Source organism: Burkholderia sp. SRS-25, from assembly GCF_004343765.1.
Classification (GTDB): Bacteria; Pseudomonadota; Gammaproteobacteria; order Burkholderiales; family Burkholderiaceae; genus Burkholderia; species Burkholderia contaminans.
Genome location: NZ_PTXM01000002.1, coordinates 1 through 57671, shown reverse-complemented (window position 1 = coordinate 57671; position 57671 = coordinate 1). Strand labels below are relative to the sequence as shown.

Below are 57671 nucleotides of genomic sequence, written 5' to 3'. Positions count from 1 at the left end.
CCGCGGCTGGCGCCCCCTGCGCATCAGGCACCGCGGCGTGCAGCACACCAGCCAGGCCGAGGAAAGCGCAGGCGCGGAACAGGGCACCCACTACAGCTATACCGCCGAGCTGATTCCCGATGATGTGGAATGGCGTCCTCAGCCGATCGCCAAGCCGCGCATCGATGGCCCGCAGGTCGCCATCGTCGTCGGCCCGCCGGGCGAGGAAATCCACTGCGACGAGTGGGGCAGGGTGAAGGTCCAGTTCACCTGGGACCGGCAGGGCAAGTCCGACGAACACAGCTCCTGCTGGATCCGCGTTTCGCAGAACTGGGCCGGTGCCACCTGGGGCCACATGGCTATCCCGCGTATCGGCCAGGAAGTCCTGGTGGGCAATATCGACGGCGATTGCGACCAGCCTCTGATCATCGGCAGGACCTACATGGCCCTGCAGTTGCCGCCGTACGAGCTGCCCAAGCACAACATCCTCAGCACGATCAAAAGCAAGGAGCACAAGGCTGGGCGCAACAATGAACTGCTGTTCGACGACACGAACGGCGAGATCAGCACCACACTGCGCAGCGACCAGGGGGCCAGCGCGCTCAACCTGGGCTACCTCGTCCACCCGCGTCCGGGCGGCGGCAAAGCGCGCGGCAAGGGTTTCGAGCTGCGCACCGACGAGCACGGCGCCGTGCGCGCCGGCTCCGGCCTGCTGTTGACCACCGAGCCGCGCCCCCACGCCGGCGAGCACCACAAGGACCTCAAGGAGACCGCTGCCCGTCTGGACGTGGCCGGCGAGCAGCAGGATGGCTTCGGCACCCAGGCCCGCGAAGTACAGGCGCAGGAAACGGGCGACCAGGATGCGGTCGCCAAGGCCCTGCAAAAGCAGCACCAGGGCATCCTCGGCAGTGGCCCAGGTGACCCGGCCAGCAACAACTTTCCCGAGTTCGCGCAGCCGTACCTTGTCGTCGCCAGCCCGGTGGGTATCGCCACCAGCACGCCTGGCTCGACCCATATCGCCAGCGGCGAACACATTGCGCTCAGCAGTACGGAACATATCAGCATGACCAGCGGCAAGCGTCTGCTCGCCAGCGCCAGCCGTGGCATGCGTTTGTTCGTGCAGAGCCTTGGCTATCGCCTGGTGGCCGCGGCGGGGGACATCGACATCCGCGCGCTGAAAGACAGTATCAACCTGCTGGCCAAGCTCAACATCACCCACACCGCCGACCGCATCACGCTGAACGCCAAGACCGAGCTGGTCATCAACGGCGGCGGCAGCGCGACCGTCTACAACGCGGGCGGGATTACCCACCAGACCAGCGGCCGCTATACCGGCCACGCGGCCAAGTTCAGCTACACCGGCCCGAAAAATCGCGCGGCCAGCTTCCCGGCGCCGCCCAAGCCCAGCGAGGGAAATCTGGAACTGTTCAATCGTTACGCCAGTCGTTTTGCCAATGGCGCAGGCATCAGCGCGGGGACCTACGAAGTGGAGGACGCCATGGGCAAGATTTTCAAGGGGGCTCTCGACAAGGCCGGCCATAACGTAGTCGCAGGTGCAGCGCCCGGGCCCGCGCGCGTGCGGTTTGGCACGGATCCCGCCGACACCATGTCGGTGGCCAACTATTTCGGTACGGCACCCTGGCCTGAGGCTGAGGCGACGGGAAAATCGCAACGGTCGATCGCCATGGCAGGAGGGTTGATTGCAGCGAAGGACGCCGCAGAACCGATATCTGCCACTGGCCTCATGGGCAGCGTGGGCACGGGCGTGGCTGGCCTCATGGACCTCGCAGGCACGCTGACGTCCGCGTCTGGCCTGGGTCAGATTGCGCCTGTTCTCGGCCAGCTCGCAGGGGCCAAGAATGTATTGTTGAGCGCCGCCGGCAGCAAGATCCAGGGCTGGGTGCCGCCGCTTGCGGAAGCCGATCGCTGGCTGACCGGTGCCGCCCCAGCCTACGGGAAAGCCGCGACGAAGGCGAGCGATCCGATGGCGATGATGCGCACGCCGGGAATCCGCACATGAAGCGACCGGGTCTCTTTACGTTCTGGGCCGCGATGGATCTGCTCTACCTTGCGCGCTACCTCTGGCTGAACGCAGTGGAAGGCAAGATTCCGTTCGTTGCGGACATCCTTCGTCTCCAGAACCTAGAGCAGCCCACATGGTATGCCCCTCTGACAACTAGCTTGTCACTGGGGCTGACCTGCTTCATCGCGGTAACGGCTTATCTGTTTCTCACCAACAGTTGGGCAGCACGGCCGATGGCTTATGTCCAGATTCCGTTTCGTCTATTGCTGGCAGTGCCGTCGCTGTCGTTCATTCCCTGGCTGCTGAACCTGTTCGGTTCACACAGCCTGGTACTGAACATCGCGCTCCTGATCGTCTCCGAAAGCGTGAAGGTGTTCTCCCTCTATCGCAGCGGTCGTCACGGCGGCCATGCGAATCAACGGCCATTGTGAGGTAGCCGCATGCCGCGCAGCCTCTCTGTCTTCCCATGCCACTTGGCACTGCTACGCAGCGGTGTCGCTTCACGTTCAACCCCGTGAGTACACGTATGATGGATACGATCAGCAACACCGCATCCCCCGCCCGCGAAAGGCAGATTGCCGTCGTTCCGGTGAATCAAATCCAATCGGCGGACGTCGCGCTGAGCATCAAGGCCTTTGATGACTGGCTGATCAATATCAGCAGCGGCGCCATCTCGTTGGAGCGTCTGCGAAGTGCAGCAGGGAATGTGCCGGTGCTCGGCAACATCCTGCCGTTGGTAGATGGTCTCGGCGACCTCGTCACCCTGGTGCAAGCGCAATCACGTACCACCTTCGACTGGGCAACGTTAGGCATCAACCTCATTGGCTTGGCTCCGGCAGCCGACACCGCGCCGGCTCGCATGAGCCTGCGGCCGGCTTTGTTCCTTGTGCGCCAGGAACTGCGGCAGAGCGGGGGCCTTGGCGAGTCGGCCTTCAACACCCTGGCCACCCACCTCAATGCCAGCATCAAGGGCGAACTGGACGACTTCGTGCAACGGACCCAGGCCGAGTTGCCCGGGTTCATTGAAGAGGCGGCGACGCTGGGACAGACGCTGGTGCTGGACCTTGCCGCCGGCCTCAACGCGCTCGCCGTTGGCGCGCCGCTGGGGAGCGATGTGGCAGGGCCGGCGTCCTTGACGGCGGCAGGCGATTCGTGGCGCGACCCCACCTGTGTGTTCGCGAATGGTTACGACGCGGCCGTTCTCTTCCACAAGAGTGCGGCCAAGGCCAGTCTTGGCAAGGCTGCCGGCCCGCTGTCGGCGGAGGCGCTCGGCGTGCTGCAGTCCCACATAGCGGCGCTGCGCCGCTTTGCCCCGGAACTGGGCGTGCAGATCCGGCGGCTAGCCGATCCGGCCTTGGAGCAAAGCATCGGCTGGATCATTGCGCAATGGCAGCGCTCGCTCGCCGCAAGAGGTCCTAGCGTGGGGCAGAGCGCCAATGTCAAGCTCGATACCACCAGTATCAGCAACCAGGCGAGACCCGGGCAACCCCTCGAGGCACGAGAAGCCGAATGCAGGGCGGAGCAGGACCCCAGCGATTGCAAGAGCGGCACCTGCACTGGTACCGGCAGCAACATCAGCTTCGCCACGGGCAGCGAGTCCATCGCACATACCGACTTCATCCTGCCTGGCCCGTTCCCGATCGCCTGGACGCGCAGCTACCGCTCCAGCCAGGCCGCCTATGACAGTGGAGAACTCGGTGCGCGCTGGACGACTGTGTACACCAAGCGATTCGACGTGGCTGGGGAGCGCCTGCGCTATCACGCCGCCGATGGTCGCAGCCACGACTATCCGCTGCCCAAGGTTGGGCAACACCATGAGGATCGCATCGAGGACCTCATCCTCGTGCGCGTGAGCGATCACCAACTGGTGCTGTGCCGTGGCTACGAGCGGCGTGAGACCTACCAGCGCCACGGCGACCGCTTTCTGCTGGTGCGGATCGAGTTGCGCGGAGGCGCCGGCATGCTGCTCGGCTACGACCACCGCGTTGGCAATCGCGCGGTGCTGTCGGACCTGATCACCTACCAGGACGACCCCAGTCAGGTACACACCCGTCTCGGCGCCCTGGTGGACGAAGCGGGCCGCATCACTGGCCTGTGGCTGATGGGCGAGCACGAACCCCTGCGTCGCCTGAGCCTGTACCGCTACGACGCAGCGGGCGACCTCATCCTGGCCCAGGATGAGAACGCTGCCGCGTGGACCTATCAGTACCAGCACCACCTGATCACCCGGTACACGGATCGCACCGGCCGCGGCATGAATCTGGTCTGGCAGGGTGAGGGTGCGGATGCCCGCGCCGTGCGTGAGTGGGCGGATGACGGCAGCTTCGACACCCGTCTGGAGTGGGACGAGAACATTCGCCTCACCTACGTTACCGACGCCCACGGCCAGGAGACCTGGCACTACTACGACCACCTCGGCTACACCTACCGGATCGTTCACCCGGACCAGCGCTCTGAATGGTTCTTCCGGGACAGTGCCAAGAACGTCGTCCAGCACGTCAACAGCGCGGGCCATACCAATCGCTTCGCGCATGACGAGAACGGCAACCTGCTGGAACATATCCGCGCCGACGGCACCACCGTGCATTACGCGTGGGATAGCCAGGATCAACTCATCAAGGTCAGCGACGCCGAAGGTGGCCTCTGGCTGCGCGACTACGACACCCGCGGTCGGCTGACCGAAACCATCGATCCGCTGGGCAACAAGACTGAGTATGCCTACAACTTGATGGGGTTGCCGATTGGCATCACCGATGCCAACGGCAAACAGAAGCAGCTCGAATACAACGCAAACGGCCAGCTCACCCGCTACGTGGACTGCTCAGGTAAGGCTAGCACCTGGACCTATGACGAGCGTGGCCGGCTCATCCAAATAACCGATTCGGGTGGTAACGCCACCACCTACTGCTACGAAGCGGGTCAGCTCGCCACCATTGTTCAGCCGGACAACATCGAACACCGTTTCGAGCGGGATGCCGAGGGGCGCCTGTTGGCATACATGGATCCCCAAGGTCGGCGTACCACCTGGGGCTACAACGATGCTGGGTTGCTTGCATATCGCATCAGTGCTGCCGGGCAGAAGCTGCATTATCAATGGGACAAGCTTGGCCAGCTCACCGCACTGCGCAACGAGAACGGGCGCGAAACCACGTTTGTTTATGACTCGGTGGGCCGTTTGTTGGCCCAAAGTGGTTTCGATGGTGGCACCACGCGCTACGTGTATGACGATGCGAGTGGGATGCTGGCGCGTGCCATCGACGGCCAGCGCATCACCGCCTACAGCTTCGACGAGATGGGCCGGCTGATCGAACGGCGCGCTGCACTACAAACCGGCGACACGATCCCACGCGAGGCCGATTGGCAAGTTGAACGCTTCGCCTATGACGGCAACGGCAACCTGGCACTAGCGGTCAATGCGGATAGTCGCCTGCAATGGTTCCATGATCTGGCAGGCAACCTGGTGCGTGAGCACCAGCATTACTCCCGTCTAGCTAAGCCGCTGGTGGCGGTATGGCTGCATGAGTACGATGCGCTCAACCAGCGCATTGCAACCGTGCGTCCAGATGGTCACCGCGTCAGTTGGCTCACCTACGGCAGTGGCCACCTGCTGGCCCTCCAGTTGGATGATCGAGAACTGGTCAGCTACGAGCGAGACGACCTGCATCGCGAGGTGGCACGCCTGCAGGGCAATGGCTTGTTGCAGACGCAAGCATGGGATGCCGTGGGTCGACCGAGCGAGCAGGTGCTCGCGCGCGACACACTGAAAGGCCCGCCCGGGCAGACCAGCGGCGATAACCGCCTGCTGGTACGGCGCTATCAATATGACGCTGCCAGCCAGCTTACTGCTATCAATGACACGCGGCGCGGCCAACTGGCTTATCGTTACGACCCGGCGGGCAGATTGCTGGAAGCTGCCAGCCGGCTGGGTCAGGAAACCTTCGCGTTCGACCCCGCTGGCAATCTGATCGATCCGGACGAGGAGCGTGAAGCCGAGCGCCAGCACATGCCGCCCGTCAAGGCACTGGACAACCTGCTCAAGCAGTATGCCGGTACACATTACCAGTACGACGCTCGCGGCAACCTCACCCAGCGCTGGCATAACGGCAAGGAGAGTCGCTTCACCTGGGACCTGTTCGACCGGCTCACCCATTACGACGACGAGCGCTTGCAGGTCGACTACGCCTACGATGCGCTCGGGCGGAGATTGTTCAAGCACAGCCAGGCGCACTATCAGGAGCGGCGCGAAGCCGGCCCGCATTGGAACCGTGCTCAGCGCGTGAAGCGCAACCGTGAACTGGGCTGTGGCTTCACGCTGTACGGCTGGGATGGCGACACGCTGGCGTGGGAAAGCACCATCGCAGACGAGGACGGCTTCGGCGCGCGTACCACGCACTACGTGTACGAGCCGGGCAGATTCGTGCCAGTGGCGCAATCTGTACGGCACGAGCCGATCGCCTTGCTGGACCAGCCTAAGCACGGCGACTACTACCGGCGTGACAAGGATCCACTTTGGCTGCCGCCACCGCCCGCTCCGTCAATCGACAGTTTTGCCTGGTACCAGTGCGATCACTTGGGCACACCGCTCGAACTAACGGATGAGCGAGGCGCAATCGTATGGAATGCTGAGTACTCGGGTTGGGGGAAGGCTCGAGAGGTGATTTGCGAAGCGAGCGGGGCAGTCTCCCATGCCAACCCGATCCGCTTCCTGGGCCAGCATCATGATGCGGAATCCGGTTTGCATTACAACCGTTATCGCTATTACGACCCAAATGTCGGGCGCTACGTGTCAAAAGACCCCCTCGGGCTGCTCGGTGGCTACAACCTGTACGCCTATGTGCGGAATGCGCCGACTATGCGCAGCGATCCATTGGGTCTGCAGGACGTGGGATTCTTTAATGCGCCAGGAGTGCAGCAACGCGCTTCAGAGGGGATGTGGAGAATGCAGCAGGGGCAGAGTCCCGAGCAGATAATGAGGGAAATGTATCGGACGCCTCGTCCGATTATGACAGGTGAGTGCAGAGCTTCAGGAACCGTTGCGATGGGGACTGGCGGATCCATTGGGATTGCTGCAAACGAAAAAGCCGGATTGAGCGGGCAGGCGAGTATTCCAATGCTTGCCGCTGGCGCACGAGTGACAGCTTCTTGCGGATTTAAATTTAGCGATCCGGACGCCAAAAATTTACCGGCTTCGCCTGGTTTGGGATTTTCCGCTGGCATAGTTTCGATCGACATCGGGCAAACGTCGACTTGGCCAGAGCTGTACATCGGTATCGGTGCGGGTATCGGACCTGAAGTAAAGACACCCGTAACCCCTAGTTTATATGTGCCATTATTCTGAAGAATATATATGTGTGACCTTATTCAAGCGGCCAGAATTGTCATGTTTTTAATTTGTGGGATGCTAATTCTAGGCGGCGTCTTGTCGGCCTATCGGTTTTGTAGGAGGCGCGGAATCAATATGAATAAATTATCTGGCATGTTCGAGATGTATCGGCGTGTTTTTGTTTTTGAAAATAAGTCATTTTCCATCTTGATGTTTTTTTGTATGTATGGATCTGTTGCATTGATACTGGGGGTGTTTTTTTTAACGCAATGGGGCGTAGAGCAAGGCTGCAATTTCCCCCTGGCCAGGAACAAGACTTGGTGAGGCCACCGGTCTCAGAGGAAGAGGGCGATATCGATGACGCGCAGTCCATGGATGAGCTTGCGATACTTGCAGGCGATCATGTGCCGTAATGGCCTGACGAGATGCAGCCAGGTCAAGCTAATTGCGATTTTTTTTGTAGGACTTGCTCCGGGACTATCCATGGCGGCCGGCTACGCTCCAAGCGAATCAGAGATTATCGTGCTCAAATCGGTCATGAACGATGACATTAGCAACTTCTCGCAAGGTCGGCAGACCTATGCGGGAAATGTACTGAATGTGGCGGTGACTACCGTCACCGCAGACGAAGTTGCTCAGGCCTACAAGAAGGGGCGGTCTGCTGCCAATCATCAATTCTCAAAGAAATATGTACTACTTTCAGGTGTTGTTGCATCGCGCCAGGAAGACAGGAGTGGCTTGCCGACAGTGATGTTCCAGAGCACAGGCAAGTTTCAACTTCGTGCTCAATTTGATCCGGCGTTTGCAGCCCGCGGTCACCTCTTGCAAGAGGGTGATAAGGTTTCCTTAGGTTGTTCGCTTTCGAAAGCGGTGAAGGTCGGTGTTCATTTCGTGAACTGCAGGTTTGGAGACGATCTGGGAAAGATAGTTTGGGGAAAGTTGCGGACTTACCTGTTCGACTTCTATGAGGGCAAGCGCGCTGCGAACATCACAATTGCTGCGCTGGCAATCAACATTGCTCTATACGCACAGGTTTTGCCGCTTGATAGCGGCTGCCCGGATAACAAAGAAAGATGTGATGCCGCTTTCCAATCGGTTCGGTCGTTTGATGAATATCCGCAACTTCTGGCGAGCGTGATTAAACGGTTTCAGGATGCTGGCCTCGACTTTCGGGATTTCGAGGAACTACACAAGCACGAACTGGCCAAAGTCAAGCCACTAGAGGAGTCCGCGCGATGACGTGCTGGATGACGCAAAGGACACGGTTCTCGCCTGTATCGGAGGTGTGGCGGACGGCGCTGGAAATAGTTAACGTGGAGGATCACCATGGTGAAGTTTTAAACGGTTCTCGAAGCGATCAAGTCGATCGTTCGGCGCGACGTGTCACCTACGTTACCGACACCCACGGACAGGAGACCAGGCACTACTACGACAGCCTCGGCTACACCTACCGCATCATTCACCCGGACCAGCGCTCGGAATGGTTCTTCCGGGACAGTGCCAAGAAGCAACTGGGGAGTGCCGTGCAGGAGCAATGATTGCTGCTGGAACGGGCCTTTCCGTGGGAGCTTCCGTGAATGAGAAGGATGGCATCAGCGTGCAACCAAGCATCCCGATGATGGCAGTTGGTAGACGAGTGTCGGCGTCGTGCGGACTGCGGTTTAGAGATCCAAGCGCTGAATCACTAAAGGTTGGTCCAGCGGTCGGATTCAGTCGCGGGTTCTTTTCGGTAGATATAACCCATACTACATCGATATTCCCGGAGGCCTACATCGGAATTGGTGCTGGCATTGGTCAAGAGATTGAGATGCCATTTTCGCCAAGCGTAAATTTACCGGGATTTGAGGTTAAGTGATGTGTAAATACATTCAAATTTATAGAATTTCGATCGCTTTCATATGCGTTGTTATGCTAGCTTCGGCGTTTTTTGTTTCGCATGGGTTTTGCAAGAGGCAAGGAATAAATCCGAATACTTTATCTGGAATGTTGGAGATGTATCGTTGTGTTTTAAAATTCGAAAATAAGAAATTTTCGATATTGATGTTGGTGGCGATGTATGGTGGCGCTTTGGTGGTGCTTGGCGGAGTGATGCTGACGACGTGGGGCGAAAAGCAAGGTTGTAATTTCCCCGCCATTCTCAAGTTTGCCTTATAGCGATAAGCGGGAAATACTATTGAATTAAAGGTGCATGGGATGGAGTGCTATTTAAAGGATAGAGTCGGTTGTAGTTTTCGAATCCGAGATATGGGATGGCGATTGCGTCTGTATATGATCTTTGTCGCGGCGGGCATGCCGAGTATAGGTGTCGCGAGCAGCTATATCCCTAGCGATGTTGAAACTGCTCTTCTAACGATCGGCCGACAGGATGATGTGCGTGCATTTGCGGCGGGACAACAGAGCTATGCCGCACTGGTCTTGAATATCGACGTTGCGACAGCACAGGAAATCGCGGGCGTCTACCAAAGCAAAAGTGATGGGAAGGCCAATCACCGGTTCCTGAGCAGACGCGTGCTTGTGTCCGGCATTGTTGATGCGGTATGGCCAGACGACCTCGATCGTACGGTGCTCGTGTATGCCGACACGGGTGCGACCCAAGTACGGGCGATAGCGCATGGTAACCAGGCGTCGCGGGTGGCTACCTGGCGTGCAGGAAGCAAGGTTTCCCTCGTCTGCACCGGTGTAGGCGGAACCTCGCGTGCCGTTAGCTTTGACGATTGTGAGAATGCGGACGACGTTGGCCGGCGCGAATGGGAGCGTTTGGCTGCTTGGCTTGCCGATTTCTATCAAGGCAAATATGTCCCGAACGTGATGATCGTCACGCTGGCCATCAATATCGCGGCGCGGGCTAGGAGGATGCCTGCTGATCACGGCTGCGTTGAAAGCCTCGAGAAATGCCGGGAAGCGGCGACGGCGGTCGGTTCCCTGACCAGCGACAAAGGCCTTTTGAAGGAAGCCGTGCAGCGATTCGAGGCGAATGGACTCGATCTCGGCGTGCTGGTGCCCGTACGGCTGGAGCCATAGTTGAGAGGGAACATGTGCGACAAAATTCAAATGATCCGGATTCTCCTATTTGCCATCTGCGCAGTGATGGTGTTTGGGGGAATCTTTGCGATACACAGGTTCTGCAAGCGAAAGGGAATCGACATGAACACATCCCCCTGCATGTTTGAGATGTACCGCCGTGTCTTTGCATTCGAGGAAACCCGATACGCTTCCAGGGGCAGTGCCATGGCCATGAAGTGAATTTAAAGAAAGGCTACTTGGAGCAATTAAAGAGATTGGGGTTATTTTATTCTGGTGGGAATATTTTAATAAATTGGTTCCGTATGACTCGAATATTTAATAATCCTATATTTCTGATGGTTTTGGTTATTTTCGTATTTTGTTTGATTTCTTCTTTGGGGCCAACTTCGAATCAGGAAACATACAATGGGAAGCTCGGGCGGTGTGTTGATATGTGCAAGGAGTTAAATCGATTTGGTCGACTGATTAAGCCTAATCCGGTATCGCCAAAGTACACGATAGTAGACTATAAATGTGAGTGCTATTAAATTAAATGGCCTCTTGAGGCGTAAGTGCAATAAGCGTAGACCTCCTGTCCGGTACAGGAACACTGAAAATGTGTTGCCATCCGTTAGGTTGGATGGTACTAGCTTGGGTGCGCCGGCTGGAGTTTGGGCGTGGGCGCTCTCGAGCTCTAAGAGTATGGGGCGACGATGTAGCGCGTATGGGATGGAGTTTGACGATGGGAATGAATCATCTCCTTTTTGATTTTGCAAGACGAAAGGCGGGTGAGTTTAAAGAAAATCCACTTGAAATTCTAAAAGAGATTGGAACTCTTTCATTCTGATGAGCACATTTTCATTTTTGAGTATATGCATGGCCATCGGTTTTACTCTTGTGTGGTCGAGCATTTTTCTGCGGAAAATTTTTAGGCAGAAAAAGATCGCGTGGAGCGACGTCAAGACTTGGATCAAGAACGTCATTGATTCGCTTTTTGGGATGGGGTAGCGCGACAAGCGTACGGAGGGGCTGTACGGACCTCTAGTGAGTTGTAGATCTATGGATTCATCAGTCGAGTTGACGAACTGGGGCGAACATGGATTAACCCGGTTTTCGGTATTGAGATGTTTCGGAGTTTTCGCGATGTTGGATCGCTGGCGAAAAGGCGGAAGGCTCATGTGCGACGACATTAAAATTATCCGGATTCTCCTATTTGCCATCTGTGTAGCGATGGTGTTCGGGGGAATCTTTGCGACACACCGGTTCTGCAAGCGAAAGGGGATCGACATGAACACGTTCCCTGGCATGTTCGAGATGTACCGCCGCGTCTTTGCGTTCGAGGAAAGAGCGTTCTCTCTCCTGGTCCTGGTCTGCATGTACGGCTCGGCCGTGCTCGGGCTGACGGTCATCGCGCTAACCCTCTGGGGCGCGGGGCAGGGGTGTGAGTTCCCCATTGGCAGAAATACACATGGATAAATACGGAGGGGGAAATGCCCATGCGCTTTCAATGCAATCAGGTTCAGCGTTCGGTGCGACGTGTCGGTTTGCGTTTGCGGCTCTGTGCCCTCCTGGTTGCCGCGCTGGTTCCAGGGCTGGGTGTTGCCGGCGGCTACGTTCCCAGTGAGATCGAAACCGATATGCTGCGGGCGATTATTCACGATGACCTTCAGGCCATCACCGAGGGCCGGGAGAATTACGCCGCCACGGTATTGAAGATCCCCATGGCTACGGCATCCGAAGTTGCACGCGCTTATGCGGAAAACCAAGGGACTGCTGATCTTCGATTCCAGAACAAGCGTGTGCTCTTGTCTGGCGTTACCGCATCTGTCCAAGACGGTGGGCAAGGCCGGACGCTGGTGGTGTTCGACGTCCCCGGTGCCGTCGTGGTGCGTGCCCAGCCCCGCAGCGAGGTGGTGCCGAGAGCGATGGCCTTGCGCCCGGGCGACCTGTCCGTTTTCGCCTGTAAGGCCGAGGGCGAGCGAGCCGGCGCCATCGAATTTACCGATTGCGAGTTCGGAGACGACTTCGTACGGCGCACCTGGAAAGCCATGCAGGCCGAGCTTGACGCCTTCTACCAAGGCAAGCCGGCCAAGGCCATCTGGGCACCGACGCTCGCGATCAACTTGGCCATGCGGGCCAGCCAGATGCCGCTCAACAACGGCTGCGCGGAAAGTCTCGACAAGTGCCGGGCGTCGTCGATGGCCGTGGGTTCTCTGAAAGGCGAAGCAGGCGACCGCCTCTTGAAGGCGACCATACAGCGGTTCCGTGACGCTGGCCTCGACCTCAGCCTGTTCACCCCGCCCCCCGTGAACCCGTAGCGAGCGGGGCACATGTCTGCCCATGGGCGCGAACGACGTTTCGCCGCCCGGCTCGGCCGCGCAACTGCGCCAGCCTCAAGCCATGAGGCTGGGCATCCCGAGCGTAGACGCCCTATCAGAAAATGCCGCATCGGATCGCGGCTCATCGATTCCAATTACACATTCCGAGTAACCCGCGATGGATAGCACTAACAGCAACGCCGCAGTACCTGGAGGAAAACAAGTAGCCGTCGTCCCAGTGAACCTGATCCAGCCCGCTGACGTGGGGCAGAGCATCAGTGCCTTCGACGATTGGCTGATCAGCATCAGCGACGGCACGATCACGCTAGAACGTATCTCCACCGTGGCTGGTGCGCTGCCCGTGTTGGGCAACATCCTCGCACTGGCTGACGTGTTCGGCGATATCGTCACCCTTGCGAAGAGCAAAGAGTGCCATATGCTCGATTGGGTGAGCCTGGGCATCAACCTGATGGGTGTGGTGCCCTTGCCCGGCACTGCCGCTGCTCGCATGAGTTTGCGCCCAGGCTTGTTCCTCGTGCGCCAGGAGTTGCGCAAGAGCGGCAAGCAACTGGTCGGCGAGGCGATGCTTACGGTGCTCGCTACCAGTTTGAACTCCGCCATCAAGGGCGGTCTGGAGGACTTCGTAACAAAAGTACAGGCCGAACTGCACGGTTTCATCGAAGCGGCTGCCACGTATGGTGAAGAGCTGATCTTCGACCTGGCCAACGGACTGGACGCGATCGTACTGAGCGAATTGGATGCCGAGGGCAATCTCAAGGCGGCGAAGGCGGAACTGTTCGAGGCCACTGGCAAGCTCTGGCGTGACCCGCTCGGCATTTTCACCAATGTGTATGGCGCCGCCACGCAATTCCAGGCGGGCGTGGCCAAGGCCAGCGTCAACCTGGCGACAATGGCAATACCGCAGCGCGTCTGCGACGCGGTGCTGCGGGAGACCGCAGCACTTCGTCGGCTGTCCCCCGAACTCGGCCGGCAGATTCGCCGACTGGCCGACGAAAACGTTGAGCAGAGCATTGGCTGGATCATCGCAGGCCTAGCCCGCGCGGTCCTCGCCCGCGGTCCAGGCCGGGGACATGGCGCTAACATCAAGCCGGGTACCACCAGCACCAGCAGGACGAGCCACCCGGGGCAGCCGCTGGAGCCGCGCCTTGTCGAGCGTAGGGCTCAAGGCGATGCCAAGCCCCAGAAAAACGGGACGTGCGTCGGCACTTGCGGCAGCATCAGCTTCGCCATGGGCATCGAGACCATCGCGCATACCGACTTCACCCTGCCGGGCCCGTTCCCTATCGAATGGACACGCACCTACCGCTCTAGCCTCGGCGCCTTCGACGATGGCGAACTGGGCGCACGCTGGATGACGCCATACACCATGCGCTTCGACGTGCAGGGCGAAGGCCTGCGCTATCACGGTGCCGATGGTCGCAGCCACGACTATCCGTTGCCCAAGGTTGGGCAACTCCATGAGGATCGCATCGAAGACCTCATCCTGGTTCGCGTGAGCGATCACCAACTGGTCCTGTGCCGTGGCTACGAGCGGCGTGAGACCTACCAGCGTCACGGCGATCGTTACCTGCTGGTGCGGATCGAACTGCGCGGTGGCGCCGGCATGCTGCTCGGCTACGACCACCGCGTTGGCAATCGCGCGGTGCTGTCGGACCTGATCACCTACCAGGACGACCCCAGTCAGCCGCATACCCGCCTGGGCACCCTGGTGGACGAAGCGGGCCGCATCACTGGCCTGTGGCTGATGGGCGAAAACGAACCCCTGCGCCGCCTGAGCCTGTACCGCTACGACGAAGCGGGCGACCTTATCCTGGCCCAGGATGAGAACGCTGCCGCGTGGACCTATCAGTACCAGCACCACCTGATCACCCGGTACACGGATCGCACCGGCCGCGGCATGAATCTGGTCTGGCAGGGTGAGGGTGCGGATGCCCGCGCCGTGCGTGAGTGGGCGGATGACGGCAGCTTCGACACCCGTCTGGAGTGGGACGAGAACATTCGCCTCACCTACGTTACCGACGCCCACGGCCAGGAGACCTGGCACTACTACGACCACCTCGGCTACACCTACCGCATCATCCATCCCGATCAGCGCGAGGAATGGCTGTTCCGCGACGAAGCCAAGAACGTCGTCCAGCACATCCACACGGACGGCAGCGAGGACTGCTACGCCTACGACGAGAACGGTAACCTGCTCGAACACGTCCGCGCCGACGGCTCGGTCGTGCACTACGCCTGGGACACTCAAGACCAGCTCATCAAGATCAGCGACGCCGAGGGCGGTCTTTGGCTGCGCGACTACGATACCCGCGGTCGGCTCACGGAGGCCATCGACCCGCTGGGTAACAAGACCGAGTACGCGTACAACCTGATGGGTCTGCCGATCGGCATTACCGATGCCAGCGGCAAGACCAAGCAGCTTGAGTACAACAGCAGCGGCCAGCTCACCCGCTACGTGGACTGCTCGGCCAAGGCCAGCAGCTGGGCCTACGACGAGCGCGGCCAGCTCGTGCAGTTCACCAACGCAGCCGGGCAGGTCACCCACTACCGCCATGAGGCCGGCCAGCTCGCCGCCATTCGCTACCCCGACGATACCGAAGAGCACTTCGAGCGCGACGCAGAGGGCCGCCTGCTGACCCACATCGATGCGCTGGGCCGACGTACCGAATGGGACTACACCGAGGTCGGCTTGCTGGCGAAACGCGTGGACGCCGCCGGCCAGTCTCTGCGCTACCAGTGGGATAAGCTCGGCCAGCTCACCGCGCTGCGCAACGAAAACGGCCGCGATGCCGAGTTCCACTACGACCCGGTGGGCCGTCTGCTGGCGGAAACCGGCTTCGACGGTGCTACCACGCGCTACCAGTACGAGGAAGCAACCGGCAATCTGGCGCGTGCCATCGACGGGCAGCGCATCACCGCCTACACCTTCGACCCGATGGGGCGCCTCACCGAGCGGCGCGCCGCGCTGCAAACTGGGGATGCAGCTCCGCGTGAGCAGGACTGGCAGGTCGAGACCTTCGCCTACGACCTCAACGGCAACCTGGCGCTGGCCTGCAATGCCGACAGCCGCCTGCAATGGTTCCACGACCCGGCCGGAAACCTTGTGCGCGAGCACCAGCACTACACCCGCCTGGGCCAGCCGCTGGTCGGGGTGTGGCAACACGAATACGACGCGCTGAACCAGCGCGTCGCCACCGTGCGCCCGGACGGCCACCGCGTCAGTTGGCTCACCTATGGCAGCGGCCATCTGCTGGCGCTGCAACTCGACGAGCGCGAACTCGTCAGCTACGAGCGCGACGACCTGCACCGCGAAGTCGCGCGCCTACAGGGCAACCGGCTGCTGCAAACGCAGCAGTGGGACGCCATGGGGCGGCTCAGCGAGCAGGTGCTCGCGCGCGACACGCCCGCCCCAACGCACACGGGCGGCGGCAACCGCCTGCTGGTGCGCCGCTACCGCTACGACGCCAGCGGCCAGCTCACCGACATCAACGACACGCGGCGCGGCCAGCTTGCCTACCGCTACGATCCGGTGGGCCGCTTGCTCGAAGCGCAAAGCCTGCTCGGCCACGAGACCTTCGACTTCGATCCGGCCAGCAACCTGATCGATCCGGCCGAGCAGCGCGAAGCTGAGCGCCAGCGTATGCCGCGCATCAAGGCGCTGGACAACCTGCTCAAGCAATACGCCGGCACCCACTACCAGTACGACGCGCGCGGCAACCTCACGCAACGCTGGCACAACGGCAAGGAAGGCCGCTTCACCTGGGACCTGTTCGACCGGCTCACCCACTACGAAGACGAGCGCCTGAAGGTCGACTACACCTACGACGCGCTCGGCCGGCGCCTGTCCAAGCACAGCCAGGCGCACTACGAGGACAGACGAGAAGCGGGGCCGCACTGGAACCGTGCCGAACGGGTCAAGCGCAACCGCGAACTGCAATGCGGCTTCACGCTGTACGGCTGGGACGGCGACACGCTGGCGTGGGAGAGCAAGATCGCCGATGAGGACGGCTTTGGTGCGCGCACCACGCACTACGTCTACGAGCCGGGCAGCTTTGTGCCGGTGGCGCAGGCGGTGCGCGACGACGCCATCGAACTGCTCGACCAGCCCGAGTACGGCGATTACTACCGGCAGGACGAAGACCCGCTGTGGGGCCCTCCGCCGCCAGCGCCGCTGATCAACAGCCTGGCGTGGTACCAGTGCGACCACCTCGGTACACCGCAGGAACTGACGGACGAGCACAGCGAGATTGCATGGAGCGCAGAGTATCGCGCGTGGGGACTAGCGAAGGAAGCCATCCGGAAAGCATCCAGCAAAACACCGATCGCTAACCCGATACGCTTCCAGGGGCAGTACCATGACCATGAGTCGGGGCTGCATTACAGCCGGTATCGGTACTATGATCCGGAGGTGGGGAGGTTTGTTGGCAAGGATCCGATTGGGTATACCAGTGGATTGAACCTGTATCAATACGCGCCGAATCCGGTAGGATGGATCGATCCACTTGGGTTGCAGCGGAAGCAAAAATGTCCCTGTCCTGATTACCTTCCCAACGAGGCAATTGTGTGTAGAGGAGGCAGCTGTACTGCAGAGAAATTTCGGCAGGGATCTGGTGTTACCGTCGGTACGGACGGAAAACTGGACGGTGTTTCGGTAAACAGTGCCACGGGAAAATCACTAGACGACCTGACCAATGGTATCCCGCATGGGAAGGTTGGTGTTACAACGGTCGGGGATGTCAGAGCGGCGGGTGGCGACGTGATTGCATCGCCAACTTATAACAACAAGAATCATGCGACCTTGTCGGGTATAACTGCCGAACAAGCGGAAGCGCTTATGACGCCGACTGTTCGCAATCCAAATGCAAGAAAGTAGGTGGAAAATGAATGAAGAAATGTTGAATGAAATAGAGGCTCGTTGTAAGGCGGCTACGCCCGGACCTTGGGTGTCGTATGTTGAAGGGAGAGATCATGAAAGTGGTTCAAACTTCATTATGACTGGTCCGGAAGGGGCTCGCGGTGAAGATATTGAGTTGAGTGGCGCAACCGTCGAGGATCAAGATTTTATCGCTCATGCCAGGCAAGATATACCGGCGTTACTTGCTGAGATCAGGAGGCTTATGGATATGTTGAAGAGTAAATAAATTTGATTTTTTGCGTTTTTGACACGAGAGGCTTGTAATGACCGGGCGTGGGGGGAAGCGCAGGAGGTGAGCAGCGAGCGACCTGCAAGGCCGAGGTCGTGAATCCGCCACGCTTGGTTGTGCACGACTACGATTGAGTATCGAACCAACTTCTTCATACTGCTGAGAGACGCCAAGATGCCGTGTGGGACAAGGGGAGGTGGAGAGTCGCCCAACATACGATAGCGCTACGACGAAGAGTGCACTCTGTGAGCGCACGAGGTTTTGGGCAATCGTTGGGGTACTGGGAGCGAGCGGTAGACGGGGCCGCATTACAACCGGCATCGGTATTACGATCCCAACAGCGGGCGGTTCGTCAGTAAGGACCCGATCGGGCTCGCGGGTGGATTGAACATCTACGCGTACGGTCCAAATCCAATTGAATGGGTTGATCCGTTAGGGCTGGCAGGAAACAGAGCGAACCGTCGAGCCGGTAGTATCCTGAGTGATATTGATTCATCTGGAGGCGGCCATGCTTACGCGCGCCACGGTGCAGGAACGACAATGGCGCAGCAAGAACATCGCGCAAAGACGGGCATCCCCCCCGACAATCCGTGTCCTAAACGTCCGCGGCCGATCAATTCAACTCGATTCCTTAGCAACATCGACCAACTGGATGCAATTCAGCGAGGTATTGCGTTGATAGACGCAAACGGGACCAACACGGAGACATTTGATATGGGCAGAACTGTCGGCGAAGGCTATAGGGCGGGTGGTGGTTGCCCTGAGACAACGAAGAGGGTTACGGTGGTTCGGCGCAATGGAAATATCGTGACTGCATATCCACAGCTATGACTAAACTGATTAATTTCAATTATCTTCGTCCGCTATACTATTTTCTTCTGTCTATGACGGATGATGAGTTGGACGATTTTTATATCAATACTGAAGAAGGGGCAAGGAGGATCTATGAAGAGGCGAAGGCCGAATTCAGTCGCTTTGGTCCGGTCTCTCAGGAGCGTGTTATTGATGTATTGGAATACGTTCTGGCTTCAAATTCTTGGCTCGAAAACTGGAAGGAAATTATTCCTCAGGAGGTTCCGCTGGACGACGTCGATGACAAAATGAAATATGTTCACGATCTCTTCGTCTCATTGGCAGGTCGTGAGCCAAGCCTTGAGTTCGATGTAAGCGACGTTGAAGTAACGGATGCTGTCGGGCCAGAAGGATTAGCCATCAAGAAGTAGCGCAGGGTGAGGGCTTTACAACCGGCGCCGGTGCAATGTGACCCGGGTAGTGGACGATTCGTATCGAAAGACCCGATCGGGCTGGCCGCTGGTATCAACATGTTCCAGTATGCGCCTAACCCAGTCCAGTGGATCGATCCACTAGGGTTATCTGGTCGAAAGGAGCATAAACCACGCATTGAGGATGGGAACAGTAAAGAGGGGTGGCATCATATTGATGAACGTCATATCAGTGGAACCCATTCATCAGGTGCTGGAGATCTCTTCCCACCTGAAACCTGAGCTTCCCCTGAAATTTCGCCTTCCAATAGGTCGTGTGTAAACTCGACGGAAAGGAAGGAAGTTAGGCATGTTCAAGGTACCGAAACAGTCGTACACGGCAGAGTTCAAGTTGGCCGCCGTACAGCGGGTCAAGGATGGCCAGGGAGTGGCCGTCGTGGCCCGCGAGCTGGGCATTTCTGAGCAGACGCTTCGCAACTGGGTGAAGGGTGAAGCGTGGGGCAAGCTCAACGGCGCCGGAGCGAAGCCGGTCACGCCGGAGCAGATGGAACTGTCGCGTCTGCGAGCGGAGAACAAGCGCCTGCAGATGGAGCTTGAGATCGCAATGAGAGCGGCAGCATACTTCGCGAAGGACCTGCTGTGAGGTATGCCTGGATCGACCGGCAGGTCGGGCAATATCCGCTGTCGTCGTTGTGCCACGTGCTGTCGGTCAGCGTGAACGGTTATCGCGCGTGGAAGCGCGGCGGTAGACCGGGGCGAACGCGATTGACGGACACGCAATTGCTGACGCTGATCCGGACGGTGCACGCCGAGGCCAAGGGCGCATACGGCTCGCCACGCATGATCAAGGAAATCCGTGATCGAGGCTTTCCAGTCAGCAAGGCGCGCGTGGAACGGCTGATGCGTGAGAACGGCATCCGGGCCCGGCACAAGCGCCGTTACCGAGCGACGACCGATTCGAAGCACAAGCTGCCGGTTGCGCCGAATCTGTTGAATCGGGAGTTCACGCCCGCCGAGCCGAGTCAGGTGTTCAGCTCGGACATCACGTACATCTGGACCGACGAGGGTTGGCTGTACCTGGCCGTGGTGCTCGACCTGTTTAACCGGGAGGTGGTTGGCTGGTCGATCAAGCCGCGCATGAGGGCGGATCTCGTAACGGACGCGCTGACGATGGCTTGGTTCCGCCGCCGACCCGCGCTGGGCGCACTGTGCCACTCGGATCGGGGCAGTCAATACGCGAGTCACGAGTTCCAACGCAAACTGGCCGCCTACGGCATGCGCTGCTCGATGAGCCGCAAGGGAAATTGTTGGGACAACGCCCCGACGGAAGCTTCTTTAACAGCTTGAAGAACGAACGGGTTCATGCCACGCGCTACCGGACGCATCAGGACGCGAAGGTCGATCTGTTCGAATACATCGAAGTGTTTTACAACCGCAGTCGTCGTCATTCGTCGCTCGGCTTTGTTTCTCCGGAGCGGTTCCTTCGGGACTGGATCAAAGCTCAGCAGACCAAGGACGCCGCGGCATAACTCGGGACCGTTGGAAGGCGAAATACCGAGGGAACCTCAAGCTTCTGGCCATCGCGTCCGAGCACTACAACGAGAAGCATCCCCATAGCGCGTTGAAATATCGCTCGCCAAGAGCGTTCCGTCGCGCAATGGATTCAGCAATCTTAGTGTGACGCTGTGTCCGGGATTACAGGGTCAACTCCAAGGCATCGAAACCGCCGACCATAGGCCAGCCCGTCAGAAACGGAGTCCTTCGACCAACTCTGATTCGGGCCTGTTGGTAACGGCACCCGCGTGCGCTTGGGACTGCACTGAGCGTCGCGTGAGGAGCGGGAGGCGATCAGGTTGCGCGCCGGACGAATGATGGCCCGACGCACCGGTTACTGCTCATCGTGAAGCCGGCCGGCCCGCATGCGGGCCAGCCAGCCGACGCAGGGTCGTCACGCGTACGCAGCCACCTGCTCGGCATCGCGCTTGACCTGCTCGATGTCGCGATACTGCGCGGCCGGATGTTCGTCCGGCAGCCGCGCCGACCCGCCGAACAGCTTCTCGCGCAGCGTGCCCGGCGCATAGCCGGTCGGATACACGCCGCGCCGCTGCAGTTCGGGGACGAGATAACGCACGACATCCTCGAAGGTTTCATGCGCCACCGCATACGCGAGGTTGAAGCCATCCACGTCGGTGGCGGCGACCCATTCCTGCAGGATGTCCGCGACGGTCGCGGCCGACCCGACGAACACCGGGCCCAGGCCGCCGATGCCGCCCCAGGCCGCCAGCTCCTCGATCGTCCATGCGGTGTCGCCGCCTGCGAGGTGCTCGACCGCCGACACGATCGCATTCGTTTCGACGCGCCGGACGGGATCGTTCGGTGCGTACTGGCCGAAGTCGATGCCGGTCCAGCCCGACATGAACACCAGCGAACCGTCGTACGACACGTACTTGCGGTATTCGTCGAACTTGGCCTGCGCCTTCTCGTCGGTTTCGTCGACGATCACGGTGACGAGGTTGTAGATCAGGACCTTGCTTGCGTCGCGCCCGGCGGCCGTGGCCTGCGCGCGCACGTCGGCCACGTAGCGCGCGAGCTGCGGGCGGGTCGGCGCGGCGACGAACACGCATTCCGCATGCTGCGCGGCGAACACCTTGCCGGGGCCGGACGCACCGGCCTGGAACAGCACCGGCGTGCGCTGCGGCGACGGTTCGCACAGGTGGTAGCCGGGCACGTCGAAGAAGCGGCCCTTGTGGCCGATCTCGTGCACTTTCTCCGGATGCGTGAACACGCGGCCGTCGCGATCGCGCACGACCGCACCGTCTTCCCAGCTGCCTTCGAACAGCTTGTACAGCACCTCGACGTATTCCGCTGCGACCGCGTAACGGTCGTCGTGGGTACGCAGGCCGTTGTCGCCGACGTTCTTCGCGCCGCTTTCAAGGTAGGACGTGACGATATTCCACGCGAGCCGGCCCTTCGTGTGATGGTCGGCGGTCGACAGCCGGCGCGCGAACGTGTACGGGTGCTCGAAGGTCGTCGACGCGGTGATGCCGATGCCGAGATGTTCGGTCGCCATCGCGATCGGCGCGGCGAGCTGCAGCGGATCGTTGACCGGGATCTGCGCGGCCTGGTGCAGCGCGTGGTAATTGCTGCCTTTGTAAACGTCGTAGTAGCCGATCACGTCCGCGATGAAGATCGCGTCGAAAATCCCGCGTTCGAGCACGCGGGCGAGGTCGGTCCAGTAGTCGAGATCCTTGTACTGCCACGAGCGGTCGCGCGGATGGGCCCACAGCCCGGGCGACTGGTGGCCGACGCAGTTCATCTCGAATGCGTTGAAGCGGATGGTCTTGCTCATTGGGCGGCTCCCGTCCCTGCCTGCGCGTTCGCGCCCGCACCCGGGCCGTTGCCGATCTGCCAGACGAACGGCGGCGTGCGCCCGTTGATGATCCAGTCGCCGACGATCCGCGCCTTGTAGACGAGCGGATTGTGCGACGACACGGTGCGCGCGTTGCGCCAGTGACGATCGAGCGCCGTCGTGCTGCGGGTCGCCGACGCACCGAGCGCGTCGAACAGGCGCGTCGCCGCGCGCAGCACGAGGTCCGACACGACGAGCTGGCTTTGCGCGGATTCGATCTCGGCCGCGACGTTGGCATCGTGCTCGGCCGCCTCATCGCCGCCGAAGTGCGCTTCGTAGGCCTGTTGCAGCGGCTGCGCGGCGCGCTGCGCGAGCGCGTCGGCCGCATAGGCCCACGACGCGATCTCGCCGATCACCTGCTGCAGCTGCGCGTCGTCGGCCGCGCGCGGGGCGTTGCCGTGGCTGTACACGCGGGTGCGGCGGCGCACCAGATCGCCCGCGTCGCGCACGATCGCGTGGCCGATGCCGGCCAGCGTCGCGACGTGGAAGAGCTGGTAGAACGCCGTCTGGTACTTGAAGCGTCGCGCGAAGTCGATCACGTCCCGTGCGTCGACCGCCGCATCTTCGAAGCGCGTGGTGCCGCTGCCGGTCGTCGTCTGGCCGAAGCCGTCCCAGTCGTCTTCGCGGATCACGCCGGGTTGCGCGGTCGAGACGGCGACGATCACGTCGCTGCCGTCGTCCGCGCGTTGCGCGAACACGTCGATCCAGTCGGCGAACAGGCTGCCGGTGCTGTAGAACTTCCGGCCGTTCAGCACGAGCCGGCCATTCTTTTCGGATACCTTCGTGATGGTCTGGCCGAGCGCCACGTCGCCGGTTTCCGTCCACGCATTGCCGACGAGCTGGCCGCTCGCGAAACGGTCGAACCAGGTCTGGCGATCGGCGCCGGGCGGCGCGTTCAGCCAGTCCTCGACGAATGCGAAGTGCCCGCGCAAGGCCTGCGGCAGATTGGAATCGGCGGCGGCGAGTTCCGTCAGCAGCCGGAACAGCTGCGGCAGCGACGCGCCGGCGCCACCATCGCGCACCGGCAGCCGCACGGCGCCGAAGCCCGCGGCCTTCAGCCAGCCGATCGCCTCGTGCGGCAGCTCGCGGCGGCGTTCGCGCTCCGCGGTGCCGGCCGCGATGCGTTCGAAGATCGGCCTGAAGCGGCTGGCAAGCGCGTCATAGTCGGTGCCGATGGAAAGTTCGGTTGCTGCGGGAGAGGAAGTCATGCAGAGATCCTTGAAAGGCGCGGCCGTCGATGCCGGCAGGCCAGTATAGGAAGCACGCTGCGGACGATCCAATAACGGATTCGTACATCGTTATCGTCATCGGGCATTACGCGGGCGAGGCGGCGCGGCACCGATGCCGGGGCGTCGATATCGTCGCTGATGCGCGGTTCACCGCGGGCCGCACACCGCATCGTTTGTCATGCGAAGGAATATCGTTGTGCGAATCGCTCGGTTTGCCGGCGGTCGGCGCGCTGCTAGATTGAACGTTTCCGTCAATCAGCAGGAGAGCCCGATGTCAGTGACGAGCGCCACGATCCAGGAACGATCGGCCGAAACGCAACCGCAGGCGGCCCGTGTGATCGCCGACGACGCGCAGGCCATCGCGGCCGCGCATGCACTTGCGCAGCGGCTCGCGGAAGGGGCGGCCGAGCGCGACCGGGAGCGCCGGCTGCCGCGTGACGAGATCGAATGGTTCTCGCAGTCGGGGCTGTGGGCCATCACCGTGCCGAAGGCTTACGGCGGCGCGGGCGTGTCGCACGTGACGCTGACGGAAGTGGTGAGGATCGTCGCGTCGGCCGATCCGTCGCTCGGGCAGTTGCCGCAGAATCATTTCGGGCTGGTCGACGTGATCGCGCTGACCGGCACCGACGCGCAGAAGCGCCACTTGTTCTCGGAAGTGCTGAGCGGCAAGCGGTTCGGCAACGGCTTTTCGGAGAAGGGCACGAAGCACGTGCTCGACCTGAAGACGCGCGTGCGCCGGGACGGCGACGACTATGTCGTCGACGGCACCAAGTTCTATTCGACCGGGGCGCTGTTCGCGCATTACGTGCCGGTGCTCGGCCTCGACGACGAGGGCCGCGCGTGGCTTGCGTACATTCGCCAGCCCGCGCCTGGGCTGACCGTGATCGACGACTGGTCGGGGTTCGGGCAGCGGACCACCGCGAGCGGCACCGTCGTGCTCGACAACGTGCGCGTGCCGGCTTCGCACGTGCTGCCGGCCCAGCGCGTGTCGGATCTGCCGACGCTGAACGGGCCGCTGTCGCAGATCATCCAGGCCGCGATCGACGCGGGCATCGCGAAGGCCGCGCTCGACGACACGCTGGCGTTCGTGCGCACGCGCACGCGGCCGTGGGTCGACAGCGGTGTCGAGCGGGCGGCCGACGATCCGCTGACGATCCGCGAGATCGGCCATCTGCATATCCAGCTGCACGCGGCGGAGGCGCTGCTCGAGCGCGCGGCACGTACGCTCGACGAGATCGCGGCGCGCGGCGACGTGACCGAGGACGATGTCGCACGCGCGTCCGTGGCGGTGGGCGAGGCGAAGGTGCTGACGACGGAAGTCGCACTGCTCGCGGGCGAGAAGCTGTTCGAGCTGGCCGGTACGCAATCGACGCTGGCCGAGCACAACCTCGACCGGCACTGGCGCAATGCACGCACGCATACGCTGCACGATCCGGTGCGGTGGAAATATCACCTCGTCGGCAACTACTACCTGAACGGCGTGCGGCCGGCGCGCCATGCGTGGAATTGAACGCGTGGCGATCGTGGTGTCATGGCTCGGTGATGGGGGAGCGTGTCGCCACGGTCGAATGCATCCGCGCGATTACGGGCGAACGCGGCAATGCCTTCGTCGATGCGCAATTGACGGGTATCGGGCAAATAAATGCGGGATGGAGCGTGTCATTGCCCCGGCACGGCGGCATCACGAAGCAGCCGCATCCACTGCATGAGCCCGCTTACCGAGGCGATTCCGGCAACGTGTAGTCGAAGCGGTACGAATGCCGGCCGTTGTCGATGGTGATGATCATCGAGCCGGCGAGCCCCAGCAATTCTCCCGTGCCGGAATCGGGCACGACGGTGATCGACTGCTGCGGCTGTCCGCGCGTCATGGTGGAGCTGTGCTGCAGGACAAAGCTGCCTTGCCGGCCGCCCAGCGCGCCTTGCACGGTTTCCATCGCCACGTAGCCGGCGGAGCCCTGGATGCTGCTTCGAAACGCGAGCATCTCACCGTGACTGACGGCTTCGAGGTCGCCGTGATACTGCTTGTCGAGCGACATGCGGCCGAGCCCGGTCTGTTCCGCGACGGGACTCAGGGATTCCGGATTCAGCTTCACTTCAAACGGACCATTGGCTACCTGTGTCATTGCAGCGCTCCTCGTCGAATTGGCAACCCGCACTATAAGCCAACCGGGTTCTGCTGGAGATAGCAGTTTGCTTGATATGCCGGAATCAAGGGCGGATCGTCTGCCGCGCCGCGCATGCGGCGATAATCGGCATTCCGACCTCGACCGCTTTCCCAGATGACTCTCCCCGCTTTCGCACCCTTTCAGGATCTGGCCAACGACTTGCTGGCGCACTGGCGTGATGCCAATGGCGATGGCTCGCACGACACGTCGCATCTGCAACGCGTGTGGAAGAACGCGGCCGCGATCCAGGCGAAGGAGGGCGGAGACGCCGAAGTGCTGTTTGCGGCGACACTGCTGCACGACTGCGTGGCGGTGGAGAAAGATTCCCCGCTTCGCGCGCAGGCATCGCGGCTGTCGGCGGACAAGGCCCGGCGGGTGCTGAAGTCGCTGGATTGGCCGGACGCGAAGCGCGACGCGGTTGCGCATGCAGTCGAGGCGCACAGTTTCTCGGCCCGTATCGCGCCGAAGACGCTGGAAGCCAAGGTGCTGCAGGATGCCGACCGGCTCGATGCGATCGGCATGGTGGGCGTCGCGCGGTGCTTTTACGTCGCGGGCCGGATGGGCAGCGCGTTGTATGACCCGGTCGATCCGCATGCATCGGCGCGGGAACTCGACGACACACGATTCGCGATCGATCACTTCCGCACGAAACTGCTGCGGCTTTCAACCGGTTTCCAGACCGTCACGGGTACGCGTATGGCGATCGTTCGCCGTGACCGATTGCAGCGCTTTCTCGACGAGTTTTCCGACGAGATCTGATCGTGCCGATGCGGCCTTCAGATACCGACGTTGTCTGACGCGCAAGGCTCGATGCGGATGATGGTCGCGTCGACACGAGTGGATCATCCGGCTCTGCCCGCGAAACCTCCGTTGCATTGAAACGCGCGACTTGAAACTTGACGAAGACTCAACGGTGCCATTGTTTCGACTCGTCTCGACAGCGTCGGTGCGGGAGTCGATGCTTCAATCGTCACCTACCTGATAAAGCGCGTTCACCTGCACCAACGCTTCGAGGAATTCATCCTTGAGCGCCTGCGGCCCGAGGATTTTCACGTGTGCGCCGAACCCCAGCAGTTTCCGCGCGCCGTGCTCGATCGATTCGATCGGCATCAGGAACGCTTTCCATCCGGGCGGCACTTCCGCGCTGCCTGCCTCCTGCTCGACAGGCTCGGCCTTGATCCGCGCGTTGGCCAGCCAGGTTTCGCCGCGCGGCGACACGGCGACATGGGCGGTCAGTCGATCGAGCTCGGCTTCGTACCGGCTCATCGCGTCGCGCCAGTGCGTCGCGAGGTCGAATCGCGCTGGACGCCTGAAGCGGCCGCGCGATGCATCGAGTTCGAGGATATTCGCGAGCCGGAACGTGAGTGCGCCGGGCTTGCCGACCACCCTGGCAACCAGGTACCACGCGCCGCCCTTGAGCACCAGGCCGAGCGGCTCGAGTTCGCGGCGGGACACGCCGCGCCAGCTCTGGTATGTCACGTCGATACGGTACGAACCCCACACCGCATCGGCCACTTCGCGCAGGAATGCCGGCGTTTCCTGCGCGCGGTACCAGTCGACGGTGTCGACGTGCAGCCGGCTGGCGACGCGATCGGCGTGTTCGCGCGAGTCGGGCGGCAGGCTCGCGATCATCTTCAGCCGCGCGGAAGTCGCCATGCCGTCGAGGCCCAGTTCTCTCGCGGGCCCGGGCAAGCCCGCCAGAATCAGCGCGTGCGCTTCGTGCTCGGTGAGCCCGGTGAGATCGGTACGCCAGCCATCGCTCAACTGAAAGCCGCCGTTGCGGCCGCGGTCGCCCCAGATCGGCACGCCGGCCGTGGAGAGCTGGTCGATGTCGCGCAGGATCGTGCGCTCGGATACCTCCAGCGCTTCGGCGAGCGCCGGCGCGGTCATCCGGCCGCGCGCCTGCAGCATCATCATGATCGACAACAGTCGGCTCGCTTTCATGAGCGACACGTTACCTCAAATACGTGACATGAGGTGTCATGTTTTCGGGCTTATGCTTGGCCGCATTCCCGATCCGTTTCATCGACGCGGGTTACGCATCACGACACCACAGGGGATCAAACGATGAAGATCATTTCCGGGCCGCTGAGCATGTTCGGTGCAAAGGTCGAGATAGCGGCGCACGAGAAGGGCATCGGCTTCGAACGGGTGATGGTGCCGTTCAGCCAGCGTCACGGCTACGATCCCAAACATCCGGATGTGCTGCGCATCAACCCGAAGCGGCAGGTGCCGGTGCTGATCGACGGCGATCTGGAACTCTTCGATTCCACGCAGATCTTCGAGTATCTCGAGGATCTGCAGCCCGACCCCGCGCTATGGCCGGCGCATCCGGCGGCGCGCGCGATCGCGCGTCAGCTCGAACACTGCAGCGACGAAATCTATTTTCCGCATGTCGTCAGGCTGATGGGGCTGGAGGAGACACCGGACGATCCGGCAGCACAGGCTGCACGCGCCGCAGCGGCTCAATACTATCGGCGCATGGAGCACGTGCTGGCGGATCGCGAGTTTCTGGCCGAAACGTATTCCTACGCCGACATCGCGTTCTACATGGCGCAGTTGTTCGGTGCGCGCAAGGGCGCACCGATGACGGACGAAACGCCCCGCCTGCTCGCGTGGCGCGAGCGGATGACGGCGCGTCCCGCCGTGCGCAAGGTCGCCGGCGCGATGGCCGGCTATCTTGCCTCGATCGGAGAAGCGGTTCCCGATTTTCTTCGCGGGCTCGACTAGCGCCTTCGGGCCTCCAGCCTTGCGGAGCAGGCGGCCTTCAGTCCGCGATTCGAGTGGACGGATTGCCGGGCGTGCACACGCCGGGTGACGGGTGCGGTTGCGTGACCCACGCGAGGTATCGCTACGCGGCAAGGGCCGTCGCCCGGCCGCCAAGTGATTTGGCGCCCGTGGGGCACGCGTCGGCCAGTCGCTCAACGCAATCCGACGTGCCCCTCTACTCGGCGCCTTGACCTTAAAGCTGACTTGAATCTTAGAGTGCTTGCTGACGGCGGTGAGTCAGCGGGCATCGGGTGTTGCCTGCCACGGTCGATCATCGACGAGAGGCGACGAACATGGACAGGCGGTTGACACAGGTCGAATTCGGTCCACACCGGGTCGACGTGCCCGAAGGCGGGTATTACGACCGGTTCCGGATGAACCCCGACCTCGACGAGGTGGCGCGCGATCCCGCGGCGGGGAACATCGACTTTTTCCGTCGGATTCCGAAGCGTCAGGTCGAGTCGCGGGTCGGCCCGACCTGGGCGCCGAATTTCTACTACCGTTCCAGCAGCATTCAGCTGCTGTTCCTGGCGCCCCTCGAACGCCTGCGGACCACGCTGCCGGTGCCGCTCGAGCCGCTGCGCGCGCTCCCCGGGTACGCGCTGGTCGCGCTGACCTTCTTCTCGTATTCGGTGTGCGACAACGATCCGTACGACGAAGTGTCGGTCGCGGTGGTGATCCGGCGGCCCGGCGCGACCGGGTCGCACACGCTCGAACTGATCGACTCGATGCGGCGCCGCAGCTTCTTCGCGCACGTGCTCGCGCTGCCCGTCACCACGGAAATCGCTCGGGTGCGCGGCGTGCACGGCTACCAGCTGCCCAAGTGGCTCGCCGACATCGACGTGAACCTCGGCGCCACTGCCCGCGCGCGCATTGCCGGGCCGGGCGGCCGCCCGGACCTGAGCCTGAGCGTGCCGATGCCCGAGCTGACGAACGTCGCGTCGCAGTCGCACATGGGCACGTCGACGATGATCAACCGCATCGACGGCGAATGGCACCAGACACTGGTACAGACGAATGCGCTATCGTTCGCCCAGCGCCTGTTGCCGCGCAACGTCGAACTCGTGCGGCACGGCGGCCCGCTGAGCCAGCTGCTCGACGGGCTGGGCGCGTCCACCATCCTGCGTCTCGACGTGGTGAAGGACGCGCAACTGGTGCTGAACCTGCCGACCCCGTTGAAGGCCTTCGATGAACCCGGAAAGCCACGCTGACGCCACGCCACTTCGCGGCACGCCCGCGCCGAAGGAATCGCCCATGACCCGTCCGACCCACGATCTCGTCGTATTTGGCGCCACCAGTTTCGTCGGGCAGATCCTCGCCCGCTACCTGTCCGAGTACCTGTCGGGCGCCGGCGAGCCGCTGCGCTTGGCCATCGCCGGCCGCTCCGAAGCGAAGCTCAGGCAGGTCCGGGAGACGCTGGGCGCGGCCGGGCAGTCGGTGCCGATCATCGTCGCCGACGCAGCCGACGAAGCGCAGCTTCGCGCGCTCTGCGCGCAGACCCGGGTCGTCGTATCCACCGTCGGCCCCTATGCGCTTTATGGGGAGCCGCTGGTGAAGGTCTGCGCGGAAACCGGCACCGACTACTGCGACCTCACCGGCGAGACGCAATGGATCAAACGGATGATCGACAAGTACGAGCCGGCGGCCCGGCAATCCGGCGCGCGCATCGTCCATTGCTGCGGCTTCGATTCGGTGCCGTCGGACATGGGCGTGTTCTTCCTGCAGCAACAGGCGCGGCAGCAGTGGGGCGTACCGGCCACGCAGGTGAAGATGCGGGTGAAGACATTGAAGGGCGGCGCGTCGGGCGGCACGGTGGCGAGCGTGATCAACGTCGTCCGGGAAGCCGCGGCCGATCCCGCGTTGCGCCGCGAACTGCTCGATCCTTATTCGCTGTGCCCGAGCGGGCATGGCTTCACGATGCGCCAGCGCGCGGTGCGATCCGCCGCATTCGATCGCGACTTCGACGCGTGGATCGCGCCCTTCGTGATGGCGGCGATCAACGAGCGCGTCGTGCATCGCTCCAATGTGCTTGCCGGCAACGCGTACGGCAGCCGCTTCACGTATGACGAAGCGGTGATGACGGGCACGGGCTTCAAGGGCCGCCTGGCCGCGGTGACGATGGTGGCGGGCCTCGGTGCGTTCATGGTGGGTGTCGTCATCAAGCCGGTGCGCAGCCTGATGGAGCGCTTCCTGCTGCCGAAACCCGGCGAGGGGCCGAGCGCCGCGGCGCAACTGGCCGGCCGCTACGATTTGCGATTCTTCGGCCGCACCGACGACGGGAAGACCTTGCGCGTGAAAGTCACCGGCGACCGCGACCCGGGCTACGGCTCGACCGGCAAGATGCTCGGGCAGGCTGCGATCAGCCTCGCACTCGATTGCACCGGCGACGGCGTCAAGACCGGTCGCGGCGGCGGCTTCTGGACGCCCGCGACGATGTTCGACGCCCGCTACATCGAGCGGCTGGTGCGCCATGCGGGGTTGAGGTTCGAGGTGATTTGAGCGCGCGTGCCGCCAGGTCGCGATTTTTCAGAAAACCGATAAAGATCGGATTGCGAAGCAACAATCACAGCAACGCGACGACCTGTTCCGCAGTCGCCTTCGCCGATTGCGGATTCTGGCCGGTCACGAGCCGGCCGTCGACGACGACATTCGACGTGAACGGCAGCAGTGCCTTCTCGTAGCGTGCGCCGCGCTGCCGCATCTGCGCCTCGACGTTGTAGGGCACCTTCTTCGCGACGCCGGCCAGGATTTCCTCCACCCACGAATAGCCGGTGATCCGGCGTCCGGCAACCAGCAGCGAGCCGTCCGACAGCGTGGTGTTCAGCAGCCCGCAATAGCCGTGACAGACCGACGACACGACGCCGCCGCGCTCGTAGATCTCGCGAGTGAGCCGCTGCAGCTCCGCATCGTCCGGGTAGTCCCACATCACCGCATGGCCGCCGGTGAAGTAGATCGCATCGAATTCGGCCGGATCGATCTCGTCGGGGCGTGCGGTGGTGGCCAGCAGCGCTTCGTTGGCCTTGTCGGCGCGCCACGCTTTCGTGGCGGCGTCGGCATGCGGCCATTTGAGCGAGCGCGGCTCGAGCGGCGACACGCCGCCCTTGGGGCTCACGAGCCGCTGCTCATAGCCTCTCGCCGCGAAGATGTGATGGGCATGGGTCAGCTCGGACAGCCACAGGCCGGTCGGTTGCGACGGATCGGCGTAGTGCGCGACGTTGCTGACGACGTGCAGGATGCGCTTGCTCATGATGCGGTTCCCTTTCATCGGCCACGGACGGACGTCGTCGACGCGCCGCCGAATTGTCGGATGGCAGTCCTCATACCCACGGCCTCGATACGCTGCCGAGGCAAACCATAACCTTTGAGCGAAGTTGAAGGTCAAGCCCTTTTCGTCTTCGCGGCCCGCGCGGGGCTGGCGGGCAGCACGAGACCATCCAGCAACGTGGTCAGCGCATCTTCGATCGCGTGATCGCCCACCTTCTCGCGCACCAGCCGCCCGTCGATCGCCAGCATCGTCAGGCCATGCAGATGCGCCCAGCAGGCGGTCGCCTGCCCGAGCGCGGGGCGCGGGCGGATCGTGCCGGCGCGCTGGCCACGCTCCAGGATGTCGACGACCAGCAGGAACGGCGCCTGCACACGCGGATCCAGATGGATGTCCGTGGGCTCGCCGGCATCCGCGGCAAACATCAGTCGATAGAGATCCGGATTGCGCTGCCCGAAAGCGAGATGAGCGTAAGCGAGCGCGAGCAGCACATCCGGTGCGTCCGCTGCTGGATCGACGGACGCCTTGAGGTCTTCGTGCAGGCGATCGAAGCCGATCAGCGCGAGCTCGTGCAGCAACGCGGCCTTGTCCGGGAAATGCCGATACGGCGCCGAGTGGCTGACGTTCGCGCGCCGCGCGATTTCGCGCAGCGTGAACTGCCAGCCTTGTTGCTCCTGCAGCGTGTCGAGCGCCGTTTCGATGATCGCGCGACGCAGATCCCCGTGGTGATAAGCCTTTTGCCCGGCGTCCGAATCCGCATCCGACGACATCGTGTTGCTCCTATGTTGACAGGGAACACATTGTGGTCCTATGATCCGCCGCATGCAAGTTGACAGTGTCTACATCGACGCAACCCCGTGAGGTGCACCATGGCCGTTTCCGCAGAATCCAGCTCGAGCTTCGACCCGGCGGTGTTGCTGGCCCGCCAGCGCAACGCGTTCGTGAGCGACGGGCCGCCGAGCGTGCAGCAGCGCAAGGCACGGCTCGCGCGGCTGCGCGCCGTGGTGCTCGCGTATCGCAGCGAAGTGGAGGAGGCGGTCAGCGCCGATTTCGGGCATCGCTCGCGACACGAGACCGCGATCATGGAACTGGTCGGCGTGATCCAGGCGATCGACTACCTGACGCGCAACCTGCGCCGCTTCACGAAGCCGCAGCGCCGGCACGTCGGGATCTTTTACCGCGCCGGGCAGGCGCACGTGGAGTACCAGCCGCTGGGTGTGATCGGTGTGATGGCACCGTGGAATTACCCGTTCGCGCTTACGTTCATTCCGCTCGCCACCGCGCTGGCCGCGGGCAACCGCGCGATGCTCAAGCCGTCGGAACTGACGCCGCGCACCAGCGAGGTGATGCGCCGGATGCTCGCGGAAACCTTCCCGAGCGAAGAAGTCGCGGTCGTGCTCGGCGGCCCGGAAGTCGGCGCTGCCTTCAGCGGCTTGCCGTTCGACCATCTGCTGTTTACCGGCAGCACGCAGGTGGGCCGCAAGGTGATGAAGGCGGCCAGCGACAATCTGGTGCCGGTGACGCTCGAACTCGGCGGCAAGAGCCCGGCGATCGTCGCGAGAGGGCACGTCGACGGCCGGACGATGTCCAGCATCGTGTTCGGCAAGTTGTCGAACGGCGGGCAGACCTGCGTCGCGCCCGACTATGCGCTGGTGCATGAAGACGACCTCGACGCGTTCGTCGCGCAATACGATGCGGCTGTCGCGCGTTTCTATCCGGACGGGCCGACCAGCCCAGACTACACGTCGATCGTCAGCGACCGGCATTTCGATCGCCTGAAAAACCTCATCGACGAAGCGCGCAGCAAGGGCGCGCGCGTGGTCGAGGCGGGCGTGAACCCGCAGCAGGCGGCCACCCGCAAACGGACGCTCGCGCCCACGCTGATCGTCGGGGCCGGCGACGATACGACCGTCATGCAGGAAGAGATCTTCGGGCCGATCCTGCCGGTGCGCACGTATCGCACGATCGACGAAGTCGTCGACTACGTGAATGCGCGCCCGCGGCCGCTTGCGCTGTATTACTTCGGCCCGCGGGACAGCGATTGCGAGTCGTTGCTCAAGCGCACCACGTCGGGCAATGTCGGCATCAACAACACGCTCCTGCATGTCGCGCAGGAAGACTTGCCGTTCGGCGGTGTCGGTCCGAGCGGGATGGGCGCGTATCACGGCATCGAGGGATTCCGCGCGATGAGCCATGCCAAGGGCGTGTTCGTGCTGGGCCGCTGGAACCTGCCGAGCCTGCTGCGCGCGCCGTTCGGCAAGCTCGCGGATCTGTCGCTGGCGGCGCTGCTCGGGCGCAGCCGGGAACCGGCGGGTGCACGGGCGGGATTGAGCGCGAAGCGCTGAGACCGATGATGCACCGGCACCGGCGCGAGGCTGTTTCGCAAGCAGCGCGCCGTTGTGGTCGAGGGCGCATGCGCCGGTGAGTGCCTGGATCGAATCTCGACCGTGAAGGATGCCGGCTAAGGCCGGCTGCGCGCGCCGGCCCCGTTGCGAATGGCGGTTTCATCGACAAGCGTCGCGGCGAATTCGACGGCGGCCAGCGTTTCCGCGTCATGCATCATCACGAATTCCATGTCCGGCAGCGCCGGCAAGCCTTCGGCCGCGCCCAGCTCGCGGAGCGTGTCGTCGATCGCGCTGCGCGGCACCGGCGCGATCGCGATGCCGGCGCGTGCAAACGTGAGGATGCCGGTGACGCTCGGGCTTTCGCATGCAATGCGATAGGGCATGCCGGCCAGTGCGAGCGCCTTGATGGCAGCGCCCCGGTACGGGCATGGATCGGGGAAGCACGCGAGCGGCACATCGCCTTCCGGCAGCGGCTCGTGGCGCGCAAACGCCCAGACGAGCGGCTCTCGCCACAACGTCGCGCCCTGGCCCGTGTGCGCGCACCGGCTGCCGATCACGAGATCGAATTCGCCGTTTGCGTGCCGTTGAAACAGGCTGTCGCCGATGTCGACCGTCAGATTCAGCCGCAAGCCGCGCCGCGCGGCGCCATGGCGGCGCATCACGTCGGGAAGCCAGCCCCCCGCAAAATCCTCCGATGCACCGATACGCAGCGTCACATCGACTGCGTTGCCGCTGCCCAGCCTCGTCTTCGCTTCCTCGCTCAGGTTGAGCATCGCGCGCGCGTAGCCGAGCAGCATCCGGCCGTGCTCGGTGAGCGTGACGCTGCGCGTATTGCGGGCGAGCAGCGCCCGGCCGACCTGCTCCTCGAGACGAGCGATCTGCGCACTGACCGCGGATTGGCTGAGATTCAGCCGGCGACCTGCGCCGGTAAAGCTCCGCACGTCGGCGATGGCGACGAACGTATGAAGCAGTGACGTGTCGAGGGGCATGTTCATTCATCACCAATTCAGGTTAATTCGATCAATTCATATCGTTTCCGGATTATAGGTCGATCCGATAGGCTGCGAAGTGCAGTGGGCGATCGCGCATCCCGCGCATCGCCGTCACTTTCGGCAAGGACCGGTTTCATGACACGCGTGCTCTATATCGAAGGCTCACCCAACAAGGACTACTCGGCATCCATCGACGTGTGCAATGCCTTTCTCGATGCGTACCGGCTCGCCCATCCCGATCACGAGATACAGAAGCTCGACATCTGGAACCTGGCGATACCCGAATTCGACGAAGCCGCGCTCGCCGCGAAATATGCGGGACTGAGCGGCAACGCGTTGACGCCGGCTCAGGCGGCTGCATGGCAACGGATCGAGCAGCTCGCGGCGCCGTTTCACGAAGCGGACAAGCTCCTGTTCGGCGTGCCGCTGTGGAATTTCAGTATTCCGTACAAACTCAAGCACCTGATCGATGCGATCTCGCAGAAGGACGTGCTGTTCACGTTCGACGGCGCCGGTTTCGCCGGCAAGCTGGCCGGGAAAAAGGCGGCGGTGGTCTATGCGCGCGGGCTCGGCTATCAGTCGCCGGGCTCATTTACGCCGGCTGCCGAATTCGATCTTCAGCGTCCGTACATGGAGACCTGGCTCAAGTTCGTGGGCGTGACGGACGTCACCGGGATCGTCGTCGAGCGCACCTTGTTCGGTCCCGACGGAGCGGTCGATCGGAGTCGCGCGATCGACGAGGCCCGTACCATCGCGCGCACGTTCTGACGCTGCCGCGCGGCGTATCCGGCGCGCCGGCGAAGCGCGCCCGTCGGCTGCATCGGCACGTGGCGCGCCGTTTCGCGTCAGCGCCCGCCGCGGGCGATGGCAAGCGCGACGCCGAAGCCCACGAGCAGGCAGCCGAAGGTGCGATCGATCCAGTGCCGCAGCGCCAGCAGGCGATCGCGGACGGCCGTCGCGGAGAAGCAGAGGGCCACCAGGCTGAACCAGCCGGCATGCGCGGCGGCGATGAACGCGCCGTAGCCGATCTGCACGATCAACGGCGTGTCGGGCCGCACGGCCTGCATGAACAGGCTGACGATGAACACCGTGGTCTTGGGGTTCAGCGCATTGGTCAGGAAGCCGGTGCGCAGCGCGGCCAGGTCGGATAGCGGCGCGGCCGGTGCATCCGTGTGCCCGTTGCCGGCCTTCGTCATGAGCATCTTCACGCCGAGGTAGATCAGGTAGATCGCGCCGACCAGCTTGACGGCATTGAAGAGCCACAGCGACTGGCGGATCAGCAGGCCGACGCCCAGCAGCGTGTAGCTCACGTGAACCGTCACGCCGAGCCCGATACCCAGCGCGGTGAGTACGCCCGAGCGGCGCGACAGCATCAGGCTGTTGCGCGTGACCATCGCGAAGTCCGGCCCCGGGCTGATGACGGCCAGCAGCGTGATGGTGACTACAACTATCAGTTCGGTCATCGTCTTGTCCTTGCGATTGATGGCTTGATGGCGCAATCTTATGAGTCATGTTCCATCGGGAAAAGCGATGATTTCTGACCAGAATGGTGAGATTGACTCACAATCCATTCGAACGAACCTGCCATCGCTGATGGCGCTGCGTTGCTTCGAGGCGGCGGCGCGGCACGAGAATTTCAGCCGCGCCGCCGACGAGCTGTGCCTGACTCATGGCGCGGTCAGCCGCGCGGTGCGATTGCTCGAGGACGACCTGGGCGTCGCGCTGTTCCAGCGGCGCAGCCGCCGTGTGTTCCTGACCGATGCGGGCCGCAAGCTGGCGCAGGCCGTCCATGACGGGCTGGGGCTGATGCGTCACGCAGCGCAGGAATTGCGTACCGAAGCCGCCCGCGCGCGGCGCTGGGTCCTGTCGTGCGAACCGACGCTTCTGATGCGCTGGCTGATTCCGCGCTGGCCGGATTTTCAGGCGCGGCATGCGGGCGTCGACATTCACCTGGCTGCCGCGGGCGGCCCGTTTTCATTCGACAGCGGCATCGACATGGCGATTCGACGCGATGACTTTGCGTGGCCGGCGGGTTATCACGCGGAGCGGCTGTTCGCGGAGAAGGTGGGGCCGGTCTGCCGGCCGGACAAGGTCGATGCGTGGTTTTCCGCGCGTCGTGGTAATCGTTCGTTGAAGACGGACGTGCCGGCATTGCACACGCGGACCCGGCCGGACGCGTGGAAGGAATGGGCGGTGGCGGCGAATCAGCCGGCGGCAGGCGGGCGCGGGCAGACGTTCGACCATTTCTATTTCAGTCTGCAGGCGGCCGTCGCGGGGCTCGGTGTCGCCATCGGCCCGTGGCATCTCGTGCGAGACGACATCGAAAGCGGTGTGCTGGTCGCGCCGATGGGGTTCGTCGAGGATGGCTCGCATTACTGCTTGCTGACGCCGGAACCGGTGGTGGCGGGGAGTGCGCAGGGGGAGGTGCTGGGGTGGTTGAGGGCGGCGGTTTGATGGTGTGTGGGTGTGCGCAGATGGGGGGGGCGCCGCGTGCCCCCATCGAAGGGGGCATGGCGAAGCTCGGCGCAGGCATCGCGATCGGTCGTCCCGGCGCCCGGTATCGCCCGCCACGGGGATCGACGTCGCTACAGCCGAGAATCCGGTGCGAAGGTCCTGCTCGTCGTTGGATTTGAGGAAGCCGCGTCAGAGAGAGATTACGCCGGAAGCTGCTTGTATCGCCGCGGCAATCTCGTCTTCGCTGCGCCCGCCATTGATCGCAATGCTTCCCCCAAAGACAAAGTGAGGAACCGAACGGACACCGGCATTGGCCGACTTGAACGCTTCCGCTTCGACGCGACGGTGCTGTTCGGGATCAAGAGCGATGGCGCGCGCCTGATCACGGTCAAAACCGTAGTCGGCGGCAATGTCGGCCAGCACGTCCGCATCGGCGATGTTCTTCGCTGCGATGAAATAAGCATGACTGATGGCAACTGCGAGCCTGTGCTGCGTGTCAAGCCCGGCGGCTGCCAGAATCACGGCATGAGCAGCTTGAGTCGGATAGGCCCGGAGCTGGCGACCAAGATCCAGGTCGAAGCCCGAAGCGCGGGCTTCTCGTTCAGGGCGATTGAAGGCGATTTTCGGATCGGTTATGCCGTAGCGCGAGCGCAGCAAATCAGGAATGTGGAGGCCGCCTGCCGGCGCATCCGGCAGCAGCAGGACTGGATGCTGCCGAATGTCGACGGCCAGGTTGGGGAAACGCTCCGCCAGCACTTTATCGAGACGATGATGCCCGACGATGCACCACGGGCATGTGATTTCAGTATAGAGGTCGATTTGCATACGATGTTCTCGTGATCCGATCTTCGCGCTATGAACTTGCGGGCAGTCCGGCATCGATTCCGGTCAGTCGAACCGATACGTCCCACAGTCGTCTTGCGAGTTCCGGATTCCGCGCGTCCTCGGACGGCGTGCATTCACCAGAGGGGCCTCGCAATTCGGAAGTTTTCGTCGGCCCGTAATAGCCGCCGGACTTAATTTGTCCGGTCGCCGCTTGCAATGCACCCCACGCGCCCTGAGCCGGCGTGTTGAAAAACAGACCGAACAATGACATGGCGGCGTTGCCCCACCAGCTATCGCGTGCAAGGTTGGTTCCAGCAAGGCCAGGATGGCAGGCCACTGCCGTAACAGGCGTACCCGCCGCTCGCAGTCGCCGATCCAGCTCGAAGATGAAAAGCAGATTCGCAAGCTTGCTGGCTGCATAGCGAGGCATCCACTTGTAACGCTTCTCCGCATCAAGATCGTCCCACTCGATCTTCGCGTCCTTGTGCAGACCGCTGCTCGTAACGACGATGCGTGCCCCGGATGTTTCCGCGAGCTTGGGCAACATGAGCGCAGTGAACGCGAAGCAACCAAGATGATTGACGCCGAATGTCAGTTCGAAGCCTTGCACTGTGTGCTTTAGCTTCGGCCCTTGCACGCCCGCGTTATTGATGAGCGCGTCGATGCGCGGTTCATTTTCGGCCAGTTTTGCTGCGTTCCGCACGCTCGTCAGGTCTGCGAGATCAAGCGGCAGGAATGCGAGATTTGCTCCAGGGGTCTTCAGACGAATCCGGCTGATAGCCGCTTGCGCTTTCGACTCGTCACGGCACGCGAGAAGCACCCTGGCTCGCCGCGTTGCCAACGTACGCGCTATTTCAAAGCCTATGCCGGTGTTGGCGCCGGTGACGATAAAGGTCTTTCCCGATTGATCGGGTACATCGGCATCGGTGAATCCGCTCATGACGTGAACCTTGTCGAGATGTTGCCCGGTCAATGATTGGCGATGCCAGGCGCGGCACGCACGAACTTCCTGTCGGTCACCTGGTCAACCAGGAACTTCGCAAGATTGCCTCTGGAGAGCGTCATGCCGAGTTTGGTCGTTCCATACCAACCCACATCCACGCTGCCATCGGCGGGGCCATCCTTGAGGTTAGGAATGCGTACCAGTGTCCAGTCCAGGTTCGAATTGGCGACCAATTCGCCAGTCGCCTTGATGTCCTCATACCCCTTGCGCGCGATAACCTTGAACAACAGCGCGAACGCATGGGGTTTGAAGGCAAAGCCATCCTTGGGATCGCGATAGGCAGCCGTTGAAATCTGGATAAGACGGCGCACGCCTGCGCGCTGCATCGCGACGATGATGTTGCTCAAGCCGTGCATGACCGGTTTATCGCCTTGCACCTTGAGACCGTTGGGGCCAAGGGCGCTGATGACCGCATCGGCGCCTTGGACGCACTTCGCAATGGCACTCTGGTCTTGCAGGTCGCCGACGACAATTTCGATCCTTCCCGCGAACGACGCGAGTTTCTTTGCGTCGCGCGTATAGACCGACAGGTTGTAGCCCTGCTTCAGGGCTTCCTCGATGATGTGTCTTCCGGTCGGCCCGGTTGCACCGAACAGCGCGACGGTTTTTTTTCCGGCCATGAGGTCACGCAGCCTTCGCCAACAAGGCCTTGATGGCCGTTTCGGTGTTGGCGATTGCGACCTTCGCCGCATCGGGGCCGAAAACCGTGCCTTCGACGCGCACCATCTCAACGTCGGTCAGGCCGATGAAACCCAGCAGATGCAGCAAATAGTTGGTCTGGAAGTCGAACGGCGCCCAAGCACCTTCCGAGAACACGCCGCCGGCAGCGGTAACGAGATAGACCTTTTTGCCGGTCAGCAGCCCCTTCGGCCCAGTATCGCCGTAGCCGAAGGTGACGCCCGGCCATGTGACGTGATCGAACCACGCCTTGAGCTGCGAGGGCAGACTGAAGTTGATCATGCCCGAACCGAGCACGATCACATCGGCGACCTTCAACTCATCGACCAACTCTTGCGCGACCTTCACAGCCTCGACCTGTTCCGGCGTGCGATCTCCGGGCGACGTAATCCGCCCCTGGATGTAGGCCGGTGCGATATGGGGTGGAGGATTCGCGGCAAGGTCGCGCACGGTCAGCAGGCCGCCCGCGCGGGCCTGGATGCCCTCGGCGATTTCGGTTGCGAAGCGGGTGGACAGGCTGTCATCCCCGCGCGGGCTGGACGTGACAAGCAGGGTGCGGCTCATGATGGCTCCCAGGTATAAAATAAGAACTAAGTCAGATTATTAGCCTGACTTACCAATTCATACGTAGGATGGTATGGTTCCTTCCCTGTCCTCACAAGAAGGCACACGCATGTCACTTAGTCACCCTGAGCTACCCGCCGATATGCCTGCACCGGACACTGGCGGCTGCCTGGCAACCCGTGAAATCCTGGATCGCATTGGCGACAAGTGGAGCCTCTACATTGTCGCCATGCTGGCCAATGGCCCGCGGCGCTTCAACGAATTGAAGCGCGGCATCGACGGCATTTCGCAGCGGATGCTGACACTGACCTTGCGCGGGCTGGAACGCGACGGACTGATAACGCGAACGATGTATCCAACGATTCCTCCCCGCGTCGATTACGAACTCACTGACATGGGCAGCACGCTGTTGAAGCCTGTCATGGCGCTGGTCAACTGGGCGAGCGAGAATCAGGTCGCCATTGCCGAGGCGCACAAGCGTTTTGACGAGGCGCCGGAGCCAGATCAGGTCTTGATTCAGGGCGTTGTCTACCAGCGTCGATAAACGGGCCCAGGCCGCAGGCGGTCAATCGGCGTTCTCGAGAGCGGCCATTCGAAAACGCATCGATCCCCTCTGAAAAGCCGGTTCATGGCCACGACCGACTTCGGCGAATAGCCCATTTGAAGACATTGCCGGGCAATGGCGCGTGACTAGCCTGGTCATTCACTTCAAGCGCCGCCGCCTCGACGTCAATCGCCGCCGGCCGCGCTCCCCTGGCCGATCTTCGCCGACGTGATCAGGCTGAATCGTTACAATCGCGCAGATACCCCCATCGACAGCGTCGAATTCGAGACATGCTGACTTCCTATTTCTGGAGCGGCGACACCATCCGCAGTCGACGCGTAAGTGACATCGTTCTTTCAAGCACGGTCGACGTGCCCGTTCCCTCCGCACGCGTGCTTGCAGACTGGGACAGAGAAACATCGTCGCGACTCGTCCTGGAACCCGGGGACGTCGAGGCTATGCCTTTGGCGCGAACGCAAGCGCGCTGGCCGGACTATAAGCGCTGCGTGCAGGCAATGTCCGACTGGACGTGCGCACTGGGACTGCCCAACGTGCTTGCCTCCAGTGACGTAGCCCTCATGGCCTGTCGTGGCGCGAAGTACCACCATGACGGTGCGCAATATGGCGGTGCGGCCTTCTGCAATCTATTCCTGAGCGACGACCGGGGGCTGGACTTGCATTTTCCCGCTACGGGCCATCGCATTCCCCTGACCCGGGGGACAGCCGTGATATTCGATACCGGCCAGCCTCATGGCGTCATTCAGCGCCGCAGCAGCGGCTTTGATGCGGTCGACTTCGCGACGGACCAGGATTGCATCCAGATATTCCTGACTTGGGAGCTTCCCATCGAAGATGCCCATGTCGGGCAAGCACTCAAGGTAGTCTTCGACATCGACCCTTCGACCTCGCTGCACCTGGATGAGGAGCAAGTCTGGTCGAACGGCGCACCAGCCGCCGTGTGCCCGGAATCTGGTCGCTGGTACCGGGTTGACTGATTGTTCGGGTATACACGTTCCCAATGAGCGTTACCGCGAAGGGGGCACGTGCAGCGCACGTTTCGCGTCGACGCCAGCGGCTCATTGGCGCCGACGCGAAACCATCAAGGTGCGTATCGCGATGAATAACGCCCGGCGCGCGCGGCCAGCTGAGCTTGTCGTTCTGATGCAGTGACGTACTTCGTTGTCGCGGGGAGAACGTTCCGAAGGTCGCTGATCTTCACGAGCTGGGCTGTCGCCGAAGGCCCCTGTGGCGCGGGTGTCGCCGGCAATCCTTGCCAGCGCAGGTTGAGAAAGCCCTGATGCAGACCTACGGTATCGACCCAGTTGTAAACGCCCGGGTCCGTCGGGGACACCACGAACGTGTAGGTGCCATCCGGGTTGGCCACCGCTTGCGCGTTGTTCAGCGTCTGGGTGTGATTGATGTAGTCGGTCGTGATCGTCCAACGTCCATAAGCTGGCGCGATGAAGTATTTGGCCCCGCCGAGGTTGACGTTCACGACCAGTGCTTCATCATCGGCAAGCTGAAAAGCGGAATAGGTCGCCGCCTGATTTGCAAGGCGTCCGCCCGAGCCGCCAAGTGATGGTGCTGGAAGCGTATTGACGGCCTGCGCATATCCCAGCGCATTGAAGGCAGCGAAGGAGGCGCCGGCACCCGGCTTCTGCAGCGTCGCCGCAAGGGTCTGCGCGACCGCCTGAGCGGATAGCGGTTGCGCCGAGACGGACGGGACCCGCTGTATCGCCAGACTGTTGAACTGTTGCACGCCCCATTCGGCGATCGTATCTCGAACGAAGAGCGACGCCGCGCCCGAAGCGAGCGGGATGGCATTGCCATTCCCTGTTGCGGTCGAGGTGGCGTTAATGACGTAACTGCCGTCCGCGGTGGTGGCGAGCTGGTCGCCCGGCAAATTGAAGACCGTCGCGCTTGCGCTGTTGTAGACGCTGAAATTGAAATCGACCGGCTTTTGCGCGTGGACCTTGCCCGTCAAGACATAGCTCGACGCAGGGTCAACCGGGATGCGGCGATAGATGGTGTCCGGGTTGTCAAATGTCGTTCGCGATCCTGGCACGTTCATTCCGTACCAATTGTGCGGGGCCGCGAGAATCGATACCACCTTCGGGGCGCTGGGATCGCCTGCAGCAATCGCTAGCGCCATAGAAAAAACAGCTTCGTCCACGGCCTGGTCGATGTTCGTCAATGCCTCACTGGATACCCCGCCTTTCGCTTGAGCCGCTGCTAGCCAGTCGGCTTTCAACGTGGCTTTTGCCGCAATGACGGAAGGGTCCGCTACCGCAGTGATCGCGAGTTTCTCTGCTGCCAGTTGATCTGGTGTCGCCAACGGGTTTGGGCTATCTGCAGTAATCGAACTGCTTCCTCCTCCGCACGCATCCAGGAGGAACGGAAGTACGGCAAGTGCTAGTAGACGTCTATTGAACATATGGGGCGTGTGTTATTTCCAAATATTCGAAAATGCATGGGCGCGCCCAATCTATAGGTCGTGATAAAGCAGGGGAACCAAGAAAAGTGAATATGAAAATCCATTTTCCGGCTTTGCCGCGTGTTTTCGATCCGACAAGTCAGGGCCGCTGCCATTGCCCGGTTCGGAGTCTGCAACGGCAGGCTCAATGAGCGTCCTCGAAAGACGCTGGACTTCGATACACCGGCTGAGCGCTTTCATCAATTCGTTGCATCGACGGGTTGAATCCGCAAGAAACCTGCGCCACTTGAATGTCCATCCGATCGATGTGGTGAGCTTCGCATACTGGCCGAATGCAGTCCGACGAAGAGGGGCGGCCGGTGACGTCGAAGGTGATGGACGCCGATCGGAGATGCGACTCGTCGCCAACATTCAACGATTGGTACTGTCAGCGGGTTCATACCTGGATGTCGTAGCGATCGACCGCTTCACTGCGGATTTCGAAGTGAGGTACTGGAGGCAGCCAGGCGCTCCTCCCAACAGGCCATTTCAGCCGGATCGATTCCATGCATCTGCGTGCAGTCACAGATCTCCCTGGTGCATTACCTTGGCGCCGGTTTCTATTAGGGAAATCCCGATAAAGCTAAGGGTTATCAGACGCGATTAACTTATATCAAACAAATTTTGACGACGATTTATGTTCCTGATATGGTTTTTCGCACCTGCAAAGCGCGTCCCGGCTGCGTTGGTGCGTGGCGAAAGGGTTCGCGCCCGTCGCCAGCGGCTGGCCGGCCGCTCGATCGATCTGCGAGCGAGATGGGTATGCCCAGACCGTTTGTCGTCGCGGGTGGAGCGTGGTCCGCTTTCGTCGTCGCTGACCGCGCTCGCGGGTAGTGCGTGGGCTTGGACCATCGCAATGGAGTACTTCTTCGAAATGCCATCGGAGAAACGTTCGGCTTAGCGCGGTAATCCGCTCGAGTTTTTCGGCTTTGTGGAATTGGCACACGACCCATCCACGCTGCCGCATGGCTCGAGCAACAACAAAGGCAAGGTAGCGGCTTTCGTCCAGGCGGGACGCCGCGATGGTTCCAATCGATGGCATGCCGGACAGGACGAGATGCGAGGCGCCCTTCGGCATGAAATTCTGAGGACGACGAAATGATCGAGTCGAATACGCCGATCTGGCGAACATGAAGCCGGCTGTTGCAACCTGAGAAGACGTGCAGGCCGTGCGCTGTCATCTGCATTCGAATACGAAAAAACCCGTTTCAAACAATCCCGCAACCACTCCTGACAGTGAAAGACAGATGAAAAACAAGAAAATCAAGGTCAGCGTTATCGCTGTTGCCGCCTTCGCAGCATCGTCGGCAGCGATGGCACAGTCGTCGATCACCCTGTATGGCATGCTCGATGCAGGTATCGGCTACACGTCGAACATCAACGGTCACAGTCGGTACGGCCTCGATGGTGGTGCCGCCGGTTCGAACAAGTGGGGCCTCAGGGGGACGGAAGATCTCGGCGGCGGCCTCAAGGCGATCTTCAAGATCGAAAACGGCTTCAACATCGGTACGGGCGGCATAGGCGGCCAGGGGCCCATTGGTTCCACGCGCTCGTTGTTCAACCGGCAGGCATACGTATCCCTCGCTTCCGATCAGTACGGTACCGTGCGGCTGGGGCGCCAGCTCGACGCCGTGACGGAAATGGTTCAGGTCCTGACGGGCGACGCCATTTCGGCGTCGACATTCTCGACCCCGGGCGACGTGGACAACAACGACAACACGACGAACCAGAACAGCGCAGTGAAGTACATTTCGCCGCTGATCCATGGCTTCCAGGCTGAAGGCGCGTACTCGTTCGGCGGCGTGGCCGGTTCGACGGGTTCGGGCCAATCGTGGTCGGTGGCCGCGAACTACGCTCAGGGTGGTCTGACGGTCGCCGGCGGCTACTTCCGTGCTGTCAACCAGGGTGCGAACGGGTGGACGAACGCCACGGCGCAGCCGAGTTTCGGTGGTGCGCTGGGCTATCCGAGTTCGGGTTACAACGGAGGCAATGCATTCAAGAGCGCGGGCATCGCGCAAGTCGCCACTCAATACCAGATTGGTCCGTACACGGCTGGCTTGCGCTACTCGAACGCGCAGTACCAGGGCAACGCTGGCCAGCCGTCGATCCACTTCAATGTGCTGGGTGCCCTCCTGCAGTACCAGGTCACCCCGGCACTGTCGCTGGCGACCGGGTACACGTATGTGTACGGTTCCGCGGCCACGCCCGCGCTGGCCGCCGAAGGCCGCACGATGGCGTCGATCAACCAGGTGTCGCTGGGTGCGACGTACTCGCTGTCGAAGAGCACCGCGCTGTACGCGATGGGCGGGTACGTTCATGCCAAGGGCGCTCAGGCTTCCGTCGCCGACTTTGGCAACACCGCATCGGGCGGCAACCAGGTTCAAGTCAACATCGGCATGTACCACGGCTTCTGATCGCCGCGTGGAAGTCCGGAGTAGTGGCTGCGCTACTCCGGCGGAGCAACATTCTGCTCGCGGCACTTCACCTCGAGCGGGTGTCGTGAGCTGAAAATTCCTCTCATCGATCGTTCGTTCTGCCGGCAGTGACGAAGTTGCTGCACGGCGAGACGATCGTCCCGCATCCGCATCCGCATCCGCATCCGCATCCGCATCCGCACTGCGTACAGCGGCGAATGGCGGCTGCCGGGACTTCCGATATTCGAGGGGCCGTTTCGGGCGAACATCAACCGCCGGGTCGCGCTCAGATTCCCATCCGCTCCGCGACACCGTCCCGATCGACGAACTTGTGTTTCAGCCCGGCCGCGACGTGCATGACCAGCAGCAGGCCCAGCGTCAGCACCAGCGCGCGATGCAACGAATCGGTCAGGAGTCGCAGCGGTTCGTCGCGGCCAACCAGCACCGGCAATTCCGTGATTCCGAAGAAGCTGACCGGATGGGCGCCGGCGAGGCGGTGCACGTAGCCGGTCAGCGGCACGAGACACAGCAGCAGGTACAGCACGCCGTGCAGTGCGCCGGCGATCCGCGCCTGCCACGCCGGAACGCTGGGCGGCAGCGGCGGCGGGGTATGCGTCGCACGCCACGCGAGGCGGGGCACGGTCAGCATGAAGATCAGGCTGCCGATCGACGCGTGATAGAACAGGATGCCGTTGAACTGAGTCGAGTTGTGCGGAAAGGTATCCATGTAGATCCCGATCATCAGGTTCAACAGGATCAAGATGGCGATCGACCAGTGCATGGCGATCGCGAAGCGTGTGTAGGCGACGTGGGCGGGCTGTGACATTGCGGTCTCTCCGTTTCGGTTGGGCGTCGTGCACCGGCTCGTTCGGCGTGGTGAGCGGCCTGACGCCCCGATATACCGGAGCCGGCATGGTTTTATTCCCGCGATACGGATCGATCTGGCGTGGCGTGGTGAAAACATGCGCTGACGGCGTCGAGCAATTAATGCTCGGCGCGCCTGCTCGTCATGTGGATGACACCCTTTTCGCGATCCGTACGAACCCACTACGGGCGTCCGCTGTTCCAGTCGAAATGGACACGGACTGACGGACGCCGGATCCGGCGTCACCGTCAACGACGCTTCCCGGCCGCGAGCCGCCTGGCGTGGGCGGCGATCCCCGATCCTGAAGAGACGACGAGCGACCGGGCGCAATTGTCCGCTTGCGACGGACCGGCAGACATTGATGGCGAAACGGTAAATCCGTCAGCCTGTAACGTCCGCGCCAGACATGCCGAACAGCCGGGCGACGGTCGAACGCAGCCAGCGATTGCCGGCCTCCTGATGGTAGCGCGCGTGCCAGTGTTGCCGAACGGCGAAGCCCGCGACGGGAATGGGGCATGGATGGACCGAAAGATCGCTGGCCTGAGCCAGCGTCTCGCCGATATGGCGCGGCAAGGTCGTGATCAGATCGGTGGTCTGCACAATGGCGCCGAGCCCCAGGAAACCGGGCAGTTCAAGCACCACCTGCCGTTCAATGCGCTCGCGCACGAGCGCCTGCTCGAGCAGCGCCGTGCCCGTTCCTCCCGTGATCGCTACATGGCCTTCGGTGCGATACGCGTTGACGCCGAGCCGCTTGCGAATACGCGGATGATGGCGATTCGCAAGGCATACCCAATCCTGCTCGTAGAGCTGTTGCTGATAGATGCCGCCGCTCAGCCACGGCACGTAGCCAATCGCGAGATCGGCCTCGCCGGATTCGAGCGCGCGTTCCGTGTTGCCGTCGATCCGCGCAGCTTCCAGGCGCACGCGAGGCGCTTGCGCGCGCACGTATGCGAGCAGGCGCGGCAGCAGCGTCACGTGACTCGCATCGGTCATGCAGATGCGAAAACGTCTCTGCGCGGTCGCTGGATCGAAGTCGATTTCCCAAGCCGAGAAGCGCCGCAACGATTCGAGAATTTCCCGACACGGGCCGATCAGCGCATCTGCTTGCGGTGTGGGCGCCATGCCGCCGGGCGTCCGGATAAAGAGGGGATCGTGCAAATGCTCGCGCAACCGCGCGAGCCAGATGCTGACGGTCGGCTGGCTCTGACCGAGTTGTTCGGCCACGCGCGTGACGCTGCGCGTGTCGTAGAGCAGGTCGAACAATTGCAGCAGCTTGAGGTCGGGCAGATCGGTCGGGATCATCGCAGGTCTCTATTATTGCGTAATGCAATGATGTCATTGTATCCATTGTATTGCGACATGATGCGGCGGCTCCTATCGTGACGTCACACATCAAGGAGACGCTCTTGAAAATTGCCATTCTGGGTGCCGGCGCGCTGGGCTGCGCGATTGGCGCGACACTCACCGAAGGCGGCCACGAGACCTGGCTGATCGACCGCTCGCCCGAGCATGTCAATGCGATGCGAGCCCACGGCTTGCGCGTGGATGACGCAAGCGGCACACGCCAGGTACAAGTCCGCGCGACTACCCGGCCGGACGAAGCGGGGGTGGCCGAGGTCGTGATCGTGCTCGTCAAATCGTTCCATACCGATGCGGCGATTCGCGGCGCACAAGCGCTGGTGGGGCCTGAAACACGGGTGCTGTCACTGCAAAACGGCCTCGGCCACGAAGACATCCTTGCCGACGCCGTGGGCCGCGAACGCGTGCTCGCGGGCAAGACCTATGTGGGTGGCGTATTGCGCGGCATCGGGCATATCGAGTCGGGCGTCGTGGGCAAGCACACCATCATCGGCGAACTGGACGGACGCGTGACGGATCGCGTTCGACGTATTGCCGACGCATTCAGCAACGCGGGCCTCGACACGCAGGTAAGCGACAACATCGTCGGCACCATGTGGGACAAGCTGCTCGTGAATGTCGCGACGGGCGCGCTCACCGGCATCACGTCGCTGACTTACGGCCAGCTTTATGACGAGGCGCTGCTCAAGGCCACTTCGCTGGCGGCCGTCGCGGAAGCGATCGCGGCCGCGAAGGCGGCGGGCGTCGCACTTTCGATGAACGATCCGGAGCAGGCGTGGTCGCTTGCCGCCGAGGGTTTGCCCGCTGCGTTCAAAACGTCGATGCTGCAGAGCCTCGAAAAAGGTTCCGTGACCGAAATCGACTTCATCAACGGCTCGGTCGTGCGCTGGGGCGCGCGTTACGGTGTGCCGACGCCTGTCAACGCCACGCTGGTTGCGTGCATCAAGGGCATCGAGCGCGCGATGCTCGACCGCCGGAAAGCGGAGGCGCAAGCATGAGCCAGCCGAAAGCCTATCTCGAACACGTCGCCGTCTTCGTGAGCGACATCCACTGGCACATCCGCTTTTTCGAGGAGGTGTTCGGCATGACGATGCGCGAGGTCGACGGCACGACCGAAGCGCCGCGCCAGTACTGGACGCTCGGCGGCATGCAGTTCATTCACCAGCCGGATTTTTCGGGCCCCGAAGGGAGGCTTGGCCATCTGGGCATCATGTGCGAGGACGTCGAAGCGTCGCTTGCCGCCGCCCGCCGCTACGACGTGCAGCCCATGCCGCAAGGTGCGAACTGGTTGCGTTTGCCCGATGGCCTTGCCGTCGAATTCATTCAGGCGAAACCCGTGCGCTGCGTGGAGCAGGCGCTCGCCATCAATCCGCGCGCGGAGGCATGACATGACCATCGTCGAAAAATACTGGGACGACGCACGCGAAGGCGACGAATGCGTGAGCCCGAGCTACACCGTCACGAAGGAGCGCATTCTCGCGTATGCCGATCTCACGGGCGATCACACCCCTGTGCACGTCGATGAAGCGTATGCGAACGCGAGCCACTTTGGCTGCCTCGTTGCGCATGGACTGTTTGGTCTTTCGATTGCCGATGGCCTGAAGACCCGGAGCGATTATCGCTTTGTGCCGGGCATGTCGCTGGGTTGGAGCTGGGACTTCGTTCTGCCGATCAAGGTCGATGACGTGCTGCATGTGAAGTTTCGCATTGGCGCGATGCGCCCGAGCAAGAGTCGCCCGGACTGGGGCATCGTGACGCTTCCGTCGGAGCTGATCAATCAGCATGGCGAAGTCGTGCAACGAGGCGAGCATCGTTTGATGGTGCCGCGCCGGCCGGGGGCTGAACGATGAAACAGGCTCGTCCACTCGAAGGGATACGTGTCGTCGACTACAGCCACTTCCTCGCGGGTCCGTATGTGGGGCGCTGCCTCGCGGCGCTGGGTGCGGAAGTGATCAAGGTCGAGCGACCCGGCGGCGGCGACGCGGGACGCCAGCACGCAACCGTGCTCGACGATCGCTCGAGCGGCTATTTTCTGCAGCTCAATATGGGCAAACGCGGCGTCAGCGTGAACATGAAGGACCCGCGCGGAAAGGCCTTCATGGAGCGGCTCTGCGATTCGGCCGACGTATTCGTGGAGAATTACCGGCCCGGCGCGCTCGACAAACTCGGGCTGGGCTACGAAGCGCTTTCCGCGCGCAATCCAGGGCTGGTCTACTGCTCCATTTCCGCGTACGGGCACACTGGGCCGGACGCCCATCGCGCGGGTTTCGGACTGATCGCCGAGGCCAAGAGCGGCATCATGCAGATGGTCGGCACGCCGGGCGACCGCCCGCCGCTGCTGCGTATTTCGCTCGGGGACATGTACACGGGCATTCACGCGGTCGCGGCCATCAATGCGGCACTGCTCGGCCGCGTGAAAAGCGGGCGAGGGCAGCACATCGACATGGCACTCTACGACACGCTCGTCTCGATGCACGAATATGCAGTCCAGTGCTACACGCTTGCCGATGTGCTTCCCGAACAGACCGGACACGACATGCCCGGCTCGACGCTTTATGGCGTGTTTCGCGCGACCGATGGCGATCTGGTGATCGCCGCGCAGGTGGACGATGCCTGGAAGCGCTTCGCGTCGCTGATCGAAGCGAACGGCGGGCCCCGCGGCTTCGGCGCCGACGAGCGGTTTCACAATAGCGTGGGACGCAATGCGCATCGGCTGGAGATTCTCGGCGTGGTCGAGCCGTGGGTCGCCGCGCGCACGGTGACGCAGATTCTCGAACTGCTCGACGGCATCGATGTGCCTTGCGCGAAGGTGCAACGTATCGACGAAGTGATCGCCGATCCGCAAATTCAGGCACGCGGCATGATCGTCGAACAGGAGCATCCGCGTTACGGCACGCTGCGCTTGCCGAATCTGCCATTCCGGTTTTCCGGGTGCGATACGACGATCCGCGAGGTTGCCCCCGATCTGGGGCAGCACAATACCGAAGTCGCGCAATCGCTGGGTTTCACGCCCGCCGAGATCAATGCGATGCAAACCGATGGCGTGCTGTTCGACAAGTGAGGCGACGATGAGCGATACCTATGCGGTGATCGGCAATCCGATTGGCCATACGAAATCCCCGCTGATTCATGGTCTTTTCGCCGAAGCGACGCAACAGGCGATGCACTACACGGCCATCGAGGGGCCGTGCGAACCCGATGACGCGTTCGCGGTAACGGTGCGGAAATTTATCGCGGCCGGCGGCAAGGGCATGAACATCACGGCACCGTTCAAGCTTGCAGCGTTCGACATGGCCGACGAGCGCAGCGAGCGCGCGACGCTCGCAGGCGCGGCGAATGCGTTCAAGTTCGAGGGGGATCGGATTCTCGCGGAAAACTTCGACGGCATCGGTCTGCTGCGCGATATCGAGGTGAATCTTCACACGCCGCTCGCGGGCAAGCGTGTGTTGCTGCTCGGTGCCGGCGGCGCGGCGCGCGGCGCGTTGCTTCCCTTCCTGGGTGCGGGCCCCGCGCAACTGGTGATGGCGAATCGTCACGTCGAGAAAGCGCAAGCGCTGGCATTGCAATTGGCTTCGTACGGCCCGATCACTGCGTGCGCTTACGGGGAACTCAACCGCATGGGGCGCTTCGATCTGGTGGTCAACGCGACATCCGCGAGTCTGACAGGCGATTTGCCGCCCGTGCCGCCCGGCGTTTTCAGCGCGCATGGTACGGCTTACGAGCTGGCCTATGGCAAGCGCCTCACGCCTTTCTTGCGACTGGCGCGCGATGCGGGGGTCACCGGTGTAGCCGACGGTGTCGGCATGCTGGTGGAGCAGGCGGCGGAAGCCTTTGCGTGGTGGCGCGGCGTGCGCCCCGAGACGCAAGCGGTGATCGACCTGCTTACCGTTCCGCTGGATCGAGTGTGAACGGGAGGGGGGATGAAAGCATGCCGATGCTGACGGCATCAATCACATCACGTTCGGCGAGCGCGATCCCAAACAGTACGGGACAATCACGCTCGAACGGATTGATGCCCGATTGCAGGCATGCGACACGCTACGATGCGCTTTCCGACGAAACGAGTCAGCGTCAACGGTGATCGTTAGACTACGGTGAATATTGCGCGTCACTCAACGCGCGATTCTTTCGACCGACGATCATCGACGAGGCCACCCCATGCACCTTCAAACCGGCAACCTGTTCACCACCGAAGGCCAGCGCGGCAGCGATGAACAAATCGACCTCCTTGTCACCGGGCAGCGTCTGAACGTAGAGCGAATCGTATCGATGGGGCACACGAGCCCCGACGGCTTTTGGTATGACGACTCACGCGCCGAATGGGTCGTGCTGCTATCGGGCGCGGCCGTACTCGAATTCGAAGAAGGCCCGGCGCGCCATGAAATGCATCCCGGCGACTACGTGCTGATCGAGCCGCATTGCCGTCATCGCGTCGCGTGGACGCACGAAGAAACGCAATCCGTCTGGCTTGCGATCTATTACGAACGTTGAATCAGGAAAGATTGGGCAGCACGCAACCCGACGCGTAGCGTGCAACCACGCGCCGGATGGCACAAATCTTCACCGCACCGGAGCGGCTTTTAATACCGCCGGTATCGATGCTCAAATAGCAGGACGGCGCGCCAGAGCGCGCGCCGGTGCGCGTCGAGAATCTTATTCCTGGATCAGGAATCGATTGCGATTCTTCGCGTCCTTGATCCATGCGGGCGCGCGACCGCGGCCCGACCAGGTTGCCCCGGTCTTCGGGTCGCGATACTTTGCCTGCACAGGGGCGGCCGCTTGCTTGGCCGGTCGACCACGACGCGTACCGAAAATGTCTTTCTCGGTAATGCCGAATTCCGCAACTTTGGTGCGGATGTCGTCGACGATCGCCTGGAATTCCGCGGCACGTGCAGCTTCGGCTTTCTCGGCCAAAGCTTCCATTTGAGCTTTCAGTTCCTTGTACGTTGCCATGTATCACTCTTCAGGTTGAGTACACATATGATAGCGGTTTCAGCAAAAAAGTTTTAGAAAATTCTCTTCGACTACGAGATTTGGCATCGATAAAGCCATGCTGGACTGCTTCGAACACCTGAAAAGTGTGTCATGTATGAGAAAACGTAGAGGATTACCCGGAAACTTTTAACGGCAGCGGCACGTCTCTTTGATCGTTCGCGGCGGCATTTCTTCGTCGAGACAAGCGGGCGAGACTTAATTATTCTTTACATTTTTCTGAGGTATCGGGGAATTCACTAGTGAAAAGAGACGATAAGCTGACGCAGGTCGCGGCCGAATTCGGCTTCAATCCGGACGAGGAAATCAGGATCGGTGGAAAGTACACGCCCATTCTGGTCGACGGGAATACGGCCTACGTTGCCGGCCAGATTCCGCGGATCGGCGACGTGGTGCATTTCGTTGGCATAGTGGGGGAATCCGTTTCGCTCGACGAAGGTCGCCGGGCCGCCGGCGTATCGGCGCTGCGTGCGTTGTCGTTGATCAGAAAGCACTGCGGCACGCTCGACGCGATAGCGACGGTGCCGCGCATCACCGTCTATGTGCGAAGCGCACCCGGCTTCACGATGCAAAGTGAAGTCGCCGACGGCGCATCCGACATGCTGTACGCGGTGCTTGGCGACGCAGGCGTTCATACGCGTACGTCGGTCGGTGTGCTGCAATTGCCCAAAGGGGCTTCGGTGGAGGTCGACTTCATTTTCGGGATGAAGCATGGCGATGTCGGTATCTGACTTCAGCGGGCCCTGTCTCGCAAGTATGTAGTTCCGCGAAACATTCCGATACCCGATGCACGACACGCCTGCTGGTGAAGGCGCGCGCCAGCAATGCGAAAAGCAAAAGCGCACACGGCAAATGCCCGCCTCGTGTGTGCCGGTCAGTCATGCGCCGGATGCGCGTGGAGTCGAGGTAGTCAGCTGATCGAGATTTTGCTCCAGCCGGCAACCGCATGCCTTCCGCGCGACGTCCGACGACCTGAAAATGCCGGAAACACCGCCCCGCCGATATCGCCCCGCATCTCCATTTTGGGAGATGTCATCGCCCAACGGTAAGCCTACGATTGATCACAGGGCATCGGGGCCGGAAGTCGTCAGGACAGTCGGACAGGCTCCCCATTCCGTATCGAACTCAGCAAATGCCCACGCGGTTTACTGACACAGCTTCTGCGTACGATGGCGACAAACGTGTGCGGTGAATGCTTTTCACCGCGACACGATGGTGCGTTGATGACGGAAGGCCTGCTGTCGTATTTCGGGGAATTTCAATCATTATGCTGGCACGAGACTATGCAGAACGAGAGCTCTCTCACATTCAGAGAATGGTGGCTCTCCTGGACAGCGAGACGAACGCTGACGATGTGTCGTTGTCGGGTGCGGGGCGCGTGCGGCATCCGAGCTACTGGCGCGGGCGAATCGAGGAACTACTGTCGACGCCCGATGTGCCGCGCCACGTCAGGACGCTCAGCGAAGCGGTGCTCGCGAAGATCAACGCGATGGAAATGCGTTTCGCGACGATGAAGTAAGCACATCGTCGGATACGGCGCGGGCATGCGCTTGATCGCATTGTCGACCGGATGGCCGGTCGCTTATTCGAGCGCCATCACGTCAAGCAGCGCCGCACGAAACGCGGCCATCTCCGCGCCGGTGCCGATCGACACGCGAAGATACGCCGGCGGGCCGGACTCGCGGATCAGGACCCCGTGACGCAGGAGTCCGCTCCAGATCCGGTGCCGATCCGCAAATTCGCCGAACATCACGAAGTTGGCGTCGGAATCGGCCACCGTAAGGCTCAGGCCACGCAGCCACGCGACGGTCGAATCGCGCTCGGCCTTGATCGCCTCCACTTGCGACAGCATCTCGTCGCGCGCGACCAGCGCCGCGCAGGCCGCCGCCTGGGTGAAGGCGGACAGGTGGTAGGGCAATCGAACCCGCTTCAGCGCTTCGACGATCGCAGGCGTGCACGCGCAATACCCGACGCGGCCGCCCGCGAACTTGAACGCCTTGCTCAGTGTGCGGGTGACGATGAGCCGAGGATGGTCCGGCAGCAGCGTCGCCGCGCTGGGGACGCCGTGACGCCGGAATTCCGCATAGGCTTCGTCGACGACGACGATGCCCGGCGCGACGTCGAGTATCGCGCGGATGTCGTCGACCGGCAGCGCGGTGCCGGTCGGGTTGTTCGGCGACGTCAGCAGTACGACGCTCGGCCGGTGCTCGCGGATGCTGTCGAGCGCCTGATCCAGATCCAGCGCGAAATCCCGGGTGCGCGGCAACGTATGCAGGCGCGTGAAAGTCGTGCGGCAGTATTCGTCATACATGGGATACGCGGGCGTAAAGGCCAGCGCCGATCGCCCGGGGCCGCCGAATGCCTGCAGGATCTGCTGGATCACTTCATTCGAGCCGTTGGCCGCCCAGACGCGCGATGCGTCGATCGTCACGCCGGTGTCGTGCGTCAGATATGCCGCCAGATGCGCGCGCAGCTCGGCAAAATCGCGGTCGGGATAGCGGTTCGCCGCGCGCGCGGCGTCCGCCACCGCGGTTGCGATGCGCTCGACGAGCGCGGCCGACGGCGGATAGGGGTTCTCGTTGACGTTGAGGCAGACCGGCACATCGAGCTGCGGCGCCCCGTACGCGTGCTGCGATTTGAGGTCCTCGCGGAGCGGTAAATCCGACAAGGCGATGTCTTTCCAGGGCTGTTGCATTGAAAACACTCCGTACGGGTTCGAATGATCGGCGCAGTCCGCTTTCAAGGCGGCAAAAAAACAAAAAAGGCGCCGGAGGCGCCTTGGTTGTCGTCTTGATCGGGCATTCACCCGATGCAATTGCTAGATGCGAAACGAGCCACGGCGCAACAGAGGGCGTCCGTGGTGATGGTGCAGCGAGAGCGTGGTGTTTCGAATCGTCATGCGCTGCATCATGGCATACCGTGATCCGGATGAAAAGCGGGCGGCATCGTGCGTGCCGGAATGACGGCCATTACGTCTGACGATAAACGGTAACAAACGTGGTATTTCGATCAAACGCGAACGAGTGATTTAAACGCGCGTGCCGATTGACTAAGATGCGCAGAAGACGTTCGACAACAACGCACGGCGCGGGGTGGCCAGATGCAAATGAACGGGTTGATTCCATCCGCATGGATCGATGACGTCTACGCTGCGGCGCTGGGCGATCAGCGATGGGAAACGGTGCTGGACGGGCTGCGATCGTGGGTCGGCGTGCGCATGGTCACGCTGCTGTCTTTCGACGACGCGGCGCGGGTGCCGGCGATCGAGCAGGCGGCGGGTGACGACGCGTCATGGGTCGCCGCGTGTTACCACACCTACAACACCGAGTTCTATCGGTACGACCCGGTCGTGCCGGTCGCCGCCGACTGGCCGGCGGGCCGCTGGTTCGAGGACGTCAAGCACCTCTCCGCGCACCAGCGCGCGCACAGCGCGTTCTATCAGGAATTCCTTCACCCGTTCGGGCTCGGCAGCATCTCGGGCCTGTACATCCATCGCAGCGAGGGCTCGGGCGCATTCCTCAGCGTCCAGGGCGGCCTCGAATCGCAAGGGCTGTCCGACGATCAGCGCCGCGCGATCGAAAACATGGGGATGCACATCAGCCGCGCACTGCAGATCCAGGCGCGGATCGGCGAGCTCGAGGCGCGCGTGGCCGCCGCCGAATCGGCGCTCGATGCGATTCCGGTGCCGGTGTTCCTGCTCGGCGCGCAGCGTGAGCTGCGCTACACGAATCGCGCGGCCGATCAACTGATCGCGGCGGAACCGGCGCTGCGGGTCGTGAACGGGCGATTCGCGCCGGAAGGCTGCGTCGACGACGCGCAATGGCGGCACGCGCACGCGCGCGGCGGGCTGTTGTTACGGCGCACGACGGGCGAACCGCTGCCGCTGGCGCTGATGCCGGTGCCCGAACAATCGCGCCTGATGCGCGAGCGGCCGGGCGTCGCGACGCTGATGACGGCCGCCGACCTGCGTTCGCCGTCGGCCCGCGCGCAGCGGCTGCGTGTGTTCTACGGGCTGTCGTCGGCCGAGGCTGATCTTGCCGTGCTGCTGTGTTGCGACGGGTTGTCGCCGCAGGAATGCGCCGGGTTGCGCGGCGTGTCGATCGGCACGATCCGCACGCAGATCAAGTCGATCTACGCGAAGATGGCGGTGGCGCGGGCGGCGCAGCTGACGTCGCTGGTTATGCAGACGTGAGGGGGCGGGGAGCGTAGGGGGGCGGGGGGATCGGCACCTGCGTGCGCAGACACGAGGTGAGTGACGGGCAGTCGCGCCCCCGCGGCTGGGGCGGTGTGTCGGG

Annotated in this window: 49 protein-coding genes and 3 pseudogenes (1 of these 52 running past the window's edge); 35 read left to right on the top strand and 17 right to left on the bottom strand. The window is 62.2% G+C overall.

The annotated features are described in order from the left end of the window. The 14 genes and pseudogenes from tssI to C5O79_RS01210 all read left to right on the top strand — a co-directional run. On the top strand, positions 1–1999 hold the 3' portion of the coding sequence (tssI, locus tag C5O79_RS01275; RefSeq protein ID WP_122478183.1) for a type VI secretion system Vgr family protein. It extends 935 nt beyond the left edge of the window; the window shows 1999 of its 2934 coding nt (coding positions 936–2934); its start codon lies beyond the left edge, outside the window; its stop codon occupies positions 1997–1999. Then, on the top strand, positions 1996–2433 hold the full coding sequence (locus C5O79_RS01270) for a hypothetical protein (protein WP_124474482.1): 438 nt from the start codon (positions 1996–1998) through the stop codon (positions 2431–2433). Before tssI ends, C5O79_RS01270 begins: the two co-directional genes overlap by 4 nt. Positions 2434–2528: 95 nt before the next feature. Beyond that, positions 2529–7340, top strand: coding sequence for an RHS repeat-associated core domain-containing protein (locus C5O79_RS01265; protein ID WP_163009072.1), 4812 nt, complete (start codon positions 2529–2531; stop codon positions 7338–7340). 342 nt (positions 7341–7682) lie between these two features. Further along, the gene (locus C5O79_RS01260; RefSeq protein ID WP_122478177.1) at positions 7683–8564 is read left to right on the top strand and encodes a hypothetical protein; all 882 of its coding nucleotides are present in this window, start codon (positions 7683–7685) and stop codon (positions 8562–8564) included. Then, entirely contained in the window at positions 8561–8863 is a 303-nt protein-coding gene (locus C5O79_RS01255; RefSeq protein WP_122478174.1) for a hypothetical protein, read from the top strand. Before C5O79_RS01260 ends, C5O79_RS01255 begins: the two co-directional genes overlap by 4 nt. A 730-nt stretch (positions 8864–9593) precedes the next feature. After that, positions 9594–10346: a hypothetical protein gene (locus C5O79_RS01250; RefSeq protein WP_163009071.1), complete on the top strand. Its 753-nt coding sequence runs from the start codon at positions 9594–9596 to the stop codon at positions 10344–10346. 1125 nt (positions 10347–11471) lie between these two features. Beyond that, positions 11472–11804, top strand: a complete 333-nt coding sequence (locus tag C5O79_RS01245; RefSeq protein WP_131931053.1) for a hypothetical protein — start codon at positions 11472–11474, stop codon at positions 11802–11804. A gap of 14 nt (positions 11805–11818) precedes the next feature. Beyond that, positions 11819–12646 (top strand): hypothetical protein, encoded by an 828-nt coding sequence (locus tag C5O79_RS01240; RefSeq protein ID WP_131931052.1) that lies wholly within the window; start codon positions 11819–11821, stop codon positions 12644–12646. Positions 12647–12824: 178 nt separating this feature from the next. Further along, positions 12825–17540 carry an RHS repeat-associated core domain-containing protein gene (locus C5O79_RS01235; protein WP_122478160.1) on the top strand — a complete coding sequence of 1572 codons (4716 nt, stop codon included), beginning with the start codon at positions 12825–12827 and terminating at the stop codon, positions 17538–17540. Positions 17541–17547: 7 nt separating this feature from the next. Further along, on the top strand, positions 17548–17808 hold the full coding sequence (locus tag C5O79_RS01230) for a hypothetical protein (RefSeq protein WP_163009070.1): 261 nt from the start codon (positions 17548–17550) through the stop codon (positions 17806–17808). A gap of 312 nt (positions 17809–18120) precedes the next feature. Further along, positions 18121–18642: pseudogene (locus C5O79_RS01225) on the top strand (RHS repeat-associated core domain-containing protein); the annotation flags it as partial. Continuing rightward, a complete protein-coding gene (locus C5O79_RS01220) occupies positions 18639–19034 on the top strand; it encodes a hypothetical protein (protein ID WP_131931051.1) in 396 nt (131 codons plus the stop codon). The pseudogene C5O79_RS01225 and the gene C5O79_RS01220, both read left to right, overlap by 4 nt. A 6-nt stretch (positions 19035–19040) precedes the next feature. Then, positions 19041–19316, top strand: coding sequence for an RHS repeat-associated core domain-containing protein (locus tag C5O79_RS38450; RefSeq protein ID WP_335904800.1), 276 nt, complete (start codon positions 19041–19043; stop codon positions 19314–19316). Between the two features lie 67 nt (positions 19317–19383). Next, positions 19384–20563, top strand: a pseudogene (locus C5O79_RS01210) (IS3 family transposase). 419 nt (positions 20564–20982) lie between these two features. Here the strand turns inward: C5O79_RS01210 and C5O79_RS01200 are convergent. After that, positions 20983–22383, bottom strand: a complete 1401-nt coding sequence (locus C5O79_RS01200; protein ID WP_122478150.1) for an LLM class flavin-dependent oxidoreductase — start codon at positions 22381–22383, stop codon at positions 20983–20985. Then, complete coding sequence (locus tag C5O79_RS01195; RefSeq protein WP_047853161.1) at positions 22380–23651, bottom strand: acyl-CoA dehydrogenase family protein; 1272 nt, start codon at positions 23649–23651, stop codon at positions 22380–22382. The genes C5O79_RS01200 and C5O79_RS01195 overlap by 4 nt, the downstream gene beginning before the upstream one ends. Positions 23652–23943: 292 nt before the next feature. On the opposite strand from C5O79_RS01195, the gene C5O79_RS01190 reads away from it, so the two are divergent. Further along, positions 23944–25182: an SfnB family sulfur acquisition oxidoreductase gene (locus C5O79_RS01190; RefSeq protein WP_122479003.1), complete on the top strand. Its 1239-nt coding sequence runs from the start codon at positions 23944–23946 to the stop codon at positions 25180–25182. A 205-nt stretch (positions 25183–25387) separates the two neighbouring features. On the opposite strand, the gene C5O79_RS01185 is transcribed toward C5O79_RS01190, so the two are convergent. After that, a complete protein-coding gene (locus tag C5O79_RS01185; RefSeq protein WP_046547101.1) occupies positions 25388–25795 on the bottom strand; it encodes a DUF3224 domain-containing protein in 408 nt (135 codons plus the stop codon). Between the two features lie 156 nt (positions 25796–25951). On the opposite strand from C5O79_RS01185, the gene C5O79_RS01180 reads away from it, so the two are divergent. Then, on the top strand, positions 25952–26596 hold the full coding sequence (locus C5O79_RS01180; RefSeq protein ID WP_047853165.1) for an HD domain-containing protein: 645 nt from the start codon (positions 25952–25954) through the stop codon (positions 26594–26596). A gap of 204 nt (positions 26597–26800) precedes the next feature. Here the strand turns inward: C5O79_RS01180 and C5O79_RS01175 are convergent, their stop codons facing one another. Beyond that, positions 26801–27781, bottom strand: a complete 981-nt coding sequence (locus tag C5O79_RS01175; RefSeq protein WP_122478148.1) for a YafY family protein — start codon at positions 27779–27781, stop codon at positions 26801–26803. A gap of 123 nt (positions 27782–27904) precedes the next feature. Here C5O79_RS01175 and C5O79_RS01170 point away from each other — a divergent pair, with 123 nt between their 5' ends. The 3 genes from C5O79_RS01170 (at position 27905) to C5O79_RS01160 (ending at position 31105) form a co-directional block, all read left to right on the top strand. Continuing rightward, entirely contained in the window at positions 27905–28567 is a 663-nt protein-coding gene (locus C5O79_RS01170; RefSeq protein WP_122478145.1) for a glutathione S-transferase family protein, read from the top strand. 332 nt (positions 28568–28899) lie between these two features. After that, entirely contained in the window at positions 28900–29817 is a 918-nt protein-coding gene (locus tag C5O79_RS01165; RefSeq protein ID WP_122478142.1) for an acetoacetate decarboxylase family protein, read from the top strand. Between the two features lie 43 nt (positions 29818–29860). Beyond that, a complete protein-coding gene (locus C5O79_RS01160) occupies positions 29861–31105 on the top strand; it encodes a saccharopine dehydrogenase NADP-binding domain-containing protein (protein WP_122478140.1) in 1245 nt (414 codons plus the stop codon). Positions 31106–31169: 64 nt separating this feature from the next. Here the strand turns inward: C5O79_RS01160 and C5O79_RS01155 are convergent, their stop codons facing one another. Further along, a complete protein-coding gene (locus C5O79_RS01155) occupies positions 31170–31853 on the bottom strand; it encodes a type 1 glutamine amidotransferase domain-containing protein (protein WP_122479001.1) in 684 nt (227 codons plus the stop codon). Positions 31854–31984: 131 nt separating this feature from the next. After that, positions 31985–32692 (bottom strand): TetR/AcrR family transcriptional regulator, encoded by a 708-nt coding sequence (locus tag C5O79_RS01150; RefSeq protein WP_236862427.1) that lies wholly within the window; start codon positions 32690–32692, stop codon positions 31985–31987. Positions 32693–32737: 45 nt separating this feature from the next. Here C5O79_RS01150 and C5O79_RS01145 point away from each other — a divergent pair, with 45 nt between their 5' ends. Next, positions 32738–34213 carry a coniferyl aldehyde dehydrogenase gene (locus C5O79_RS01145; protein WP_122478134.1) on the top strand — a complete coding sequence of 492 codons (1476 nt, stop codon included), beginning with the start codon at positions 32738–32740 and terminating at the stop codon, positions 34211–34213. Between the two features lie 116 nt (positions 34214–34329). On the opposite strand, the gene C5O79_RS01140 is transcribed toward C5O79_RS01145, so the two are convergent. After that, a complete protein-coding gene (locus C5O79_RS01140) occupies positions 34330–35208 on the bottom strand; it encodes a LysR substrate-binding domain-containing protein (RefSeq protein WP_122478132.1) in 879 nt (292 codons plus the stop codon). Positions 35209–35340: 132 nt separating this feature from the next. Between C5O79_RS01140 and C5O79_RS01135 the strand changes: the two genes are divergently transcribed. Continuing rightward, entirely contained in the window at positions 35341–35973 is a 633-nt protein-coding gene (locus C5O79_RS01135) for an NAD(P)H-dependent oxidoreductase (RefSeq protein ID WP_122478130.1), read from the top strand. A gap of 77 nt (positions 35974–36050) precedes the next feature. On the opposite strand, the gene C5O79_RS01130 is transcribed toward C5O79_RS01135, so the two are convergent. After that, positions 36051–36668, bottom strand: coding sequence for a LysE family transporter (locus C5O79_RS01130; RefSeq protein WP_039362507.1), 618 nt, complete (start codon positions 36666–36668; stop codon positions 36051–36053). A 67-nt stretch (positions 36669–36735) separates the two neighbouring features. Between C5O79_RS01130 and C5O79_RS01125 the strand changes: the two genes are divergently transcribed. Next, positions 36736–37659: a LysR family transcriptional regulator gene (locus C5O79_RS01125; protein WP_047853175.1), complete on the top strand. Its 924-nt coding sequence runs from the start codon at positions 36736–36738 to the stop codon at positions 37657–37659. Between the two features lie 189 nt (positions 37660–37848). Here C5O79_RS01125 and C5O79_RS01120 read toward each other — a convergent pair whose 3' ends face one another. The 4 genes from C5O79_RS01120 to C5O79_RS01105 are packed head-to-tail and all read right to left on the bottom strand — an operon-like array spanning position 37849 to position 40729. Beyond that, positions 37849–38484, bottom strand: coding sequence for a DsbA family protein (locus C5O79_RS01120; RefSeq protein ID WP_122478128.1), 636 nt, complete (start codon positions 38482–38484; stop codon positions 37849–37851). 28 nt (positions 38485–38512) lie between these two features. Then, entirely contained in the window at positions 38513–39424 is a 912-nt protein-coding gene (locus C5O79_RS01115; RefSeq protein ID WP_122478123.1) for an oxidoreductase, read from the bottom strand. A gap of 29 nt (positions 39425–39453) precedes the next feature. After that, entirely contained in the window at positions 39454–40107 is a 654-nt protein-coding gene (locus tag C5O79_RS01110; protein ID WP_122478121.1) for an SDR family oxidoreductase, read from the bottom strand. 4 nt (positions 40108–40111) lie between these two features. Further along, complete coding sequence (locus tag C5O79_RS01105; RefSeq protein ID WP_122478118.1) at positions 40112–40729, bottom strand: NAD(P)H-dependent oxidoreductase; 618 nt, start codon at positions 40727–40729, stop codon at positions 40112–40114. 109 nt (positions 40730–40838) lie between these two features. On the opposite strand from C5O79_RS01105, the gene C5O79_RS01100 reads away from it, so the two are divergent. Both C5O79_RS01100 and C5O79_RS01095 read left to right on the top strand, forming a co-directional pair. Beyond that, complete coding sequence (locus C5O79_RS01100; RefSeq protein WP_047853179.1) at positions 40839–41273, top strand: helix-turn-helix domain-containing protein; 435 nt, start codon at positions 40839–40841, stop codon at positions 41271–41273. Between the two features lie 290 nt (positions 41274–41563). Then, the gene (locus C5O79_RS01095) at positions 41564–42268 is read left to right on the top strand and encodes a hypothetical protein (RefSeq protein WP_122478116.1); all 705 of its coding nucleotides are present in this window, start codon (positions 41564–41566) and stop codon (positions 42266–42268) included. A gap of 104 nt (positions 42269–42372) precedes the next feature. On the opposite strand, the gene C5O79_RS01090 is transcribed toward C5O79_RS01095, so the two are convergent. Then, positions 42373–43608 (bottom strand): hypothetical protein, encoded by a 1236-nt coding sequence (locus C5O79_RS01090; protein ID WP_236862426.1) that lies wholly within the window; start codon positions 43606–43608, stop codon positions 42373–42375. Positions 43609–44993: 1385 nt separating this feature from the next. Here C5O79_RS01090 and C5O79_RS01085 point away from each other — a divergent pair. Continuing rightward, entirely contained in the window at positions 44994–46160 is a 1167-nt protein-coding gene (locus C5O79_RS01085; protein ID WP_046547083.1) for a porin, read from the top strand. A gap of 286 nt (positions 46161–46446) precedes the next feature. On the opposite strand, the gene C5O79_RS01080 is transcribed toward C5O79_RS01085, so the two are convergent. Further along, the gene (locus C5O79_RS01080) at positions 46447–46986 is read right to left on the bottom strand and encodes a cytochrome b/b6 domain-containing protein (RefSeq protein WP_047853182.1); all 540 of its coding nucleotides are present in this window, start codon (positions 46984–46986) and stop codon (positions 46447–46449) included. A gap of 420 nt (positions 46987–47406) precedes the next feature. Further along, positions 47407–48327: a LysR family transcriptional regulator gene (locus tag C5O79_RS01075; protein WP_046547081.1), complete on the bottom strand. Its 921-nt coding sequence runs from the start codon at positions 48325–48327 to the stop codon at positions 47407–47409. Between the two features lie 104 nt (positions 48328–48431). Between C5O79_RS01075 and C5O79_RS01070 the strand changes: the two genes are divergently transcribed. From C5O79_RS01070 to C5O79_RS01040, 7 genes and pseudogenes are all read left to right on the top strand, one after another. After that, the gene (locus C5O79_RS01070; protein ID WP_047853184.1) at positions 48432–49382 is read left to right on the top strand and encodes a 2-dehydropantoate 2-reductase; all 951 of its coding nucleotides are present in this window, start codon (positions 48432–48434) and stop codon (positions 49380–49382) included. Beyond that, positions 49379–49771, top strand: coding sequence for a VOC family protein (locus C5O79_RS01065; RefSeq protein ID WP_046547079.1), 393 nt, complete (start codon positions 49379–49381; stop codon positions 49769–49771). Before C5O79_RS01070 ends, C5O79_RS01065 begins: the two co-directional genes overlap by 4 nt. Before the next feature lies 1 nt (position 49772). Next, positions 49773–50234: a MaoC family dehydratase gene (locus C5O79_RS01060; RefSeq protein ID WP_039347828.1), complete on the top strand. Its 462-nt coding sequence runs from the start codon at positions 49773–49775 to the stop codon at positions 50232–50234. Continuing rightward, complete coding sequence (locus tag C5O79_RS01055) at positions 50231–51445, top strand: CoA transferase (RefSeq protein ID WP_047853186.1); 1215 nt, start codon at positions 50231–50233, stop codon at positions 51443–51445. Before C5O79_RS01060 ends, C5O79_RS01055 begins: the two co-directional genes overlap by 4 nt. Before the next feature lie 7 nt (positions 51446–51452). Beyond that, complete coding sequence (gene aroE, locus C5O79_RS01050; RefSeq protein WP_122478108.1) at positions 51453–52292, top strand: shikimate dehydrogenase; 840 nt, start codon at positions 51453–51455, stop codon at positions 52290–52292. A gap of 37 nt (positions 52293–52329) precedes the next feature. After that, a pseudogene (locus tag C5O79_RS38445) lies at positions 52330–52413 on the top strand (3-dehydroquinate dehydratase); the annotation flags it as partial. Positions 52414–52542: 129 nt separating this feature from the next. Further along, the gene (locus C5O79_RS01040; protein ID WP_046547076.1) at positions 52543–52875 is read left to right on the top strand and encodes a cupin domain-containing protein; all 333 of its coding nucleotides are present in this window, start codon (positions 52543–52545) and stop codon (positions 52873–52875) included. 162 nt (positions 52876–53037) lie between these two features. On the opposite strand, the gene C5O79_RS01035 is transcribed toward C5O79_RS01040, so the two are convergent. Then, positions 53038–53337 carry an H-NS histone family protein gene (locus C5O79_RS01035; protein WP_011350136.1) on the bottom strand — a complete coding sequence of 100 codons (300 nt, stop codon included), beginning with the start codon at positions 53335–53337 and terminating at the stop codon, positions 53038–53040. A gap of 281 nt (positions 53338–53618) precedes the next feature. Here C5O79_RS01035 and C5O79_RS01030 point away from each other — a divergent pair, with 281 nt between their 5' ends. Both C5O79_RS01030 and C5O79_RS01025 read left to right on the top strand, forming a co-directional pair. Then, a complete protein-coding gene (locus C5O79_RS01030) occupies positions 53619–54107 on the top strand; it encodes a RidA family protein (protein WP_047853188.1) in 489 nt (162 codons plus the stop codon). A 536-nt stretch (positions 54108–54643) separates the two neighbouring features. Continuing rightward, a complete protein-coding gene (locus C5O79_RS01025; protein WP_046547074.1) occupies positions 54644–54895 on the top strand; it encodes a hypothetical protein in 252 nt (83 codons plus the stop codon). Positions 54896–54958: 63 nt separating this feature from the next. Here the strand turns inward: C5O79_RS01025 and C5O79_RS01020 are convergent, their stop codons facing one another. Beyond that, positions 54959–56182 carry a histidinol-phosphate transaminase gene (locus C5O79_RS01020; RefSeq protein WP_236862425.1) on the bottom strand — a complete coding sequence of 408 codons (1224 nt, stop codon included), beginning with the start codon at positions 56180–56182 and terminating at the stop codon, positions 54959–54961. Positions 56183–56482: 300 nt separating this feature from the next. Here C5O79_RS01020 and C5O79_RS01015 point away from each other — a divergent pair, with 300 nt between their 5' ends. Next, positions 56483–57568, top strand: coding sequence for a helix-turn-helix transcriptional regulator (locus C5O79_RS01015; protein ID WP_226238221.1), 1086 nt, complete (start codon positions 56483–56485; stop codon positions 57566–57568). Positions 57569–57671: the final 103 nt, after the last annotated feature.

Bases quoted from the DNA above. Each gene is read 5' to 3' on its own strand.
- C5O79_RS01270 (WP_124474482.1), top strand. From the start codon at position 1,996: ATGAAGCGACCGGGTCTCTTTACGTTCTGGGCCGCGATGGATCTGCTC.
- C5O79_RS01265 (WP_163009072.1), top strand. From the start codon at position 2,529: ATGATGGATACGATCAGCAACACCGCATCCCCCGCCCGCGAAAGGCAG.
- C5O79_RS01260 (WP_122478177.1), top strand. From the start codon at position 7,683: ATGACGCGCAGTCCATGGATGAGCTTGCGATACTTGCAGGCGATCATG.
- C5O79_RS01255 (WP_122478174.1), top strand. From the start codon at position 8,561: ATGACGTGCTGGATGACGCAAAGGACACGGTTCTCGCCTGTATCGGAG.
- C5O79_RS01250 (WP_163009071.1), top strand. From the start codon at position 9,594: ATGATCTTTGTCGCGGCGGGCATGCCGAGTATAGGTGTCGCGAGCAGC.
- C5O79_RS01245 (WP_131931053.1), top strand. From the start codon at position 11,472: ATGTTGGATCGCTGGCGAAAAGGCGGAAGGCTCATGTGCGACGACATT.
- C5O79_RS01240 (WP_131931052.1), top strand. From the start codon at position 11,819: ATGCCCATGCGCTTTCAATGCAATCAGGTTCAGCGTTCGGTGCGACGT.
- C5O79_RS01235 (WP_122478160.1), top strand. From the start codon at position 12,825: ATGGATAGCACTAACAGCAACGCCGCAGTACCTGGAGGAAAACAAGTA.
- C5O79_RS01230 (WP_163009070.1), top strand. From the start codon at position 17,548: ATGAATGAAGAAATGTTGAATGAAATAGAGGCTCGTTGTAAGGCGGCT.
- C5O79_RS01220 (WP_131931051.1), top strand. From the start codon at position 18,639: ATGACTAAACTGATTAATTTCAATTATCTTCGTCCGCTATACTATTTT.
- C5O79_RS01200 (WP_122478150.1), bottom strand. From the start codon at position 22,383: ATGAGCAAGACCATCCGCTTCAACGCATTCGAGATGAACTGCGTCGGC.
- C5O79_RS01195 (WP_047853161.1), bottom strand. From the start codon at position 23,651: ATGACTTCCTCTCCCGCAGCAACCGAACTTTCCATCGGCACCGACTAT.
- C5O79_RS01190 (WP_122479003.1), top strand. From the start codon at position 23,944: ATGTCAGTGACGAGCGCCACGATCCAGGAACGATCGGCCGAAACGCAA.
- C5O79_RS01185 (WP_046547101.1), bottom strand. From the start codon at position 25,795: ATGACACAGGTAGCCAATGGTCCGTTTGAAGTGAAGCTGAATCCGGAA.
- C5O79_RS01180 (WP_047853165.1), top strand. From the start codon at position 25,952: ATGACTCTCCCCGCTTTCGCACCCTTTCAGGATCTGGCCAACGACTTG.
- C5O79_RS01175 (WP_122478148.1), bottom strand. From the start codon at position 27,781: ATGAAAGCGAGCCGACTGTTGTCGATCATGATGATGCTGCAGGCGCGC.
- C5O79_RS01170 (WP_122478145.1), top strand. From the start codon at position 27,905: ATGAAGATCATTTCCGGGCCGCTGAGCATGTTCGGTGCAAAGGTCGAG.
- C5O79_RS01165 (WP_122478142.1), top strand. From the start codon at position 28,900: ATGGACAGGCGGTTGACACAGGTCGAATTCGGTCCACACCGGGTCGAC.
- C5O79_RS01160 (WP_122478140.1), top strand. From the start codon at position 29,861: ATGACCCGTCCGACCCACGATCTCGTCGTATTTGGCGCCACCAGTTTC.
- C5O79_RS01155 (WP_122479001.1), bottom strand. From the start codon at position 31,853: ATGAGCAAGCGCATCCTGCACGTCGTCAGCAACGTCGCGCACTACGCC.
- C5O79_RS01150 (WP_236862427.1), bottom strand. From the start codon at position 32,692: ATGCGGCGGATCATAGGACCACAATGTGTTCCCTGTCAACATAGGAGC.
- C5O79_RS01145 (WP_122478134.1), top strand. From the start codon at position 32,738: ATGGCCGTTTCCGCAGAATCCAGCTCGAGCTTCGACCCGGCGGTGTTG.
- C5O79_RS01140 (WP_122478132.1), bottom strand. From the start codon at position 35,208: ATGAACATGCCCCTCGACACGTCACTGCTTCATACGTTCGTCGCCATC.
- C5O79_RS01135 (WP_122478130.1), top strand. From the start codon at position 35,341: ATGACACGCGTGCTCTATATCGAAGGCTCACCCAACAAGGACTACTCG.
- C5O79_RS01130 (WP_039362507.1), bottom strand. From the start codon at position 36,668: ATGACCGAACTGATAGTTGTAGTCACCATCACGCTGCTGGCCGTCATC.
- C5O79_RS01125 (WP_047853175.1), top strand. From the start codon at position 36,736: ATGATTTCTGACCAGAATGGTGAGATTGACTCACAATCCATTCGAACG.
- C5O79_RS01120 (WP_122478128.1), bottom strand. From the start codon at position 38,484: ATGCAAATCGACCTCTATACTGAAATCACATGCCCGTGGTGCATCGTC.
- C5O79_RS01115 (WP_122478123.1), bottom strand. From the start codon at position 39,424: ATGAGCGGATTCACCGATGCCGATGTACCCGATCAATCGGGAAAGACC.
- C5O79_RS01110 (WP_122478121.1), bottom strand. From the start codon at position 40,107: ATGGCCGGAAAAAAAACCGTCGCGCTGTTCGGTGCAACCGGGCCGACC.
- C5O79_RS01105 (WP_122478118.1), bottom strand. From the start codon at position 40,729: ATGAGCCGCACCCTGCTTGTCACGTCCAGCCCGCGCGGGGATGACAGC.
- C5O79_RS01100 (WP_047853179.1), top strand. From the start codon at position 40,839: ATGTCACTTAGTCACCCTGAGCTACCCGCCGATATGCCTGCACCGGAC.
- C5O79_RS01095 (WP_122478116.1), top strand. From the start codon at position 41,564: ATGCTGACTTCCTATTTCTGGAGCGGCGACACCATCCGCAGTCGACGC.
- C5O79_RS01085 (WP_046547083.1), top strand. From the start codon at position 44,994: ATGAAAAACAAGAAAATCAAGGTCAGCGTTATCGCTGTTGCCGCCTTC.
- C5O79_RS01080 (WP_047853182.1), bottom strand. From the start codon at position 46,986: ATGTCACAGCCCGCCCACGTCGCCTACACACGCTTCGCGATCGCCATG.
- C5O79_RS01075 (WP_046547081.1), bottom strand. From the start codon at position 48,327: ATGATCCCGACCGATCTGCCCGACCTCAAGCTGCTGCAATTGTTCGAC.
- C5O79_RS01065 (WP_046547079.1), top strand. From the start codon at position 49,379: ATGAGCCAGCCGAAAGCCTATCTCGAACACGTCGCCGTCTTCGTGAGC.
- C5O79_RS01060 (WP_039347828.1), top strand. From the start codon at position 49,773: ATGACCATCGTCGAAAAATACTGGGACGACGCACGCGAAGGCGACGAA.
- C5O79_RS01055 (WP_047853186.1), top strand. From the start codon at position 50,231: ATGAAACAGGCTCGTCCACTCGAAGGGATACGTGTCGTCGACTACAGC.
- aroE (WP_122478108.1), top strand. From the start codon at position 51,453: ATGAGCGATACCTATGCGGTGATCGGCAATCCGATTGGCCATACGAAA.
- C5O79_RS01040 (WP_046547076.1), top strand. From the start codon at position 52,543: ATGCACCTTCAAACCGGCAACCTGTTCACCACCGAAGGCCAGCGCGGC.
- C5O79_RS01035 (WP_011350136.1), bottom strand. From the start codon at position 53,337: ATGGCAACGTACAAGGAACTGAAAGCTCAAATGGAAGCTTTGGCCGAG.
- C5O79_RS01025 (WP_046547074.1), top strand. From the start codon at position 54,644: ATGCTGGCACGAGACTATGCAGAACGAGAGCTCTCTCACATTCAGAGA.
- C5O79_RS01015 (WP_226238221.1), top strand. From the start codon at position 56,483: ATGAACGGGTTGATTCCATCCGCATGGATCGATGACGTCTACGCTGCG.